This is a genomic window from Pseudomonas kurunegalensis (assembly GCF_030291635.1).
GTDB classification, from domain to species: domain Bacteria; phylum Pseudomonadota; class Gammaproteobacteria; order Pseudomonadales; family Pseudomonadaceae; genus Aquipseudomonas; species Aquipseudomonas monteilii.
Map to the genome: position 1 here is coordinate 4,685,117 of NZ_CP127871.1, position 55,796 is coordinate 4,740,912.

The following is a 55,796-nucleotide window of genomic DNA, read 5'->3' on the forward strand; positions in this document are numbered from 1 at the left end:
TATGACTTCGCCTCCCCTGCCAGGCGTGCTACCTGAGGCAGCCCAGCGCCCACAAGCAATATTGGCAGACCTTCTTGCGACATGCGGTGCATGGCGACGATCAATGCCCTGAGGTCGGCCTCACTCAGGTACTGCACTTCGTCGATCAGCAAAATCCAGCCCTTGCCTGCGGCCTTTGCTGCACGTCCAATCACATTGAAAAGGTCTGGCAGGTCGTATTGAAGGTTGCCACTGTCCGCAAGCCCTGGCTCTGGCTCTACTCCGACCTCCACACCCGCGATATCGATCTTGAAGATGGAGGCAAACCCGCGCAGCCCCTTGAGGCCCCGGTTTGCAATCTGCTTGGCGGCTTCCACCGTGGACAGCGAACGCATGACCTTGCGCATTTCCGGGTAAAGAAGTCGGGCCAGGCTCTCCTCTTCCGGCGACTCGACCTTGGAGACCAGCAGGCCCTCTTGCTCGGCAATTTTGCCGACTTCGTTCAAGAGCACGGTTTTGCCGGTACCTCGCAAGCCAAGCAACATCATGGACCGTGCGCTACGCCCGTTGATTGCCCGGCCACACGAAACGCGCGCGTGCTCAAGCACCACGTCGCGCCCTGCCAGCTCGGGCGGTCGGCTGCCTGCGCCAGGCGCGAAAGGGTTGCGGTACGGGTCCATGGGCTACCTCCAGGTACGGGTTATAGCGATAGATAGCGAAGTCTAGCGATTTTTGCTATCTATTAGTAGATTTCGGTAGCGCCTACCCTGAGGTGCTGCAAATCAGACCACGCCCTATAGCTTGAGCTCAGAATTATCCCCTTCCTTGTAGGCCGTTTCCCAAACATACTGCCGAACCGCTCAAACGCTTGCGACGGATTATGTCGCGCTCTAGTCTCGGTTTGTCGTTGCAAAATCAACGACCGGCTTTGACAGGCCGACGATTTCCCGCACACGTGCGCTGTTTATGGCGGCTGTATGTAGGGCACCCTCGTGGTGCGCCGAGTTGCTCCGGGATCCTCGGCCTGTCAACCCATGTACAGCTGCCACCCTCTTGTTTGACAGCAAGCTTGCGGCAGCTCCAATGATCCTGGAGTTGTGTATGCGCAAGATGGTCCCCGATCCACCCTACTCCCTCGATTACACCCAGGCACTGTAAGACACCCTGGTCCAGTCCTCAGAGTACGTACTCTGCGCCCTGTCCGTGGCCCGCCAATCCGTGCAACTCAAGCCCACTGCCCACAGTTCGATCGTGATGCAGGCCATCATCCATGAAATGGAGGCGGTACAGGGGCTGGTCGAGTCGGCATTGATGCAATTGCAGATGCGGCCGCATGTACCTAGCGAGCCGTACACCTTGCACTAGCAGGCCCGGCCCCTTCGCGACTAAAGCCGCTCCTACAGGGTCATCACCGTACCTGTAAGAGCGGCTTCAGCCGCGAAGAGGCCAGCCCAGACAACCAAGATCTCAGGGAGTAAAAACAATGCCCACCGACAACACCAAAGAACCCACCACCGTCGGCAAAACCTGCTTCTACCAAGGCGAAATCAGCACCCACCCGCTGTTCCGCATCGAGCCCGGCATCCCTTGCCAGGACGCCCGCGAACAGGCATCCGAACTGATGGGCTACGTCCGCGACCTGATCATCACCGGCCTGATGGACGGCGACCAGAAACTGATCTGGGCTTCGCATTACCTCAGTGCAATGGCCAAGGCGCTGCTGGATGATGCTGAATTGGGGATGATGAAAAAGTAAGCCAAGCCCAAAGCCCGTTCGTTGCGCCGAATACCGGAAATACCCCGCTATCTGGTGCTCAACGGTAGCGGTACAACGGGTCAGCACAAAGCCACTAAGCGAGCCAAGTCAAAGCGTGAATCACTTGCGCAAGGCACAGGCGTCAATCAGGAATCAATTTGTTAGCCCAGGAAGAGTGGTGATTAAAAAGGCGGCCCCACGATACAGAAGTGGATGCTGGACTAGGGGAGGCAGAGCGGACCCAGTTCAAAACAGTCAAACCCCGACATTTCTGCCAGTTCAGGAAGCCACTAGAGCCGATGCATAATGGCATCAGCATTTACCAGCGTGAAAATCGACAGGCCCATCCACTATGAGCAACACTCGAAGCAGCCCGGAAACGTCGTTTTTACTACCACGTGCCTATGGAATCTACGGCTACCACTCCCCAGTGCCTGGTACTTCAATGCTGCTTGCGTTCAATAGCGAACCACTGCAGACCAGGATCAATTGCTATCTACTCGGCAATGGCAAGCGAGCCTTTAGTCCCGTTCTGATGCGTTTCCTAAGCCCAGATCCGCTCAGCCCATTTCATCGTGGCGGCTTAAATGCGTACACCTATTGCGCTTGTGACCCGTTAAACAGAACTGACCCTAGCGGCTATAGTTGGTGGAAGCGGAAAAAGCCGCCCCCACTGACAGATGTTAAAGCAGGCAATAACAGCAGTGAGGTCAAGCTAATGAAAGGCTATCTTCGCGATAATAAGGCACAGATTCATATGCCTACGAACGCGGATTTTTTCAAAACCGACATCAAGCAGAAGCAGAAGCAGAAGCAGAAGCAGAAGCACAAATGGGTACTGACACAAGATAGGAAATTCATCATCGGCAGCTACGATGACGTCTCAGATACTGATCCGTCTCATTCAAGCATAGCGGCCCTTGCTGCTGAATTTAAAATTTCGAGTCCTACCGTGGTTTCCGCTGGCACATTGACAGTAGCTGATGGAGTTATTCAACTGAATAACGAAAGCGGCCATTATCTAACACCTTTCAAAACCTTGGACTACGTCAAAAACCACCTGAAAAAACTCGAGGGATGGAAGGATTCAAAACTTGAAATTCGACGCATACGGTTTAAGCACGACTAAGTTCTGCTTGAACACTCAAGTTCGCTTTTAGCTCTACCAGCTATCACAGCCGAACGCTTGAAGGTTAACAAAGGCTGCCAATGCTTAAATCCGCCCTCACGCCACACTAACTGAGCATCCAAATACGAAAAAGCCCCGCAGACCTAAATCTGCGGGGCTTCTCGATGTATGGCGGAGAGATAGGGATTTGAACCCTAGGTACTGTTGCCAGTACAACGGATTTCGAATCCGTCCCGTTCGACCACTCCGGCATCTCTCCAATGCCGCGCATCTTACCAGCGTTTTTTGAAAACGCAAATCTTTTTTTCAAAAAAATCGCGTGGTATCAGGCGCTTGCGTGAATGCGCCGCTTACAGCGGCACGCCCAGGCGCTTGGCAACTTCTTCGTAGGCTTCGATCACGTCGCCCAGGCCCTGGCGGAAGCGGTCCTTGTCCATCTTCTTGCGGGTTTCTTTGTCCCACAGGCGGCAGCCGTCCGGGCTGAACTCGTCGCCCAGCACGATCTGGCCGTGGAAGACACCGAACTCCAGCTTGAAGTCGACCAACAGCAGGCCGGCGTCATCGAACAGCTTGCTCAGCACTTCGTTGACTTTCAGCGACAGCTTTTTCATTTCGACCAGCTGCTCGGCGGTGCCCCAGCCGAACGCGACAACGTGGGATTCGTTGATGAAGGGGTCGCCCTTCTCGTCGTTCTTCAGAAACAGCTCGAAGGTGGACGGCTCCAGCTTGATGCCCTCCTCCACGCCCAGGCGCTTGACCAGGCTGCCGGCAGCGTAGTTACGCACTACGCATTCGACCGGGATCATGTCCAGCTTCTTCACCAGGCACTCGTTGTCGCCCAGCAGCTTGTCGAACTGGGTCGGCACGCCGGCTTCTTCCAGCTTCTGCATGATGAAGGCGTTGAACTTGTTGTTCACCATGCCTTTGCGGTCGAGTTGTTCGATGCGCTTGCCGTCGAACGCCGAAGTGTCGTTACGGAACAGCAGGATCAAGCGGTCGGCGTCGTCGGTCTTGTAAACCGATTTGGCCTTGCCGCGGTAGAGTTCGTCGCGTTTTTCCATGATTGGGCTCCGCTTGCTTGAGGTGTTGGGCTAGGCGATTTCGCGCCAGTCGAGCCCGTGTTCCTGAGTCGCCACCTGGAGCCAGTCCGGGTCGCACCCAAGGGTGTCGACGAAGCACTGGCGGGCCAAGTGTGGCAGGTTGTTCTTGCTGCTGAGGTGGGCCAGCACCAGGTGTTGCAGGTTGCTCCAGCCCAACTCGTGCACCAGGCGCGCGGCCTGGTGATTGTTCAAATGCCCTTGCATGCCCCCTACCCGCTGCTTCAAGAAGGCCGGGTAGTGACCGCGTGCCAGCAGGTCGCGGCAGTGGTTAGCCTCGATCAGCAATGCATCCAGGCCTTGGTAACGCTCCAGCAACAGCGCGTCATAAGAGCCCAGGTCGGTCAGCATGCCGAAGCGCCGCTGGCCATCGCTGATCACGTATTGCAACGGCTCGTAGGCATCGTGCTCGACCCGCGCGGCGGTCACTTCCAGGCTGCCGATACGCAGGCTTTGGCCACAAGCGAGAAAACCGGCCACCTCCACCGGCTTGCGCATGCCGCGCAACGTGCCTTGGCTGAGGTAGACCGGTACATTGTAGCGCCGTGACAGCAAGCCCACCCCATGCACGTGGTCGGCATGTTCGTGGGTGACCAATACTGCGCTGAGCTGGGCCGCCGATACGCCGAGCAGCGCCAAGCGCCGCTCGGTTTCGCGCAGGGAAAAGCCGCAATCGACCAGGATGAACGTGTCACCACTGGCGATCAGCGTGCCGTTCCCTTGGCTACCGCTTCCGAGTACCGCGAAGCGCACTTAGCCCAGGTGGTCCTGAATGGCGCTCAGCACGCGGCGGGCGACATCGGCCGGGGCCACGGTGTTGATGTTTTTCTCGACCGTGACCTGCACGCTATCACCCACCTTGCTCAGGCGAACCTGGTAGCGCTCGGCACGGGCTTCACGCTCTTCCTTGGTCGGCTCGCTGCCGAACATACGACCGAAGAAGCCAGGCTGGTTCTGCTTGTCGTCCGGTTTTTCCGACAGGTTGATGTAGTACAGGCCCAGGCTGCGGTTGATGTCTTCAACACGCCACTCGCCACCCTGCTCCAGGGCACGGCCTACGCCAGACCAGGCACGGTCCAGGTCGGAACCCAGGTACAGCACCGGGTTGCCGCTGCCGTCTTCGCTCAGGCTGACGCGGCTTGGCGCGTCGAAATCGCGCGCGGCCAGCAGCGACACCGAACCGCCTTTCTCGGCGCTGCGGTTCATGCTGGCAAGCATTTCGTCGACCAGCAGGGCATCGGCACCCGTGTTGCTGGAGGTGGACGGGAAGCCAGGCTCGGCGGTGCTGCCGGCCGGGCGCTCGACGCTGACCACATACACCTCGGAGGTGTTGCGCTGCACGCCCGGCTCCATGCGGACACGCACGCGCACTTCGCTGTCACCGCTGCTGGCGGTGCTCGCCAGGCGCTGGCCAAGCGATGCCGACAGCTCGTCAAAACGCTGCCAGGTGGTGTTGAACTCACCGGTCTGAGGGCGCTCTTCAGCGATGCGGAAGCCGTTGTCCTCGAAGAACTGGCGAGCCACCGGCCACACTTCGGCTGGCGAGTGCTGGGCCAGCACCCAACGGCTGCTGCCGCTGCGTTGCAGGCTGTAGTCGGTGACCTGGGCGGCACCGCCGGTCAGGGGTTGCGGGCGCGGCACTTCGAACTCGCCCGTGACGTGATCGTCGGCGACGTTACGCGGAATGGGCAGCAGCGGGTCAAGGCGTTTGACGTTGCTGGCGTCCGGCGGCAGCTGCATCGGCGCAGTCGGGTGCGCCTGCAGGTAGTCGCTGCCGCGGTCGCGGAAATAGCCATCCTCGCCCCACAGCCAGCCACACCCACTGGTGCTGGAGATAATCAGGGCAAGGGCGGAAAGACCAGCCAGTCGCTTCATGCGGTGTACTTCCTCTTAAACCAGTACGCCGGACTGGCGCAAGGCAGTACGGACTTTTTCGTGGCAGCCTTCGCTCAGCCAGGTCAGTGGCAGGCGAATGCCCTTTTGCATCAGGCCCATTTCGACGAGCGCCCACTTCACCGGGATCGGGTTGGCTTCGCAGAACAGGTCTTTGTGCAGCGGCATGAGTTTTTCGTTGATCGCGCGGGCCTTCTCGGCATTGCCCTCAAGGGCGGCCTCGCACAGATCGGCCATTTCGCGCGGGGCGACGTTGGCGGTAACAGAAATGTTGCCCTTGCCGCCCATCAGAATCAGTTCAACGGCCGTCGGGTCATCGCCGGACAGGACGATGAAGTCCTTGCTGACGCCATCGAGGATGGCCTTGGCGCGGACCAGGTCGCCGGTGGCTTCCTTGATGCCGATGATGTTCGGCACGGTCGACAGGCGGATCACGGTCTCGGCCTGCATGTCGCAGGAGGTGCGGCCAGGTACGTTGTAGAGGATCTGCGGAATGTCGACGGCTTCGGCAATGTGCTTGAAGTGCTGGTACAGGCCTTCTTGCGTCGGCTTGTTATAGTACGGCACTACCAGTAGGCAAGCATCGGCACCGGCGCTCTTGGCGTTCTGGGTCAGGTGCACGGCTTCGGCAGTGGCGTTGGCACCGGTACCGGCAATGACCGGAACGCGGCGGCTGCTGCGCTTGACGCGCTCGACCACGTGCTTGATGACCAGGATGTGTTCTTCGACATCCAGCGTGGCGGACTCACCGGTGGTGCCGACAGCGACGATCGCATGGGTGCCGTTTTCCAGGTGGAAGTCTACAAGTTTGTCGAGGCTGCCCCAGTCCACACGCCCTTGTGCATCCATGGGTGTGACCAATGCCACCATACTGCCCGCAATCATGTAACTGCTCCTGCCGGAAAAAGAGAGCCGTAATGGTACTGGGGGCATCGGCCTTGCACAAGCGAAGCAGGCAGGCGGAGCATTCCCCTCGGCGCCTTATTTCGCTACCCTTGATCCTTTGATCGGTGCAGCGCGGCCCGCCGGGCCGTCGACCTTGCTCCCCGCCAGCGTCCACGACCTCGCATGCGAGCCCCGGGCCCTGCCGACAGGAGGCTTTCGCCCGTCCTGTACCGACCGCTCATCGCTTTAGGAACGCTGCATGTCCACCCCCACCGTCCGCGAACAATTCCTTGTCATCAGTGCCTTGGGCCCGAACCCCATGGAACTGGCCAACGTCCTCAGCCGCGCCGCTTTCGAAAACCGCTGCGCGGTGGTCACCTCGCGCCTGAGCCGCCACGGCGAGACCAGCGCCCTGGTGCTGCAAGTGGGCGGCAGCTGGGACGCCCTGGCGCGCCTGGAGTCCACCCTGCCGGGCCTGGGCAAAAAACATGGCCTGACCCTGGACGTGGTGCGCAGCGCCGACCAGGAAGTGCGCCCGCAGGCCCTGCCGTACGTGGCCTACGTCAGCGCCGCCTATCGCCCGGACATCATCAACGAGCTGTGCCAGTTCTTCCTCGACCACCGCGTCGAGCTGGAAGCCATGACCTGCGACACCTACCTGGCTCCGCAAACCGGCAGCAGCATGCTCAACGCCCAGTTCACCGTGATTCTGCCGGCCGGCACGCAAATCAGCTGGTTGCGTGACCAGTTCCTGGACTTTGCCGATGCCCTGAACCTGGACGCGCTGATCGAACCTTGGCGCCCACAGAACCCCATGTAAGGAAACCACCATGGCTGTAGCACTCGACCAACCTGTTGCCGACTTCCAGGCCCAGGCCACCAGCGGGCAAACCGTCAGCCTGGCCGAACTCAAGGGCCAGCAAGTGGTGGTGTACTTCTACCCGAAGGACAGCACGCCGGGCTGCACCACCGAAGGCCAGGGGTTCCGCGACCAGCATGACGCCTTTGCCGCAGCCAACACGGTGGTGTTCGGCGTGTCGCGCGATGGCATCAAGTCGCACGAGAACTTCAAGGCCAAGCAAGGCTTCCCGTTCGAGCTGATCAGCGACAAGGACGAAGCCCTGTGCCAGCTGTTCGACGTGATCAAGCTGAAGAAGCTGTACGGCAAGGAATACATGGGCGTTGACCGCAGCACCTTCCTGATCGACAAGAAGGGTGTACTGCGCCAGGAATGGCGTGGGGTGAAGGTGCCAGGGCATGTGGATGCAGTTTTGGCTGCGGCTCAGGCATTGAGCAAGGCTTGAGATTGATGGGGGGCGCTTTGCGCCCCTATCGCGACACAAGGCCGCTCCTACAGGGAATCGCGTTCTCTTGTAGGAGCGGCCTTGTGTCGCGATGGGCTGCAAAGCAGCCCCAAAAATTACAGCATCGGTGAAACGCTAGGCTCCTGCCGCGGCCAGGCATCCAGCACGGCCTTGATCAGGGTCGCCAGCGGGATGGCGAAGAAAATCCCCCAGAACCCCCACAACCCGCCAAACAGCAGTACCGCGCAAATGATCGCCACCGGGTGCAGGCTTACCGCCTCGGAGAACAGCAGCGGTACCAGCACATTGCCATCCAGCGCCTGGATGATCGCGTACACCGTCATCAGGTAGATGAACTGGTCGCCCCAGCCCCACTGGAACAGCGCAATCAGCGTCACCGGCACCGTCACCACCACCGCCCCCACGTAGGGCACGACCACCGACAGCCCCACCAGCAGCGCCAGCAGTGCGGCGTAGTTGAGCCCCAGGCTGATGAAGGCAATGTAGGTAGCAATGCCACAAATCAGAATTTCGATGCCCTTGCCACGGATGTAGTTGGCGATCTGCCGGTTCATCTCGCTGCCCACCCGGTTCAGTAGGGTGCGCTGGCGCGGCAGATAGCCACTCACCCAGCGCCCGATCAGTTCGCGGTCCTTGAGGAAGAAGAACACCAGGATCGGCACCAGCACCAGGTAGATCATGGCGTTGACCAGCAACGGCAGGCTCGACAGCGAGAAAGTCAGCGCCCACTGGCCAAACTTGCCGATTTCGCCACGTACCGACTCGATGGCATGCAGCACCTGCTCGTCCGACACCAGGTGCGGGTAGCGCTCGGGCAGCAGCAACAGCAGCGACTGCCACTTGCCAAGCATGCCCGGCAGCTCGTTGAACAGGGTAATAAGCTGGTGCCACAGCAGCGGCACCAGCACCAGCATGAACAGCGCCAGCGCGCCCATGAACAGGGCGAACACCAACATTACCGCCAGCCGCGTCGGTACCCGCACACGCTCCAGGGCGTTGACCAGGCCCTGCATCAAGAACGCCAGCACCATACCCGCCAGCACGGGCGCGAGCATGCCGCCCAAGGTGAGAACGGCCGTGAAAGCCAGAAACAGAAGGACCGCCAGCACCACTGCTTCTTCATCGGAGAAGTAGCGCTGCATCCAGTCGCGAAGCACTTTGAACATTGACGATCCTTGGTAAAGACTCAGGCCTTGCGCAGCCAGTAAGTGTAGGTGCCGGACTCGGCCGTTTCCCGCAGCAGGGTATGACCGGCCAACTGGGCGAAAGTGCGGAAGTCACGCTGCGACCCGGCATCCGTGGCGATCACCTTGAGTACCGCGCCACTGGCAAGGCGGTTGAGCTCCATCTTGGCTTTGAGCAGCGGCAAAGGGCAATTCAGCCCGCTGGCGTCCAGTTCGGCATCGCAGGTCAGGGTGTCACTCATCGCAGGGTCTCCAAAGGCGTTGCCAGACTGCTTGCTGACAGGGCCGGCTAGGATAGCGCCACTGGTCGCCAACGTGTGAGCCCGCTACAGTAGGTATCTTTGACCGACGCGAGCTTCATGCATGAATCTACTGCGCCCTACCCTGCTGACGCTGGCCTGCCTGATGGCCCTTCCCGGCCATGCTGACGACCTGCCATCACTGGGTGACGCCAGTTCCGCGATCGTTTCGCCGCAACAGGAGCACCAACTGGGCCGCGCCTGGCTGAGCCTGCTGCGTGGCCAGGTCAACCAGCTGAACGACCCACAGCTCAAGGATTATGTCGAAACCAGCGTGTACAAACTGGCCGAAACCAGCCAGCTGCAGGACCGGCGCCTGGAATTCATCCTGATCGACAGCCGCGAGCTAAACGCCTTTGCCGCCCCGGGTGGCATTGTCGGGGTCAACGGCGGGCTGTTCCTCAACGCCCAGACCGAAGGCGAGTACGCCTCGGTACTGGCGCACGAACTGGCGCACTTGTCGCAGCGCCACTTCGCCCGAGGCGTCGAGGCGCAGCAGCGCATGCAGCTGCCGATGATGGCGGCGTTGCTGGCCGGTATCGTGCTGGCCGCCGGTGGCGCCGGCGATGCGGGCATCGGCATGATTGCCGGTACCCAGGCGGCGGCAATCCAGGAACAGCGCCGCTTCTCGCGCCAGAACGAACAGGAAGCCGACCGTATCGGTATCCAGAACCTGGAAAAGGCCGGCTACGACCCGCGCAACATGCCGACCATGTTCGAGCGCCTGGCACGCCAGTACCGCTATGACGCCAAGCCGCCTGAATTCCTGCTGACCCACCCGGTGACCGAATCCCGTATCGCCGATACCCGCAACCGGGCCGACCAGGCGCCCAAGGGCGGCATTGAAGACAGCATGCGCTACCAACTGATTCGCGCCCGGGTGGCGCTGACCTACGAAGGTACACCGGGGCTTGCTGCCAAGCGCTTCCGCGCCCAGCTGGACGAAGACCCAAAACTGGACGCCGCGCGTTACGGCCTGGCCTTGGCTCAGATCAAAGGCGGGCAGCTGAACGAAGCGCGTGAAATGCTCAAGCCGCTACTGGCCAAAGCACCCAACGACATCACCTACAACCTGGCGCAGATCGACCTGGACATCACCAACAATCGCCTGGCCGACGCCCAGCAGCGCGCCGAGCGGATGCAGGGGCTGTACCCGGGCAACTACCCGCTAAAACAGGTCCGCGCCGATTTGCTGGTGAAGCAGAACAAGCCTGCCGAAGCGGAGAAGGTGCTGAACGAACTGGTCAAGAGCCGGCCGGATGACCCGGACGTGTGGTACGACATGGCTGAAGTGCGGGGTTTGTCGGGCAATACCATTGGCCTGCACCGGGCGCGGGCTGAATACTTCACCCTGGTGGGGGACTTTGACCAGGCGATCCAGCAACTGGATTACGCCAAGCGCCGGTCGGGCAGCAACTTCCCGCTGGCTTCGCAGATTGACCAGCGCCAGCGCGAGATCATGGAGCAGCAGCGCATGGTTCGGGAAATGATGGGGCGCTGAGGGCCCTTTCGCGGGCTCGCCCGCTCCCACAGGGGTTGCACCGCCTGCGAGCGCGGCGCTGTATCTGTGGGAGCGGGCGAGCCCGCGAAGAAGACGATGCGGTCTGTCGTCAGGCGTTACCGGACAGTTTCAGCCTTGCAGCCTGGGTAAAGTCCAGCATCCGGTTCAACGGTTTGATCGCCTTGGGCACCAGCGCCGGGTCGACGAAAATCTCATCACCGCCATTACGCAAGCAGTGCAGCACGCGCTCCAGGGTATTCATCGCCATCCACGGGCAGTGTGCGCAGCTGCGGCAGGCCGCGCCATTGCCGGCAGTAGGCGCTTCGACGAATTCCTTGTCCGGGCACAGCTGCTGCATCTTGTAGAAGATGCCGCGATCGGTGGCGACGATGAAGGTCTTGTTCGGCAGGGTCTGCGCTGCCTTGATCAGCTGGCTGGTAGAACCCACTGCGTCGGCCAGTTCGATGACCGCTTCCGGCGACTCTGGGTGCACCAGGATCGCTGCGTCCGGGTACAGCGCCTTCATGTCGGCCAGCTGGCGCGATTTGAACTCTTCGTGAACGATGCAGGCACCGTCCCACAGCAGCATGTCGGCACCGGTCTGCTTCTGGATGTAACGGCCCAGGTGCTGGTCCGGCCCCCAGATGATGGTCTCGCCGTTATCCATCAGGCTTTCGACAATTTCCAGCGCGCAGCTTGAGGTCACTACCCAGTCAGCACGGGCCTTTACGGCAGCGGACGTGTTGGCGTAAACCACCACGGTACGTTCAGGGTGCTGGTCGCAGAACGCAGAAAACTCTTCGACCGGGCAACCCAGGTCGAGCGAGCAGGTCGCCTCCAGGGTCGGCATCAGCACGCGCTTTTCCGGGGTGAGGATTTTTGCCGTTTCGCCCATGAAACGCACGCCAGCCACGATCACGGTCTCGGCCGGATGGTTCTTGCCGAAGCGGGCCATTTCCAGCGAGTCGGACACGCAGCCGCCGGTTTCTTCAGCCAGCGCCTGGATGACCGGGTCGCAGTAATAGTGGGCAACCAGCACTGCGTTCTGGGCCTTGAGCTCGGCAGCGATGGCCGCACGGTATTCGGCCTCCTGCTCGGCTGTCAGCGGGTTGGGCTGCTTGGCGTCGAGGTGAGCCTGAACCAACAGGCGTTCGGAAATCTGGGTCATGATCGCTGGACCTGCAGGCGCGCGTGCGCGTCAAATCGAGTGTATCACCCGGCCCTGACAGATCGGCTAAGGGTGCCGGACGGCATACTGCCCGCCACGGCCCTCTGCGGGCACGGATTATTATCGGAGGCCGAAGGCTACAGACAATCCAGCGAATTCTAAAGTGGTTTTTGTGTTGGCTGCACCGGCCCTTTCGCGGGTAAACCCGCGAAGAGGCCAGTACAGGCTGGCGATCAACCCTGCGGCGACAAGGCCGCCATGTGCGCTGCCATGAGCATGACAAATTCCTCAACGGTCATTTTCTTGCCGTTGAAGTCAACCATGCCATCGGCATAGTGCAGACTGCTCACCACATCATTACCTTCGACAGTCGCCATGCCACTCTGCAGCGCCATCATGCCAACCATCTCCCCCGCCTGGCTGGACTGCATGGCAATCGCCTGAGCGTCAGTCTGACCATCCAGCAGGGCCTGCAAGGTCGCCAGGTCACCCATCATCGGCTTGGACAACGAGAGCTTGCTCTTCACCTCGGTGATCATCTGCTTGCTCAACTGATCCGGCGGCAGGTCGAAGCTGGACGGGGCGGCAAAGTCCATCGACAGGTTGAAGCGGCTTTCGCCATTGGCGGTCTTGAACGACAGGTTTTCTATCGCCACCTTGGGTTTGGCAGCCAGCAGTTGCTTCAGATCCCCTTGGAACCTGGCCTTTTCCGCGTCGTCCATCTGGATCTGCGGCACGGGTTGGCCGGCAGCAGAGGCAGCTTCGAACTCCGCCAGATGCGCCTGGTACCACTTCGACAATGCCTGCAGCGCCGGTGCGTTGACCGAGGTAATGCTCACCGCCATCTGTGCCTTACCCACTGCACGGCCATCCCAGGTGATGTCGCCAACCTTGTACTCCACGCGACCGCCCACGGTATCCGGGCCATCAAGGGTCTGCAGGGCATTTTGCTCAAAGCCCTTGATCAGCAGTACCTGCTGTTTGGGCCCCAGGGTGACCTTGGTTTCAGCCAGCGTCAGGTCGGCATTACCGACATAGATGGCGTCGTGCGCGGTGGCTGCCAGGTTACCGCCAAGCTTCAGGCCTTTGAGCTCGAACGTGGCAGGCGGCTGGTCGTCATGCACCAGTTTCATCACGAAACGGTCGGCCTGGCCGTGGAATCTGGATGCCTTGCCTTCCTTGTCGCCACTGACCTCCAGCTGCATACCCGAGAAGTCGAGGCTGTTGCCGTCCGCTTCGTCGAGCTTGACCGGCGCCAGCCGAACCTGGCTGACCACATTACCGCCGTAGCCCAGGCTGGTTTGGGCGCTGACCGGCGCCTGCTCACCCGCTGCGGCAAACCACGGTGCGGTGGCTTCGTCCTTTTGCAAACTGCTGTTGCTGACCGCCAGCACCGGCATCAGCTTGAACGCCTTGACCCGCGACCAGGGGAACGGGCCGTGCTCGATCTGGTCGGTCACGCCCACGTCGAAACTCAACACCTCGCCGTCACCCACGTTGATGTCGCGTGCTTTCAGGCGGTACTGGGCGGTACTGCTGAAGAAATGCTGCTCCAGCGACACCCGCTCGATGCTCATGCTGCCACCGGTGGTCACCAGGGCTTTCTTCAGCTCGGCGTTGCTGCGGGCAAGGGCATTGTCCAGCTCGGCCGGCAGCTGCTTGCCGGTGTACCAGGCGCCAACGGTGGTTGCGACGGCAATGGCGATAGCCAGGCCGGAAAGGATGCCAACTGATTTCTTCATGAATAGAACCGAATGCTGTCCGTAAGGGCTTGTTGGGCGACCAAAGACCACGCAGCGAAGATTACCACTGCAACAGGTGACACAGGCGGGTGCGGATCGAGAAATGGCATTTTTGGGAAGCGTCTGACACCCAGCCCAAGGACGACGCTAAATCGTTAATTTTTACGAACATTCAAATTGATCAAAACCGCAAAAAACCGCGCAAAAACCGAACAAAACAGCCTTTAAATCGATAAATGTTTCAATTCAGTAACATCTTGTCATGTTTAACTTGACACCCACCTACCCATCGTTTTTTATTTTCACCACTTTGCGCGTCCCCCCGCGCCTTCCGCCGCTCCAACATAAAAGGTGAACAACATGGAGCCCACCCGCTCGCCCTTGCCGCATGCGCAATACACCGTGCCCGTCGTTTACGCCCAGCAGCAGGAGCCATGCCAGCATGCAGCATGACCACAGCGCTACCGGCAACGGCCAACTTCGCAAAACCCTGCGTCTCTGGCATGTGATCATCATCGGCCTGGCCTACCTGACGCCGATGACCGTGTTCGACACCTTCGGCATTGTCAGCGGGATTACCGCCGGCCACGTACCCAGCGCCTACATCCTGGCGCTGGCCGGCATCCTGTTCACCGCCGTGAGCTACGGCACCCTGGTAAAGCGCTTCCCGCAGTCGGGCTCGGCCTACACCTACACCCAACGCGCCATCAACCCGCATGTAGGCTTCCTGGTCGGCTGGTCGTCGCTGCTGGATTACCTGCTGCTGCCGATGGTCAACGCGTTGCTGGCCAAGCTTTACCTCTCGGCCATGTTCCCGGAAGTACCAGAGTGGATGTGGGTGGCCGGCTTCGTCACCCTGATCAGCCTGATCAACATGCGCAGCGTCAACCTGGTGGCACACTTCAACCTGTTGTTCGTGGGCGTGCAGGTAGCGATCATCGCGGTGTTCATCTACCTGTGCGTGCGCGGCCTGGACCACGGTGAAGGGCTGGGTACCGCCTGGAGCCTGGTCCCCTTCGGCGACAGCCAGACCCAGTTCAGCGCCCTGGCCGCTGGCGCGACCATCCTGTGCTTCTCGTTCCTGGGGTTTGACGCTGTTACCTGCCTGTCCGAGGAAACCCGTGACCCGAGCAAGACCATCCCTCGTGCCATTTTCCTCACTGCGCTGATCGGCGGCGTGGTGTTCATCACCGTGTCGTACTTCATCCAGGCTTATTTCCCGACCATGGCGCGCTTCCACGACCATGAAGCGGCCCTGCCGGAAATCGCCCTGTACGTGGGTGGCAAACTGTTCCAGTCGATTTTCATCGCCTGCACCGTGATCAACACCATCGCCTCTGGCCTGGCCTCGCAAACCAGCGTGTCGCGCCTGCTGTACGTGATGGGCCGCGACAACGTGATCCCGGCCAGCGTCTTTGCCCGCCTGCATTCACGCTACAAGACCCCCGTGCTGAACATTGCGGTAGTGGGGCTGATTTCGCTGTCGGCAATCTTCTTCGACCTGGTGACCGCCACCTCGATCATCAACTTCGGCGCCCTGGTCGCGTTCAGCTTCGTCAACCTGTCGGTGATCAACCACTGCTACCTGCGCGAAGGCAACCGCAAAGGCCTGGCCAACCAGCTGAAATACCTGGTACTGCCTACCGTCGGCTTCTGCATCATCGTCTCGCTGTGGCTGGACCTGAATGCACACTCGCTGATGTTTGGCGGCATCTGGGCTGCGCTCGGGCTGATCTACCTGGGCTGGCTGACCAAAGCCTTCCGATCGGCACCGCCCAACTACGTCGCCGAATGACCCACGCTGCCAACAACGCCCGCGCCTGACCGCGGGCGTTGTACTTGCTCGAAAAGGAAAGCCCTCATGCCGCTGCGTCGCCTCTCCATCCAATGGAAGATCACCCTGCTCGCCGGCTTGTGCCTGCTGGCCATCGTCGCCTTGCTGGTGGCCACTTCGCTGACCCAGGCACAACGCAGTGCCGCGCTGGTCAACCAGGCCAACACCGCCATGCTCGACAGCAGCGCCCGCCAGCGCCTGCAGGCCCACGCCGAAACCCAGGCCCTGCGTATCCAGCGCTACTTCATGGACGCTTACCAGTACGGCAATGGCTTTGCCCGCCTGGTACAAGTACTGAAGGCCCGTGGCGGCAGTGACCTGCGCGCCGAGCTGACCCGCCAGGCGCGTGCCAGCCTGGCCGGCAACCCGGACGTGATAGGCCTGTACCTCGTGTTCCAGCCCAACGCGCTGGACCAGCAGGACAGCCAGTTCGTCGGCCAGGATGCCGCAGGCAGCAACGACAGCGGGCGCTTCTCGTTGTACTGGTCGCAGCCAAGCCCCGGCGCACTGGAACGTGAGGCCATGCCGGAATCGATGCTCGGCGATGCCAGCATCGGCAGCAACGGCGCGGCGAAGAACCGCTGGCTGACCTGCCCGCAGGACACCGCCAAAACGTGCATGCTCGAGCCGTATCTGGACGACGTCAACGGCCGCCAGGTGCTGATGACCAGCATCGCCCTGCCGCTGCTGGAGCACGGCAAGGTGGTCGGTGTGGTGGGCCTGGACATTGGCCTTGCCAACCTCCAGCAACTGAGCGTGGATGGCCGCCGCGAACTGTTCAATGGCCAGGGCCAGGTGAGTATCGCCAGTGCTGCCGGCCTGCTGGCAGGCAACAGCCGCGACGACAGCGCGCTCGGCCAGCCCATGGACAAGGCGGTAGCCGACGGCCTGCTGCGCGTGGCGCACCCCTTCACGCCAATCCCTGACGCAGCCCCGTGGCAGGTTTTGCTGGAGCTGCCAGAAAGCGTGCTGCAGGCACCCGCCGTGGCCCTCAATCAACGCCTGGACGCACACAACCAAAGCGCCAACCTCACCAGCCTGCTGATCGGCCTTGGCGCGGCGGTGGTGGGTTTGCTGCTGGTATGGCTGACCGCACGCGGCGTTACCCGGCCCATCCTGGCCGTGGCTGCGCGCCTGAAAGACATCGCCAGCGGCGAAGGCGACCTGACCCGCCGCCTGGAATACGCCCGCGAGGACGAACTGGGCCAGCTCACGGGGTGGTTCAACCGCTTCCTCGACAAGCTGCAGCCGATCATCGCCCAGGTCAAAGGCTCGTTGCAGGAAGCCCGCGATACCGCTGACCAGTCAGCCGCCATCGCCAGCCAGACCAGCAACGGCATGCAACAGCAGCACCGCGAAATCGAGCAGGTGGCCACGGCTGCCAACGAGATGAGCGCCACCGCCCTGGATGTCGCCCACAACGCCTCGCAGGCGGCTCAGGCCGCGCGCGCCGCCGACCAGGCCAGCCGCGAAGGCCTGCAGCTGATCGACAGCACCCGCCAGGGCATCGACCGCCTGGCTGCCGGCATGGACACCGCCATGGACGAGGCACGTGCCCTGGAAGACCGCAGCGGGCAGATCGGCTCGGTACTGGAAGTGATCCGCACCATCGCCGAGCAGACCAACCTGCTGGCGCTGAATGCCGCCATCGAAGCGGCCCGTGCTGGCGAGGCCGGGCGCGGTTTCGCCGTGGTCGCCGATGAAGTACGCGGGCTGGCCCAGCGCACGCAGGTGTCGGTGGAGGAGATTCGCCAGGTCATCGAAGGCTTGCAGCAAGGCACCCAGGATGTCGTGGGCGCCATGCACGAGGGCCAGCGCCAGGCACAGGACAGCGCAGCGCGCATGGAACAGGCGCTGCCGGCACTGCAGCGCATTGGCGAGGCGGTGACCGTGATCAGCGACATGAACCTGCAGATTGCCTCGGCCGCGGAAGAACAGAGCGCGGTGGCTGAGGAGGTGAACCGCAACGTCGCCGGCATTCGGGATGTGACCGAGTCGCTGGCGGGCCAGGCCGACGAATCGGCACGCATCAGCCAGGCGCTGAACCGGCTGGCCAATCAACAACAGGCGCTGATGGAGCAATTCCGCGTGTAGGAGCGGCCTTGTGTCGCGATCGGGCTGCGCAGCAGCCCCGGCAATTTGTGCGACACAGCTAGAATCGTGGGGCTGCTTCGCAGCCCGATCGCGACACAAGGCCGCTCCTACAATAATTGCGCAAAACTGAAGATAGTCACTTCGTTACGACTGAGTTCATTTCATGGAATCACAAAGCAAACAATCGTTCTTCGACATCACCAGCGAACAGGGCCTTTTACGCACCTCGATTGCCGTCACCCTGTTCATCGCCAGCATCGGTATCGCCTTCGGCGTGGCCTCCGGCTCCTACTCCATCGTCTTCGACGGCGTCTATTCGCTGGTCGACGCCAGCATGAGTGGCCTGTCGCTTGTTGTGGTCAAACTGATCACCTCGCACACCACCAGCGTGCAGATGTCGCGCAAGCTGCGCGAGCGCTTCACCATGGGTTTCTGGCACCTGGAACCCATGGTGCTGGCTCTGAACGGCATTCTGCTCAGCGGCGTGGCCATCTACGCACTGATCAACGCCGTCAGCAGCCTGCTGCAAGGCGGCCGTCACCTCGAATTCGGCATTGCCATGATCTATGCGGTGCTGACCGTGATCACCTGCGTGACCATCGCCGTGGTCGAGGCCCGCGCCAACCGCAAGCTGAAATCAGACTTCGTGCGCATGGACGTCAAGGGCTGGGTGATGTCGGCCAGCATCACCGCCGCGCTACTGATTGCGTTCTGCTTTGGTTACGCAGTGCAAGGCACGTCGCTGGAGTGGGTATCACCGTACATCGACCCGGCCGTGCTGGCGCTGGTGTGCCTGGTAATCGTGCCGTTGCCGATGTCGGTGGTACGCCAGGCGCTGTCAGAAATATTTCTGGTCACCCCCGGCGACCTCAAGCTGCATGTGGATGAGGTGGCCAAGGCCTTCGTTGCCCGCCACGGGCTGCAGTCATACCGCGCCTATGTGGCCAAGGTCGGGCGCTCGCGGGAGATCGAGCTGTACTTCATCGTGCCAAAGGCCATGGCGGCGAAGACCATCGACGAATGGGACGCATGGCGCAACGAGATTGGCGATGCCGTCGGTGGCGAAGGGCCGGACCGCTGGCTGACGGTGGTATTCACCGGGGATCCGGAGTGGGCCGAGTAAGCTGGGAGCGCATGACGCACCGAGAACGAAAAAGCCCGCGACCGTTACCGGTAGCGGGCTTTGACGTACTGAGTATGGTGGGTCGTGTAGGATTCGAACCTACGACCAATTGGTTAAAAGCCAACTGCTCTACCAACTGAGCTAACGACCCGTTGGATGGCGCGTATAATACTGATTTCTAACGGGAAATCAACACTCCATCAAAGGTTTTTTGTCAAACATACCGTGTCGGGTCTTCGACACCGGCTGCCTTGAAGCCATCTGCACGCAGGCGGCAGCTGTCACATTTACCACAGGCACGGCCGTCATCGTCGGCCTGATAGCAGGAAACGGTCAAGCTGTAATCCACGCCACGGGCGATACCAGCCTGCACGATCTGCGCCTTGCTCATGTTCTGCAGCGGCGCCTGAATGCGGAAGCCCTGCCCCTCTACGCCCGCCTTGGTCGCCAGGTTGGCCATACGCTCGAAGGCCTCGACGAACTCGGGGCGGCAATCCGGGTAACCGGAGTAATCCACGGCATTGACGCCGATAAAGATGTCGCGCGCCTCCAGCACTTCTGCCCAACCCAAGGCCAGCGACAGGAATACGGTGTTGCGGGCCGGCACGTAGGTGACCGGGATACCTTCACTGGGGGCTTCCGGCACGTCAATGCTGCTGTCGGTCAACGCCGAACCACCAATACCGTCAAGGTTAAGGCCAATCACCTTGTGCTCGACCGCACCCAGGTCGCGGGCCACGCGTGCGGCAGCGTTCAGCTCGGCACGGTGGCGCTGGCCGTAGTCGAAGCTCATGGTGTAGCAGCTATAGCCTTCTGCTTTGGCCATGGCGACCACGGTGGCGGAGTCCAGGCCGCCGGACAACAGGATTACTGCGCGCTTTTCTGTCATGTGTGCTTGCTCCTCAATCAACGTCCGGGTTCGTCGTTCCACAGCAGCTTGTGCAACTGCAACTGGAAGCGTACAGGCAGGTTGTCCGCTACGATCCAGTCTGCCAGGTCGCTGGCACTCACCTGATGGTGGCTCGGCGAGAACAACACCTCGCCGGCACGCTCGGCCAGGTTGTACTGGATCAGCTTGGACACCGCCCAGTCGTAGTCCTCTCGGGAACAGATGACGAACTTGACCTGGTCATTGCGGGTCAGCAGCTCGATGTTCTCATAGCGGTTACGGTGCGACTCCTCGGAGCCCGGGGTCTTCAAATCGACTACGCGGCTAACGCGCGTGTCGGTGCCAGCGATATCCAGCGCGCCGCTGGTTTCCAGCGACACCTCGTAACCGGCGTCACACAGGCGCTGCAGCAACGGCAAGGCATTCGGCTGGGCCAAGGGCTCGCCGCCGGTGACACAGACATAACGGGGCTTGAAGCCGGCAACCTGCTCAAGGATCGAATCGAGGGTGCGAATGGTGCCGCCGGTGAAGGCATAGGCACTGTCGCAGTACTGGCAGCGCAGGGGGCAACCGGTGAGGCGCACGAAAACCGTGGGCAGCCCAGCCGTTCGCGTTTCACCCTGCAAAGAGTAAAAGACTTCGGTGATGCGTAGTGTGTCTTGCATGCTCGCCACGGGCGTGACAGCTAAACAGGCTGTCCGCCTCCGTCAGGCACTGTCGCGGACTCGACATCGCGTTATCCGCAGCAGCGTGTTTACGAAAAAAGGGCAGTGATTCTAACGAAAAAACCCGCGACTGGCGCGGGTTTCTTTCGAAAGGTACAGCTACAACGCTTAGAGCTTCTGCAGGTCACGCTGAGCCAGTTGCGCGGCGGAGGTGCCGGGGTACTGGGTGATGACCTGCTGCAGGATGCCCTTGACCTTGTCGGTGTGGCCCATGCGGCGCTCGACATCGGCCAGTTTATAGAGCGAATCCGGCACTTTGCTGTGTTTCGGGTACTTCTGGCTAACCTGGGCAAAGGCCTGGCTGGCACCTTGCAGGTCGCCCTTGGCCAGGTTCACTTCACCCAACCAGTACTGGGCATTGCCGGCGTACTGGCTGTTGGGGTATTTGCGCAGGAAGGCATTGAACGCCTGGCTGGCCTTGTCGAAGTCTTTCTGCTTGATCAGGTCGAAAGCGGCATCGTAGTAGAGCTTTTCTTTCGCCGGATCACCGGGCTCGCTACTGGCGGCCGGTTGTTGCGCAGCAGCACCTGCTGCTGCATCGGGGGCGGCATTGGAAGCACCACCACCGGAGGAATTGTCAGGGGTTGCGGCAGGCGCAGCGCCACTGTTGATGCGACGGTCCAGGTCCTGGTATCGCTCCAGGTTTTCCTGCTTCATGCGCGACACATCGTTTTGCAGCTCTTCGATGATGCCTTGCTGGCGGGAAAGCTGGTCCTGCATCTGTTGCAGCTGCATGAACAGCTGGCCCTGTGCAGAGGCAGGGGCCGAAGCCCCCGACCCGGCATAGGCGCCGCTCGTGCCATAACCCGCGGGCGGATAACTGCCTGCGTTGTCATCTACTACAGGGACCTCAGCCCAGGCCGCGAGCGGCAGGCTGAGTGCGAGGACGGTTACTACACGGCGGCACATACGCATAAGAACTTACTTACGCAGTTCTACGCGACGGTTCTGAGCCCAGGACTGCTCGTCGTTGCCGGTGGCAACTGGACGCTCTTCGCCGTAGGAAACCAGTTCCAGCTGAGCAGGGGAAACGCCCTGCAGAACCAGGTAGCGCTGAACGGCTTTCGCACGACGCTCACCCAGAGCCATGTTGTACTCGCGGGTGCCGCGCTCGTCGGTGTTGCCTTCCAGAACAACGCGGTTGCCGTTGGACTTCAGGTCCTTGGCGTGAACGTCCAGAGCGCGCATGGCTTCTGGCTTCAGGTCCGAGCTGTCGTATTCGAAGTAGAAGGTGGTGATTGCGCGCAGGGCAGCTTCTTCGCTCAGGGAGCCGTCAACTGCGCCAGTGTTGGCACCGTAGCCAGCGTTCGGGTCTACAGCAGCGCCTTCGCCTGCGTTGTCACCGCCCTTCGAGGAGCAACCTACAGCTACGGCCATGGCCAGAGCCAGCGCAGCAAATTTACCAAACTTCAGCATTTCCATCGTGAAACTCCTAATGAAACCCCAGTGTGTTAAGCAAAACGTATTACGCCGCAATCAGTTCAGGTAAGGGGACCAGGACGGTTCTCTGACTTCGCCTTGAGCGGTAGGAAGTGGGAGCCTCACGCGGCCATTAAGCGACACGAGCATCAAGACTCCCCGGCCCTGCTGGCGGGTGGCGTAGATTAGCATGGTGCCGTTAGGCGCAACAGTGGGAGACTCATCAAGACTTGTTTCAGACAGAATCTTTACACTTCCGCGCTGCAAGTCCTGTGCCGCCACTTTAAAGTTGGTAAAGCCCTGTTGGCGATGGATCATCACCAGGGTTTTTTCGTCCGCCGAAAGTTTCGGGTTGGCGTTGTAGTTACCCACGAAGGTTACGCGCTCGGCACCACCACCACCGACCGACTGTTTGTAGATCTGCGGTTTGCCGCCACGGTCGGAAGTGAAGTAAAGCGTGTTGCCATCTTTACCCCAGAAGGGTTCGGTATTGATACCCGGGCCAGCGGTAACACGGCTGATCTGGCGCGATGCCACGTTCATCACGTAGATGTCCGGGTTGCCGTCTTTCGACAATACGAACGCCAGGCGCGAACCGTCCGGCGACCAGGCTGGCGCACCGTTCAGGCCTTCGAAGTTGGTCACCTGCTCGCGGCGGCCGGTATCAATGTTCTGGATGAAGATACGCGGGCGCTTCTGCTCGAACGACACATAGGCGATACGCTTGCCATCCGGCGCAAAGCGCGGCGACAGGATCGGCTCACGCGATTGCAGCAGGGTAACTGCACGCGCACCGTCGTAGTCCGAACGCTGCAGGGTGTAGCGGGTGTTGTTGGTGGAGAAACGCTCGGCCGTCACGTACAGCATGCGGGTGGAGAACGCACCCTTGATGCCGGTGAGTTTCTCGAACGACTGGTCGGCAATGTAGTGCGCCATGTCGCGCAACTGGTCGGTGCTACCCGCGACGCTGCCGGTCAGCACTTGCTGCTCGGTAGCGACGTTGAACAGCGCGTACTGCACCTGCAGGCGACCGCCTGCCGGCACGATGCTGCCCACCATCACGTACTGTGCACCCAGCGCTTTCCAGTCACGGAAGATCACTTCGCTGGCCTGCGACGGCTGGCTGATCATGTTCTGCCGCGGAATGGGCGAGTAGTAGCCAGAGTTGCGCAGGTCGTTGCCGATGATATCGGCAATGTCTTCTGGCAACACGCTACCGCCCTGCAGACCGAACGGCACTACCGCGATGGGCGTTGCCCGGTCGCTGCCGCTGGTGACCAGGATGTTCTTTTCCTCTGCCACGGCCATGCCTGCCACGCAGCACAGCATGACCAGCAGTCCTCTAAGACGTTTAATCACAACGCTAGATCCTCAGGTGTAAATGTCATCTTGAACGAACGATATTGGTTGAAATCGCTCGGCTTCATACCCTGCATCTCGGTCAAACGACCAATGTTCTTCACCGCAGCCACCGCCGAACTGTCGTACGGGCCGTCACCACTGGAACGGGCCACGCTGACACTGGTGATGGTACCGTCCGGCAACATGTTGATCTGCAGGACCACCGTCATGCCCTTGCGCGCGGAAGGCGGACGCGCCCAGCCTTCGGCCGCGCGCATGCGGATCAGGTCGTCGAAGTCGCCGGCCACCTGGTCACCCTGCTCGTCGGCCAGCGCTTGCTGCCGCTCGGTGGTGTCAGACAAAAGCTCGGCCAGGGCCTGGGCTTTCTTGTCTTCTGCCGCCTTGCGGGCCGCTTCCTGTGCCTTTTTCTTCTGGGCGTCTGCAGCGGCCTTTTTCTTGGCCTCTTCAGCTGCCTTCTTCTTCGCATCCTCGGCCGCCGCTTTCTTCTTGGCGTCCTCGGCTGCTTTCTTCTTGGCCTCTTCGGCTGCCTTTTTCTTGGCGTCCTCGGCGGCTTGTTTCTTCGCCTCTTCAGCGGCCTCTTTCTTGGCCTCTTCTTCGGCTTTTTTCTTGGCTTCTTCCTCGGCCTTCTTCTTGGCGATGTCAGCCTGCTGCTTCTCGGCGGCCTTCTTCGCCTCGTCGGCCTTCTTGGCTTCGGCGGCTTTCTTGGCCTCGGCAGCCTTGGCGGCTTCGGCGGCCTTGGCAGCGTCCTCGGCTTTTTTCGCCTCGGCGGCTTCGCGGGCCTCTTCGGCCTTTTGAGCAGCGTCGGCTTTCTTTTGTTCCGCGGCCTTCACGGCTTCCTGCTCGACCTTCTTCTGCTCCAGCTGCTCGACCTCGGTCTGGCGCGAAGCCGTTTTCTTCGCTTCCCCGGCAATCTTCTGATTGGTCTGGGTAGTCGCCTGGCTCTTGGACTTGAGCTGGTACAGGGTAGCCTGAACAATCGGCTTGGATGGCGGCAGCTCAGGCGTCATGGCAAAACTGACGAACAGCAGGGCGAACACCAACACATGCAGGCCGATGGCCCAGACACTGGGCCAGAAGTAGCTTTCCGAGGCGGATGGCTCTCGCTGTTGCATCAGGGCGCCTCGGTAATCAGGCCAACGTTACCGACACCGGCCTTCTGCAACCCGCCCATGGCACCCATGACCGCGCCATAGTCGACAGCCTTGTCGCCACGAATGAACACCTGGGTCTGCTTGCCCTGGTCACGGCCGGCAGCAATGATCTTGGTCACGGCGTCGGTCATGGCGGGCAAGGTCATGGCCTTGTCCATCTGCTTGTCGGTATCGACTTCGCTGCCGAGGTTCCAGTAATAGGTTTTATCGGCCTTGATGGAGATGGTGAGGATCTGGACGTTGTTGTCCTGCGGCAAGGCTTCGCTGGAAACCTTGGGCAAGTCGACCTTCACGCCCTGGTTGAGCATGGGCGCCGTCACCATGAAGATGACCAGCAGCACCAGCATCACGTCGATGTAGGGCACCACGTTCATCTCGGCGACGGGCTTGCGTTTGTGGCGAACTCGGGCCATGGGCTTCTACCTGATTACTCTTCGCTGGTGTGCACTTTGCGGTGCAGGATCGCCTGGAACTCGTCGGCGAAGGTGTAGTAACGACCGATCAGCACTTCACTGCGCGCGGCGAAACGGTTGTAGGCGATGACCGCCGGGATTGCCGCGAACAGGCCGATGGCGGTAGCGATCAGCGCTTCGGCGATACCCGGGGCAACGGTGGCCAGGGTGGCCTGCTGGGCGCTGGCCAGGCCGCGGAAGGAGTTCATGATGCCCCACACGGTACCGAACAGGCCGATGTACGGGCTGGTCGAACCAACCGTGGCCAGGAATGGCAGGCTCTGTTCGAGTTTTTCTTCCTCGCGCGAAATGGCCACGCGCATGGCACGGCCAACGCCTTCCATGACCGCATCCGGGTCAACGCCCGGCTGCTGGCGCAGGCGCGAGAACTCCTTGAAGCCGGCACGGAATACCTGCTCTACACCGGAGTCCGGGTCTGGGTTGCTGCCTGCCTGGCGGTACAGCTTGGACAGGTCGATGCCCGACCAGAAGCGCTCCTCGAAGGCATCCAGCGCACGACGACCGGCGCGCAGCATGGTGCTGCGCTGGAAGATCATGATCCATGAAGTGACCGAGGCGGCCACCAGGGTCAGCATTACCAGCTGTACCACCACGCTGGCATTGCTGACCAGACTCCACATGGAGGTATGGTCGACGACGTTAGCTTCCACGCTTATTCTCCTGCATTCGATTGATTACCCGAGCCGTCCGCCGCAAAGGCGTCGCGCAGCTGGGGGGGTATGGCTCGGGGTTTGAAAGTGTCGGCGCGCACGGCGGCCACCAGGAACTGCCCTTCGCAAAGCAGCGTTTCATCCTTTTCCCGCCAGACCTGCTGCACGAAACGCAGGCTGGCGCGATTGAGTTCAAGTACTTGCGCGGTTACCCGCAATTCGTCATCCAGCCGCGCCGGCGCGTGATAGCGCGCTTCGCTGGAATGGACCACGAACAGCAGGTTGTCTTCGGCCAGTTGCGACTGGGAAAAGCCCAGGTGCCGCAGGCGTTCGGTGCGCGCGCGCTCCATGAATTTCAGGTAGTTGACGTAATACACCACGCCGCCCGCATCGGTATCTTCGTAATAGACGCGACAACGGTGTGCGAACGGTTCGAGCTGATTTTGCGCGCGCATACTCTAGTGCTTACTCCTCAGCTTGCCAATCCGCTGTGGCAACTGTTTTTTCTTCATTAATGTCTTATTGCCAGCGCACCTTGGGCATGCCAGCGGTAGGACCACGAAAAGTCGCATTCGATCTGTCATTCATCGCCTGGTTCTGAAAAATCACCGCCCTCCCCCAAGCGCCCGGGAACATTCAGGCCAAAGTGCAGATAGGCATGCCGGGAAACCACGCGGCCGCGCGGCGTGCGCATGATATAGCCCTGCTGGATCAGGTACGGTTCGAGCACATCCTCGATGGTGTGGCGCTCTTCGCTGATCGCCGCCGCCAGGTTGTCCACGCCTACCGGGCCACCATCGAACTTCTCGATCATGGTCAACAGCAGGCGGCGGTCGGAATGGTCGAAACCGCGCTCGTCGACGTCCAGCAGGTTCAGCGCCATGTCGGCCACGGCCTTGGTGATCTGGCCCTTGCCGCGCACCTCGGCGTAGTCGCGCACGCGGCGCAACAGGCGGTTGGCGATACGCGGCGTGCCACGGGCACGGCGGGCAATTTCGTAGGCGCCCTGATCTTCGATGACCAGGCCAAGGATGTTGGCCGAACGGCTGACGATGGTGGCCAGGTCCTTGTCGCTGTAGAACTCCAGGCGCTGGACGATGCCGAAGCGGTCCCGCAGCGGGTTGGTGAGCATGCCGGCACGGGTGGTGGCACCCACCAGGGTGAACGGTGGCAGGTCGAGCTTGATCGAACGGGCGGCCGGGCCTTCGCCGATCATGATGTCGAGCTGGAAGTCCTCCATGGCCGGGTACAGCACCTCTTCGACGACCGGTGACAGCCGGTGGATCTCGTCGATGAACAGGACGTCGTGGGGTTCGAGGTTGGTCAGCATGGCCGCCAGGTCACCTGGACGCTCGAGGATCGGGCCCGAGGTGCTTTTGACCGAAACGCCCATTTCCTGGGCGATGATGTTGGCCAACGTGGTCTTGCCCAACCCGGGCGGCCCGAAGATCAGCGTGTGGTCGAGCGACTCGTTGCGCCCACGGGCGGCCTGGATGAACAGGGCCATCTGCTCGCGCACGACCGGCTGGCCGATGTACTCGTCAAGGCGCAGCGGACGAATCGCCCGGTCCTGGACTTCTTCACGGTCGCGGCCACTGGCGGCGATCAGGCGGTCGGCTTCGATCACTTGGTAATCATCCCTTTCAGGCTGCGGCGGATCAGCTCTTCACTGCTCAGGCCGGCCTTGTCCTTGATCGCGGCGATTGCCTTGCTGGCTTCCTGCGGCTTGTAGCCCAGCGAGACCAGTGCGCTGACCGCATCGGCCTCGGCAGTGGACTCGCTGGCGACCGGCAACGGCCCATCGGACACCAAGGTGAACATGGCGGGAGAGGTTTCCCAGGCCTTGAAGCGGTCTTTGAGCTCGACCAGCAAGCGTTCGGCGGTTTTTTTGCCGACACCGGGCACGCGCACCAAGGCCGAAGTATCCTGGGCTTGCACGCAGCGCACCAGTTCGTCGACCTCCAGGCCGGACATCAGCGCCAACGCCAGCTTCGGGCCCACGCCGTTGAGGCGGATGAGCTCCCGGAACAGCTCGCGCTCGCGCTTTTCGGCAAAGCCGTATAGCAAGTGAGCGTCTTCGCGCACCACCAGATGAGTGTGCACGGTGACGCTTTCGCCCACCTTGGGCAGACGGTACAGCGTGGTCATGGGAACTTCCAGTTCGTACCCCACGCCGTTGACGTCGATAATCAGGTGCGGCGGCTGTTTTTCCGCCAAGGTGCCGCGCAAACGTCCAATCACGTTCCGATCCTTCCTCTCGGGGAGCCGGTCAAAGACCGCTCAACCCTATCAGCAAATGCAGCGGGTGAACGCATCACCCGAACAAAATGTGTATCAGCGCATGAAGCGCCTACAGACGCAAGCGCCCGCCGCGTCGCCGTGCCGTGCTCAGGCCGTGCGGCACCAGGCTCGAACGGGTATGGGCATGGCACAAAGCGATGGCCAGCGCGTCGGAAGCGTCGATCTGCGGCTTTTGCGTCAATTTCAGCAGGTGCATGACCATCATCATCACCTGCTCCTTGTTGGCCCCGCCCGTGCCGGCCACGGCCTGTTTGACCTGGGTGGCGCTGTATTCGGCGATTTCCAGGCCGGCTTCGGCGGCCGCGACGATGGCCGCGCCGCGGGCCTGGCCGAGCTTTAGCGCCGAGTCGGCGTTACGGGCCATGAACACCCGCTCGATGCCCATGGTCACCGGGCCATGCTGGGCGATGATTTCACTGACACCACGAAAAACGATCTGCAGCCGCTCGTGCAGCTCGCCGCTGCCGGTGCGGATACAGCCCGACGCCACGTACTCGCAACCACGGGCGGTCTGGCGTACCACGCCATAGCCGGTGATGCGCGAGCCGGGGTCGATACCAAGAATCAGAGTCATAGTGCCTGTTTGTTCAAAATGTACCGGCCCTTTCGCGGGCAAGCCCGCTCCCACAAAGACCGCACGGCCCCTGTGGGAGCGGGCTTGCCCGCGAATAGGCCCTCAAGGCCAACGAAAGAACCTTAGCCAAGGTTTTCCATGATCTCATCGGAAATCTGGGCATTGGAGTAGACGTTCTGCACGTCATCCAGGTCTTCGAGCATGTCGATCAGCTTGAGCACCTTCTCAGCACCTTCCTGGTCGAGTTCGGCGCTGGTGGTCGGCTGCATGACGATTTCAGCATCAGCGGCCTTGAAGCCCGCCTCTTCCAGCGCATTACGCACGGCATAGAAGCTGTTGAACGAAGTGAACACGTCGAACGAGCCGTCGTCGTTGGCCACAACGTCGTCGGCATCAGCCTCCATCGCTGCTTCCATCAACGCGTCTTCGTCCACGCCCGGCGCAAAGCTGATCTGGCCTTTGCGCTCGAACAGGTAGGCCACCGAACCGTCGGTACCCAGGTTGCCACCACACTTGGTGAAGGCATGACGCACGGCGGCGGCAGTACGGTTGCGGTTGTCGGTCATGGCTTCCACCATGATCGCCACGCCACCCGGACCATAACCTTCGTAGCTGAGCTCTTCGACGTTGTCGCTTTCGTTGGTGCCAGCACCCCGAGCCACGGCGCGATCGATGATGTCGCGGCTCATGTTGGCGCCCAGCGCCTTGTCCAGCGCCAGACGCAGGCGCGGGTTGGATGCCGGGTCAGCACCACCTTGCTTGGCAGCGACTGTCAGCTCACGGATCCACTTGGTGAAGATCTTGCCTCTCTTGGCATCCTGGCGCTCTTTGCGGTGCTTGATGTTCGCCCACTTGGAATGACCAGCCATAACGACTCCGAATCCTTTGTTTCACAAACAGCCCCGCCCCTATACGGGGCGGGACGGAAAAATACCTGCGCCGAAACGCAAAGGCGCATCCATGTGGATGCGCCCGGGACTGCTTACTCGACCTTGGTCTGTTCGCGCAGTCGGATGTGCAGCTCGCGCAGGGCCTTGGCGTCGACCATGCCAGGGGCCTGGGTCATGACGCACGCAGCGCTCTGGGTTTTCGGGAAGGCGATCACTTCACGGATCGACTGGGCGCCGGTCATCAGCATGACCAGACGGTCCAGGCCGAAGGCCAGGCCACCGTGAGGCGGTGCGCCGAACTTCAGGGCGTCGAGCAGGAAGCCGAACTTCTCTTCCTGTTCTTCTGCCTCGATACCCAGCAGGCGGAATACCGCCTGTTGCATCTCTTTGCGGTGAATACGGATCGAACCGCCACCCAGCTCGGTACCGTTCAGAACCATATCGTAGGCACGCGACAGGGCTGTGGCTGGGTTGGCCTCGAGCTCTTCCGGGGTGCACTTCGGCGCGGTGAACGGGTGGTGCAGTGCGGTGAAGCTGCCGTCTTCGTTTTCTTCGAACATCGGGAAGTCGACGACCCACATCGGCGCCCACTCGCAGGTCAGCAGCTCGAAGTCGTGACCCAGGCGGATACGCAGCGCGCCCAGGGCTTCGCTGACCACCTTGAACTTGTCGGCACCGAAGAACACGATGTCGCCGTCTACAGCACCGACGCGGTCGAGGATGGTGTTGAGGTTGGCCTCAGGGATGTTCTTGACGATCGGCGACTGCAGGCCTTCGACGCCCTTGGCGCGCTCGTTGACCTTGATGTAGGCCAGGCCCTTGGCACCGTAGATGCCAACGAACTTGGTGTACTCGTCGATCTTGCTGCGCGGCATGCTGGCACCGCCTGGCAGGCGCAGGGCGGTCACACGGCACTTCGGATCGTTGGCCGGGCCGGCGAACACCTTGAAGTCGACGTCTTTCAGCTGGTCGGCAACGTCGACCAGTTCCAGCGGGTTACGCAGGTCTGGCTTGTCGGAACCGTAGCGGCGCATGGCTTCTTCGAAGGTCATGTGCGGGAATTCGCCGAACTCCAGGTCCAGCACTTCCTTGAACAGCTTGCGGATCATGCTTTCGGTCAGGCCCATGATCTCGCTTTCATCGAGGAAGCTGGTCTCGATGTCGATCTGGGTGAATTCCGGCTGACGGTCGGCACGCAGGTCTTCGTCACGGAAGCACTTGGCGATCTGATAGTAGCGATCGAAGCCGGCCACCATCAGCAGCTGCTTGAACAGCTGGGGCGACTGCGGCAGGGCGAAGAAGCTACCGGCGTGGGTACGGCTTGGCACCAGGTAGTCACGCGCACCTTCTGGCGTGGCACGGGTGAGGATCGGGGTTTCGACGTCGAGGAAGCCGTTTTCGTCGAGGAAGCGGCGGATGCTGCTGGTGATGCGCGAACGCAGGCGCAGCTTGTCGGCCATTTCCGGGCGACGCAGGTCGATGAAGCGGTAGCGCAGGCGGGTTTCCTCGCCAACGTCGGAGTACTCGTTCAGCGGGAACGGCGGGGTTTCCGCTTCATTGAGCACGTTCAGCTGGTAGCCGAGGATCTCGATGGCGCCGGAGGCCATGTTGGCGTTCACCGCACCGTCTGGGCGCTTGCGCACCTTGCCGGTGATCTGCACGACGTATTCGCTGCGCACGCGGTCGGCGGCGGCGAAGGTTTCGGCGCGATCCGGGTCGAACACGACCTGGGCCATGCCTTCGCGGTCACGGATGTCGAGGAAGATCACCCCGCCGTGGTCGCGGCGACGATGGACCCAGCCGCAAAGGGTGACTTCCTGGCCGTCCAGGCTCTCGTTCAGTTGGCCGCAATAATGGCTGCGCATCATGATGGTGGTTTCGCTTCTCGTGATTCGTGTATTCGGTGGAGGCCTTGGCCGCCCGGAGGGCTAATACTGCAAGACCCGGTCACAGCATTCAACTCAGTCGGCCTTGTCGCCGCCTGCCAGATTCTTTTTTGCCCCGGTCTTGAAGTCGGTTTCGTACCAACCATTACCGCTCAGGCGAAAGCCTGGCACCGACAGCAGCTTTTTCAGCGCCGGGGCCTGACAGGCCGGGCAATCGGTCAGCGGCGCGGCGCTGATCTTCTGCAGCACTTCCATGCGGTGCTCGCAGGATGCACATTGATAGTCATAAAGGGGCATGGGTGTCTCTCGTCAACCACAACGCTGGCTGCCGGGGCAGCAAAAAGCGGGATTATATATGGTTAACAGGCACTGCGCAGCCCGCCCGGCGATCAGCGCACACTTGGCGGGTTTTGCAGCCAGGCGACGCAGATGACCCGGATCAGCCCACTGAAGTTACGCACCCCACCCTGGCGCAAGTGCACTTCGCGGTCCACGTAGGACAACACCGCACTGACCGAGCAGCGGTTAGCAGCGGCGATACGCTCCAGGATGCCCCAGTAGACGGCCTCCAGACGCAAGCAGGTGGAAAACCCGTTCAACCGCACCGAACGCGACACCGGCTGGATCTGCAACATGTCGAAATCCGCCTTGAACGGATCAATGCACTGCTTTGCCGGCCAGCTCCCCTGCCCAGCCATACGCTTGCTCACTTGCATCATGCGCCACACTTCCTCGTCACAAGTACCAGGTGGCGTATGAAGCGCTGATAGCCGGGCTTAGAGCAGCGGCAAAATCTTCCTGCACAAAATCTGAAGCTGACGCGACCACTGCGGGAGCGGCTTTAGCCGCGAACACCGGCAAAGCCGGTGCCAAGCACCGCGGTGCCGGCTTCGCGGCTGAAGCCGCTCCCACAGAGTCATGCGTGAGTCTTGAGCAACTTCTATTTGCCGTCGAGCAGCACCCGCAGCATCCACGCGGTTTTTTCGTGCACCTGCATGCGCTGGGTCAGCAAGTCGGCGGTAGGTTCGTCACTGACCTTGTCCACCACCGGGAAAATGCTGCGCGCCGTGCGCACCACGGCCTCCTGCCCCTGCACCAGCTGGCGGATCATCTCGTCCGCCGGGGGTACACCTTCCTCCTCCTTGATAGACGAGTGCCGCGCATAGAATGCATACGACCCCGGCGCCGGGAAGCCCAAGGCCCGGATACGCTCGGCGATGGAGTCAACCGCCAGCGCCAGCTCGTTGTACTGCTCTTCGAACATCAGGTGCAGGGTACGGAACGACGGGCCGGTGACGTTCCAGTGAAAGTTATGGGTTTTCAGATACAGCACGTAAGTATCCGACAACAGGCGGGACAGCCCATCGACGATGGACTTGCGATCTTCTTCGCTGATACCGATATCGATTGCCATGAAGCTCCCCTTTCCATAAGGCTTGAGACTCAAGCGGACGTGGACCACTGTAGCAACACTTCCCCCCTGCCGCATGTGACATGGCGCAACACATTGCCCGCCGGGCGGCCTGCGGTTTGAGTAGCCTGCGGCTTTACTGTTAAATAGGCACCGTGCCACCCGTGCGGACTGTCATTGCCGGGTGCATAGGCTGGCCTGCCACGTGTTCGCGCTCTACACCTCATGCGCACCGTGCTGCCCGCTCTTCCTGTGATCGGCCTTATCAACTGTGAGCCAACCCCATGTTCAAGATCGTCCATCTGGTGACGGGCGTGGCAGCCTTGCTGCTATCGCTCATACCCAGCCTGAAAACCGACGCGACACCCTTCCTGCAACAACCTGACGCGGTCTACCTGACACTCCTCGGCCTGCTCAACCTGGTTCTGGCCCCGGTCGTGCCCCTGTATTACCGCGGCGCGCGGCAGCAGTTGCAGCACCTTGCCTGCGCCCTGCTGGTGGTGGCGGTGGTGCTGCAAACCCTGACATTGCTGGCCCGCCCGGAAATGGGCAACCTCGCGGCACTGGTCTGCGCGGCACTGGCAGTGGCCCTGCACCTGGCCGTGGGCTTTGCCCGCAGCCCGCGCAGGGCACGCAACAGCCAGCATGCCGTTCAGGATGCCGGCAACCGCGATACCGGCACCGTCAAGTGGTTCAACACGTCGAAAGGCTTTGGCTTCATTTCCCGCGATTCGGGTGATGACATCTTCGTGCACTTTCGCGCCATTCGCGGCGAAGGCCATCGCATTCTGGTCGAAGGCCAGCGCGTTGAGTTTTCGGTAATGCACCGCGACAAAGGCCTGCAGGCCGAAGATGTGGTTGCGGTCACCCGCCGCTGATTGCCGCTTCATCCAGAGGCATATTTACCGACATGCCGGTGAATATGCCTCTGCGACGCATCAATAATGAGGCGGTGGCGCCTCCTCCCCTTCGCTGCCGTACTGGCCGACCATCTCTTCATAACGCTTGATCAGCTCGGCCATCTGCGACTGCAGCCGCTCGATCACCCGCGCCTGCTCGACCACCACGTCATTCAACGCCTGGATAGTGTCATCCTGGAACGCCTGGCGGGTTTCCAGTTCGACAATACGTAACTCCAGCGACATCTCAGGCCTCCTGGTAACCAGCAAGTTGCAGCCCACGCAGGCGCTGGCGAATGGCATTCAACTGATCGTCGCTGTAGGCCACCGCCGGACACTTGCCCCACACCGGTGCCGGCCAGGCGGCGTCGTCACGCTGGCGCACGATCACGTGCATATGCAACTGGCTGACCACGTTGCCCAAGGTGGCCACGTTCATCTTGTCGGCGCTGTAGCTGGCTTTCAGCGCCTCAGCCAACAGGGTTGTTTCCTGCCACAACTGTTGCTGCTCCGCCGCATCAAGCTCGAACAGTTCGCTGACACCGGCGCGCTTGGGCACCAGGATGAACCATGGGTAGTTGGCATCCTTGCTCAGCAGCAACTGGCACAGTGCAAACTCCCCCAGCACCAGGGAATCCTGCTGCAAACGCGAATCGAGGACGAACACGGCATATCTCCTTCAGGCAAAACCAACCCGCTTCAAGCGGAAATCAGGCCTGCAAGGATACCTTGCACACTCCCGGTAACACAGCGCTACTTTTCGCACCAAAATGAGGCCTTCTGTCCACGCTCTCCACACCTGTCACCCCACAAACGACTCTGGATGAACAAGTTGCGGTAACACATTGACTTTAATGGCAGCTTTTTAAATTTTAATGATTCTCGACTCCAACCTGTGCGCGACCCGGCTTCACCCCGTGTTTACGGGACTTTCCGACCCTCGGTAGCAGGTTTTGTGAAAATTTCATGAAGTGTTGCGAATTTTGAGCACGCTTGTTGCATTCCCTTCACGCCAAGTCGGCACGACATCTGCAATGGCAGGTGAACGCGACAAATAACAACAGCGGCATTGGTTACCAGGGAGTTCCCCTAACCGGAACCGGTAGTTACAGGTTTGTTACGGTGACAGGAACAGCGCTGGCGTTGTACGGCCCTTAAACCGGGGCGTGATTTGCGACATGGAAATACCTAAAAGCGACAGGGTGAAAAAGTTCCGAAAAGAGTGCTTATAGCCATATCGCCAACAACAGTCAGCGTGCTATACATTTTCGCCGACATAACAAGAAAGAGCTGCTCCATATAACTAAAACACATGGATGCAGCGGTACTCTTCCTAAAAACCAAAGGAGCAAATCACGATGCGCGTGATGAAGTGGAGCATGATCGCCCTGGCCGTTGCGGCAGGGACCTCGCAGTTGGCAATGGCCTCGGCACAAGACGAGTCCAAAGGTTTCCTCGAAGACAGCAAGCTGAACGTAAAAACCCGCATGCTGTACTTCAGCCGTGACTTCCGTAACAACGACAGCGGCAAGAGCCGCGTCGAAGAAACCGGCCTGGGCTTCCTGAGTACCTTCGAGTCGGGCTTCACCCAAGGCACCGTGGGCTTCGGCGTTGACGCCATCGGCATGCTGGGCCTGAAACTGGACAGCGGCAAAGGCCGCGCCGGCACCGGCCTGTTCCCGACCGGTTCCGACGGCCGTTCGCAAGATGATTACTCCGAAGGCGGCGGCGCAGTAAAACTGCGCGTCTCCAATACCGTGCTGAAGTTCGGTGACCAGTTCACCGCCCTGCCGGTATTCGCCACCGACGACAGCCGACTGCTGCCAGAAGTTGCTGAAGGCGGCCTGATCACCAGCAACGAAATCGATGGCCTGACCCTGCACGCCGGTCACTTCACTGCCCTGAACGCGCAGGCCCAGACTTACCACGACAGCCTGCGCCTGACCGAGGCCAACGTCTTCGGTGGCACCTACGCCATCAACGAAAACCTCAGCACCAGCGTCTACTACTCGCGCGTCGAAGATCACTTCCGTAAGTGGTACGGCAACATCAACTGGGCGCTGCCGATCAGCGACAAGCAAGGCCTGGTGTTCGACTTCAACATCTATGACACCAAGTCCATCGGCGACAACCTGACCGGCGCCTTCGTCAGCAAGGCTGACGGCAGCAACGAACTGGACAACATCGCAGCCAGCCTCTCGGCCGCCTACAACATTGGCGCCCACACCTTCACCCTGGCTTACCAGAAAGTCAGCGGCGACGGTGACTACGCCTACGGCGTCGACGGTGGCGGCACCATCTTCCTGGCCAACTCCGTTGCCCGCTCCGACTTCAACGCCGAAGACGAGAAGTCCTGGCAGGCTCGCTACGACCTGAACTTCGCCGAATACGGCGTACCTGGTCTGACCTTCATGACCCGCTATGTGCGCGGTTCCGGTGCCACTACCGAAAGCACCAACAACGGTAAGGAATGGGAACGCGACGTAGACGTCAAGTACGTGCTGCAAAGCGGCCCGGCCAAAGACCTGAGTTTCCGCGTACGTCAGGCCACCTACCGTTCCGCCGACGGCGTTTACTACGGTTCGAGCTCGATCGACGAACTGCGCCTGATCGTGGAGTACCCGCTGAGCATCCTGTAAGCCTGGCTTGCAGTGCCCCGCACCTGAAAAAGCCCGGCGATCACGCCGGGCTTTTTCTTGGCTGACAAGCGTCACGCCCTGGGGCATCCTGTACGCCTTCGTTTCACCCCCGTACAATGCGGGGCTATTTCAACGTCTTAGGCAATCGACACGGCTAACCATGCGCACCAGTCAATATTTGCTCGCCACCCAGAAAGAAACCCCTGCCGACGCAGTGGTCATCAGCCATCAGCTCATGCTGCGTGCCGGCATGATCCGCAAACTGGCCTCCGGCCTGTACACCTGGCTGCCGATGGGCCTGCGGGTAATGCGCAAGGTCGAGGCCGTGGTACGCGAGGAAATGAACGCCGCCGGCGCCCTGGAAGTGCTGATGCCAAGCATTCAGCCCGCCGAGCTGTGGCAGGAGTCCGGCCGCTGGGAACAGTACGGCCCAGAGCTGCTGCGCCTGAAGGATCGCCACCAGCGTGATTTCTGCGTTGGCCCGACCCACGAAGAAGTCATCACCGACCTGGCCCGTAACGAGCTGTCCAGCTATAAACAGCTGCCGCTCAACATGTACCAGATCCAGACCAAGTTCCGTGACGAGATCCGCCCGCGCTTCGGCCTGATGCGTGGCCGCGAGTTCATCATGAAGGACGCCTACTCGTTCCATGCCGACCAGGCTTCCCTACAGGAAACCTACGACCGCATGCACCAGGCGTACAGCAACGTGTTCACCCGCCTGGGCCTGGACTTCCGCCCAGTGCAGGCCGACACCGGCTCGATCGGTGGCAGCTATTCGCACGAATTCCACGTACTGGCCGAGTCCGGCGAAGACGACGTGATCTTCAGCGACAGCTCCGACTACGCCGCCAACATCGAGAAGGCCGAGGCCATCCCGCGTGAAACCGTGCGCCCTGCCCCTACCGAGGAGCTGCGCCTTGTCGACACGCCAAACGCCAAAACCATCGCCCAGCTGGTGGAAAACTTCGGCCTGGCCATCGAGAAAACCGTCAAGACCCTGATCGTGCGCGGCGCCGAAGAAGGCAAGCTGATTGCCCTGGTCGTTCGTGGCGACCACGAGCTGAACGAAATCAAGGCCACCAAGCTGGAACAGGTTGCCGACCCGCTGGTCATGGCCACCGAAGCCGAACTGCGCGACGCCATTGGCGCCGGTGCCGGCTCGCTCGGCCCGCTGAACCTGCCGCTGGAATGCATCATCGACCGTTCGGTTGCCCTGATGAGCGACTTCGGCATCGGCGCCAACATCGACGACAAGCATTACTTCGGCGTGAACTGGGAGCGTGACCTGCCAGTCCCACAGGTGGCCGACCTGCGCAATGTGGTCGAAGGCGACCCAAGCCCGGACGGCCAGGGTACCCTGGTGATCAAGCGCGGCATCGAAGTGGGCCACATCTTCCAGCTGGGCACCAAGTACAGCGAAGCGCTGAAGTGCCAGGTACTGGGTGAGAACGGCAAGCCGGTAACCCTGTCCATGGGCTGCTACGGCATCGGCGTGTCCCGCGTGGTCGCCGCTGCCATCGAGCAGAGCTATGACGACAAAGGCATCATCTGGAACGACGCCCTGGCCCCGTTCCAGATCGCCCTGGTACCGCTGCGCTACGAAACCGACGTGGTCCGCGAGGCAACCGACAAGCTGTACGCCGAACTGACCGCCGCCGGCTTTGAAGTGCTGCTGGACGACCGCGACAAGAAAACCAGCCCAGGCATCAAGTTTGCCGACATGGAGCTGATCGGCATCCCGCACCGCATCGTTGTCAGCGATCGCGGCCTGGCCGAAGGCAGCCTTGAGTACAAGCACCGCACCGAGCAGGACGCCCAGGCGTTGCCGCTCAATGAAGTGCTGAGCTTCCTGCAGGCCCGCGTTCGCCGCTGATAACCAATGCACGAGTGATCATGTTCAAGCGAAGTACCTTTACCCTGGGGGGCGCCGCACTGTGCGGCGCCCTGCTCGTCAGCGGCTGCGCCAACCAGATGTCCCAGCGCAGCGACCATGAGGAGCGCGTCGAGCGCAAATTGCTCGAGCATACCCTGCAGATCGATGTCGGCGAGCCGAAGGTGATGGAGCTTCCGCAACGACGTGTGCGTGTGCATGAGCAGAAGCGCTTCGAAGTCACCGAGTTCGAAGTTACCCGTCGTTACGACCGCTACACGCCGTACCAGCCTTGGCGCGAGATCTACGAGATCCCGCTGGGTGCAGTGGCCGTGGTGGCAGGCGTCGGGGCCAACGTGGTCAACGTCTTCGCCTTGGGCAACCTGCCGGAAAGCATCACTCACGACTGGCTCAGCTACGGCGTGGACGGGCTCAACCCGTTCATGAACGTGCCGTCCAACGGCCGCGCCCAGCAGAACCTGGCCGGGATCAGCGAGGTGCAGAAAGGCAAACGCGAGGAATCGACCAGCGTGCCCTGGAGCGAACGCCTGGTCGAGGTCAAGGCTGGCAAGATGACCCACGAACTGACGACCGACAGGAACGGCGTACTGCGCCTGAACCTGCTCGACAGCCCGTTCTCGGAGCAGAACCTCAACCACATCGGCACCCTGCACCTGCAGGTACTCGACGAGGACAACGCGGTGCGTGGCGATGCCAGCCTGCTGGTCAGCGCCACCCTGCGTAACAAGCTGCTCGAAGCCCATGAGCTGATCTTCGATGACCTAGAAGATGACGATGTCGGCCAATGGGTCCACCGGGTCAAGCGCCTGTCCGAGCTGGGCCTTGAAGAAGAAGCCAGCGAAATGGAACAAAGCCTGATCGAGCTGACCCGCAACGATCCGGAGCTGCAGCAGGAGTTTCTACAGTCGCTGACCAAGGCCACTGGCCGGTTGGTGGCTGATCCGGGCGCGCAATAACACACAGGGGCCGCTTCGCGGCCCCTTTCATTTGGGCGGGAACAGTTCCAACTGCTCATGCGCCCCGCGCAAATCGCGCAATCTCACCCCCACCCCCAGCAAGCGCACCGGCTTGCCACCACGGGCGAACGCCTGCCCCAGCAACTGTCGATAGCTTTCCAGGTCCCTGCCCGCCCCGGCCTGCTCCATGGTTGTCTGGCTGAAGTCGTGGAACTTCACCTTGACGAAGGGTTTGTCTGGCCGGTAACTGCTGTCCATGCGGGCGATGCGTTCATTCAGGCTTTCCAGCAGCTCGGGCAGCCGCGCCAGGCAGCTGGTCAGGTCTGGAAGGTCGGTGTCGTAGGTGTTTTCCACACTCACCGACTGTCGACGGCTGTCGTTATGCACCGCACGTTCGTCGATCCCCCGCGCAAGCCCCCACAAGCGCTCGCCAAAACTGCCAAACTCGCGCACCAGCGCCAGGCGCGACCATTCGCGCAGTTCCAGACAGGTTTCAATACCCAGCCGTGCCAGTTTGTCTGCCGTCACCTTGCCCACCCCGTGCAACCTGGCCACCGGCAAGGCAGCCACGAACGCCTCCACTTCACTCGGGGTAATCACGAACAGGCCATTGGGCTTGCGCCAGTCGCTGGCGATCTTGGCCAGGAACTTGTTCGGCGCCACCCCCGCCGATACGGTGATATGCAAGGTACGGGCGACCCGCCGGCGAATATCCTCGGCAATGCGCGTGGCGCTGCCCGAGTACCACTGGCTATCGCTCACGTCCAGATAGGCTTCGTCCAGCGACAACGGCTCGATCAACTCGGTGTAGTCGCGGAAAATGCTATGGATTTCGCGCGAGGCCTCCCGGTAAGCCTCGAAGCGCGGCTTGACGATCAGCAAGTCGGGGCACAGTTTAAGTGCATGGCGCGACGACATGGCCGAGCGCACACCATAGGCACGCGCCTCATAGTTACAGGTGGCGATCACCCCACGGTGGTCGGGTGAACCTCCCACCGCCATGGGGCGCCCGGCCAGACGCGGGTCGTCACGCATCTCGATTGCAGCGTAAAAGCAATCGCAGTCGACGTGGATGATCTTGCGCAAGGACATGGATGGCTGTCAGCACTGTAAATTCATACAGATAGTATCGCATGCACCCTGCCCTGAAACAGCTACCCGCGCCAGCATTCGACAATTGGCCTGAAAGCCGCGCCGCGCCTGAGCTGCATCTTGCCGACGAGTGCTAAGGGTTTGAACAAAAAAGGTTTTTCCTGAATATTTGCTTGACAGCAGGAAGTAAATCCGTAGAATTCGATCTCACAGGCGCGGGATGGAGCAGCCTGGTAGCTCGTCGGGCTCATAACCCGAAGGTCGTCGGTTCAAATCCGGCTCCCGCAACCAGATTCGAGAAAAGGCCACTGTTAACACAGTGGCCTTTTTCTTTGCCTGCTGAAAGGCAACTTCAAAAAAAGCTCGAAAAATCAAAGCGTAGCGCTTGACATACACATTACAAACTGTAGAATTCGCCCCACTGACGCGGGATGGAGCAGCCTGGTAGCTCGTCGGGCTCATAACCCGAAGGTCGTCGGTTCAAATCCGGCTCCCGCAACCAGATTCAAGAAAAGGCCACTGTTAACACAGTGGCCTTTTTCTTTGCTCGCTGAAAAACACGGCGAATAAAAACCCGTCAAACCGAAGCCGAATGCTTGACATTCAATTGGCAGACTGTAGAATGCGCCCCTCTGACGCGGGATGGAGCAGCCTGGTAGCTCGTCGGGCTCATAACCCGAAGGTCGTCGGTTCAAATCCGGCTCCCGCAACCATATTCGTCAGAACAAACCCCGCCTGTTTAACAGCAGCGCGGGGTTTGTTGTTTCTACGCCCCTGCATTTCATCGCTTCATTTTCCCCGCCCCTCCAGCCATCCCGCAGGCTTGAGGCATCGTGCCCCGGATGAACTATCTTTAACCCTGCCAGGCCGCTGAAAGCGCCTGAAGCCGGAGTAATATTGGATACGTTTTCCTAAGGGACTTTCACTTGGCCGCACCTTCCCTCTACCTCGCGCAGCATGCCCGGGGCAACTCATGACCTCCCATAACCCCGAACCTCCGGTGCCGCTCGCCTCGGCGCTGCCTGGTGCCGTGCAACGCCTGCCCTTGCTCGAACGCCTGAGCCGCTACCGCCAGCCCATCGGCCTGGCAGTGACCTTGGTGCTGTTCACCATGGCTTTGATTGCCTGCCGCCACCTGCTGAGCGAGCTGGATATCTATGCCTTGCACGACGCCATGCTCAGTGTGCCGACCCAGTCGTTGCTGGGCGCGTTTGTGGCGACGGTGGCGGGCTTCGTGATCCTGCTGGGTTACGAGTGGTCGGCCAGCCGCTATGCCGGGGTGAAGTTGCCAGTGCGCAGCCTGGTGCTGGGCGGCTTCAGTGCCTTTGCCATCGGCAATGCCATCGGGCTGTCGATGCTGTCAGGTGGATCGGTGCGCTACCGGCTCTATGCACGCCAAGGGCTGGGGGCTGGCGAAGTCGCTCGCATGACCGTGTTTGCCAGCTTGTCGCTGGGCTGCGCGCTGCCTCCCCTGGCAGCCTTGGCGACCTTGAGCGACCTGCCGGCAGCCTCGGCTGCATTGGGGTTGGCGCCGGGCCTGCTGGCAGGCATCGCCACCGCCGTGCTGGTGGCATCTGCCCTGCTGGTGTTCGGCTTGTACCGCCGGCGCCTGGCCGAGCAACCGCTGGCGAACAACCTGCTGGTGCAGGTGGGCCGCCGCACGCTACGCCTGCCTGGCGCACGGCTGGCCGCCCTGCAACTGCTGATCACCGCGCTGGATGTGGCAGCCGCCGCCACCGTCCTGTATCTGCTGCTGCCCGAAGCACCACCTTTCGGGGCATTCGTGCTGGTGTACCTGCTGGCGTTGGCCGCTGGCGTACTCAGCCATGTGCCGGGTGGCGTCGGGGTGTTCGAAGCGATCCTGCTGGCAGCCTTTGCCGACCAGCTCGGTGCTGCACCGCTGGCAGCCGCCCTGCTGCTGTACCGGCTGATCTACGTGGTACTGCCATTGCTGCTGGCCTGTGTGCTGCTGCTGGCCAACGAAGCACGGCGCCTGCTGTTCGCCCAGCAGGCCATCAAGGCAGCTTCCGGGCTGGCCGCACCGATCCTGTCGATTCTGGTATTCCTGTCCGGCGTGGTGCTGCTGTTCTCGGGCGCCACACCCGAAATCGACACGCGCCTGGAACATATGGGCTTCCTGGTGCCGCACCGGCTTATCGATGCCTCGCACTTCGGCGCCAGCCTGATCGGCGTGCTGTGCCTGCTGCTGGCCCAGGGCCTGCGTCGGCGCCTGTCCGCCGCCTGGTTGCTGACTACCGTGCTGTTGTTGGTGGGCGCCCTGCTGTCGCTGCTCAAGGGGTTTGACTGGGAAGAAGCGTGCCTGCTGACCTTCACCGCGACCCTGCTGGCCCTGTTCCGTCGCTCGTTCTACCGCCCCAGCCGCCTGCTGGAGTTGCCATTCTCGCCGGTGTTCCTGGTGGCCAGTGCCTGCGCAGTCGGCGCTTCGGTATGGCTGCTGCTGTTCGCCTACCAGGATGTGCCCTACAGCCATCAGCTGTGGTGGCAGTTCACCCTCGATGCCGATGCCCCACGCGGCCTGCGTGCCGCCATGGGCAGCGCCTTGCTGCTGGCTGCCGTGGCGTTGACCTGGCTGCTGCGCACCGCCCCTCCTGTGATCCACCTGCCCGACGAAGCGGAACTGCAGCGCGCCAACCGTATCTTGCTGGCTTCCGACCAACCCGACGGCGGCCTGGCCCTGACGGGCGACAAAGCGTTGCTGTTCCACCCGCGTGACAATGCTTTTCTCATGTACGCGCGGCGTGGCCGCAGCCTGGTGGCCCTGTACGACCCCATTGGCCCGGCCCAAGAGCGCGCCGAGATGATCTGGCAGTTCCGCGACCTGTGCGACCTGCACCACGCTCGCCCGGTGTTCTACCAGGTTCGTGCCGAAAACCTGCCGTTCTACATGGATATTGGCCTGACGGCGCTGAAGCTGGGTGAAGAAGCCCGTGTCGACCTGCGCCGCTTCGACCTGGAAGCCAAGGGCAAGGAGATGAAAGACCTGCGCTACACCTGGAATCGCGGTGGTCGCGACGGCCTGAGCCTGGAAATCCATGAACCCGGCCACGCCCCGCTGGCAGAACTGAAGGAAATTTCCGATGCCTGGCTCGGCGGCAAGAACGTGCGTGAGAAAGGCTTTTCGTTGGGACGCTTCAGCCCGGACTACCTGCAACACTTCCGCATCGCGCTGATTCGCTTCCAGGGCCGCCCGGTAGCCTTCGCCAACCTGCTGGAAACCCATGGCAACGAACTGGCAAGCCTCGACCTGATGCGCGCGCACCCCGAGGCCCCCAAGCTGACCATGGAGTTCATGATGATCGGCTTGATCCTGCACTACAAAAGCCATGACTACGCCCGCTTCAGCCTTGGCATGGTGCCGCTTTCCGGCCTGCAACCGCGGCGTGGCGCGCCCTTGACCCAGCGCCTGGGTTCGATGGTGTTCCGCCGGGGCGAGCAGTTGTACAACTTCCAGGGGCTTCGCCGCTTCAAGGACAAATTCCAACCGGACTGGGAACCCCGCTACATGGCCGTGCCGGCCGGGCTCGACCCGCTGGTAGCACTGGCCGACACCGCCGCCCTCATTGCAGGCGGCCTGACTGGATTGGTGAAACGTTGATGACCCGACGCTATTGGCTGTACCTGCTGGTTCCCCTGCTGCTGGCCGCCCTGGGTGGCGCGCTGGCGTTCTGGCTGTGGACGCGCCCGGCCCCCGAGGCGCGCCTGGAGCAACTGAGCATCAATGACACCCACATCACCCGGGTGACCCCTGGCGTACATCCGAAGGCCCGGGTAGCCATTGGTGTGCCACAGGACCAGGCATTGACCGACAAGCAACTGCTGGACCTGAGCCAGGCCGGCGAAGCCCAGCTGGTGCAGGTGGTGCTGCCGCCGAACGACTGTAGCAAACAGCAACAGGCCATGGACCAGGCCCTGGCAGAACTGTCGGAAAAGCCGACGCTGGTCGCCGGTATTGGCCCTGGTGCCGCCCAGGCCTGGCGTTGGCTGGCCAGCCAGAGCGATGACAAAGCGCGGGCCATTTCAGTGGACTTCAGCCTGGAGCAACCCGGCTGTCAGGCCCCACTGCCCAAGGCGGCACCTCATGGCCACTGGAACGTCGCCTGGAACGACAACCCGGATGACGCCAGCGCCGCTTTCGTACGTGACCAGGCGAACGCCGAAACCAGCATCAGCGACTACGACATTCACCTGCCACAAGTGCTCAAGGCCCAGCTGACCCAGGCCCTGGTTGGCCGTGACGGCAACGCCCTGGCTATTCCGGTGGTCGAGGTACCGGCCGGGCAGACCACCGACACGGTCACCCTGTTCCTCTCCGGTGATGGTGGCTGGCGCGACCTGGACCGTGATGTGGCCGGGGAAATGGCCAAACTGGGCTACCCGGTGGTAGGCATCGACACGCTGCGCTACTACTGGCAGCACAAGACCCCGGAGCAAAGCGCCGCCGATCTGTCCGAGCTGATGCAGCATTACCGGCAGAAGTGGGGCACCAAGCGCTTCGTGCTGACAGGTTATTCATTCGGCGCCGATGTGCTGCCAGCCATCTATAACCGCCTGCCGGCAGAGGACCAACAGCGTATCGATGCCGTAATGCTGCTGGCGTTTGCCCGCAGTGGCAGCTTCGAGATCGAGGTCGAGGGCTGGTTGGGCAAGGAAGGTCAGGAAGCACCGACCGGGCCGGAAATGGCCAGGCTGCCGGCGTCCAAGGTGGTGTGCGTATATGGCGTTGAAGAGACCGATGAGAGCGGTTGCACTGAGAAGACCGCTGTGGGTGAACGCCTGAAGCTGCCTGGCGGGCACCACTTCGACGAGAACTACCCGGCGCTGGCCAAGCGCTTGATTGGTGAGATCGAGACGCGCCAAGGCAAATCGAGCGTCGCCGAACAGAACTGACAAAGATTGGGGCCGCTCTGCGGCCCATCGCCGGCAAGCCAGGCTCCCACATGTACTGCGCAGACCTTCAGCATTGCGCGGTCCCTGTGGGAGCCTGGCTTGCCGGCGATGGGCTGCAAAGCAGCCCCTTGGCAATCAGATCTCGACCTGGGTCCCCAGCTCGATCACCCGGTTCAGCGGCAGGTTGAAGAAGCGCAGGTTACCGTTGGCATTCTTCAACAGGAACGCAAACAGGTTACCCCGCCAGCGCGACATCCCCTCCAGCCGTGAAGCAATCACCGTCTCGCGGCTGAGGAAGTAAGTGGTGCGCATCGGGGTGAAATCCAGGTCGTCCAGGTGGCACAGTTTCAATGCTGCCGGCACGTCCGGTTCGTCCATGAAGCCAAAGTGCAGCAGCACACGGAAGAACCCATCACCGTATGCCTCCACCTCGAAACGTTCGTGCTCCGGCACGCGCGGCCGGTCTTCACTGACGACCGTCAGCAGTACCACCTGGCTGTGCAGCACCTGGTTGTGCAGCATGTTGTGCAACAGCGCATGGGGCACTGCGTCGGCCCGTGCGGTGAGGAACACCGCCGTGCCTTCGACCCGATGTGGCGGCTGAATACGGATACTGCTGATGAACAGCTGCAGCGGCAGCGCGCCTTCGTCGATGCGTTCGACCAGAATCTGCTTGCCGCGCTTCCAGGTGCTCATCAGCAAGTACAGCACACCACCCGCCAACACCGGGAAGGCACCGCCCTGAACAATTTTCGGCACGTTGGCGGCGAAGAACAGCCCGTCGACGAACAGGAAACCCACCAGAATCGGCACCGCCAGCACTGGGGGCCATTTCCACAGCAGCAACATGACGGCCGACACCAGAATAGTGGTCATCAGCATAGTGCCGGTCACCGCCACCCCGTAAGCCGCCGCCAGGGCGCCGGACGACTCGAAACCGATCACCAGCAGCACCACGCCGACCATCAGCGTCCAGTTCACCGCCCCAATGTAGATCTGCCCCTGCTCGTCGCTGGAGGTGTGCTGGATCTGCATGCGTGGAATGTAGCCCAGCTGGATGGCCTGGCGGGTCAGGGAGAACGCCCCCGAGATTACCGCTTGCGAGGCAATTACCGTGGCCATGGTCGCCAACCCGACCAACGGCAGCAACGCCCAGCCCGGCGCCAGCAGGTAGAACGGGTTACGGGCTGCGTCCGGGTTTTGCAGCAGCAGTGCCCCCTGGCCGAAATAGTTCAGCACCAACGCGGGCAGCACCAGGATGAACCAGGCCCGCGCGATCGGCTTGCGGCCAAAGTGGCCCATGTCGGCGTACAGCGCCTCGGCGCCGGTCAACGCCAGCACCACTGCGCCGAGAATGGCCACGCCCATGCCGGGGTGCACCACGAAGAAATTGATCGCCCAACTCGGGTTGAAGGCCTTGAGCACTTCCGGGCTCTGCGAGATGCCATGTACGCCCAGTGCGCCCAGCGCCACGAACCAGGTGACCATGATCGGGCCGAACAGCTTGCCGATCTTCTCGGTACCGTGCTTCTGCACCAGGAACAATGCCACCAGCACCACCAGCGAAATCGGCACCACCCAATGGTCGATACCGTCAAACGCCAGGCCCATGCCCTCCACCGCCGACAGCACCGACACCGCCGGGGTGATCATGCTGTCGCCATAGAACAGCGAAGCGCCGATCAGGCCGCAGATCACCATCAGCGTACGCAACCGCGGGTAGGCCGCCGTGGCACGCCGCGCCAGCGCAGTCAGCGCCATGGTGCCGCCCTCCCCCTGGTTGTCGGCACGCAGGATGAACATCACGTACTTGAACGACACCACCCACAACAGCGACCACAGGATCAGCGACAGGATCCCCAGCACGCCATCGTGGTTGACCGGCACCCCGTAACCGCCGGTGAAGACTTCCTTCAGGGTGTACAACGGGCTGGTGCCGATATCGCCATAAACCACCCCGACCGCCGCCACGAGCAGGCCCAGCGACCGCGCCGCGCCCTGCTTCCCCTCGTGCCCGCCCTCGGCGTGACTGCTTGCCTGAACCATCGACCACTCCCGCAGACGGCCTTTTAGGCCAGTAGAATTCTCACCTGCGCCGAAGTAACACTGACACCCCGGACGCAATGGCGCGAAGCATAGCGCAGCGTTCGTCGATTTTCTGCTGGTCCGCCTTTGTCAGAGCAAGATGGCGGCAAAAACTAAAGGTCCAGACACTGCATGGGTATGCCCAAGGCAGCGGCAATCTTTTCGCGAGTAGCCTTACGCGGGCGCTCTGCTGTTTCTTGCTGGGCATAGGCTGACTGCGAGATCCCCAGGCGCTGGGCGACTTCAGCCTGAGTCAGGTCAAGATGCCTGCGCCAGGCAGCAATGGCAGTCATGCCGTCCTTCACCATATAGCCAACCACCTCGTTGGGCACCAAGTCCGGTTGCGGGCGGCTGGCGATGTAATCGGCATAGGGCAACACGACAAAGGCAGGACGACCGTCGGCGCCATTGATGATCTGTACATTAGTAGGTGTGCTCATCGCGCTTTTTGACCTCCTCGATCGACCCACTAGTTATCGGAAAAGGCTTTATAGGGTGACGAGCGGCCCCTCATCAGTTCAAGGGGGGCATTACCTGGCTGTGTTTCGAGGTTTTACCAGTCGTGCACAGTCCGGTTGGCTTGCATAGCGCAGCGTTCGTCGTATTTCTGCTGGTCAAGCGACGTTACGCTCGCTAGAATTGCGCACTTTTTGATCAGAGGCGCCCAAAGCGCCCGTCAAGATCGCCCCCGATTCCGGCCGGGCGACCTGCATTCAATACCGAGGTTAGTCATGTCCACCACGCCCGCCACCCCCAAGGTAGGTTTCGTAAGCCTGGGTTGCCCTAAAGCCCTGGTCGATTCCGAGCGCATCCTGACCCAACTGCGCATGGAAGGCTATGAAGTCGTGCCCACCTACGAGGACGCCGACGTGGTGGTGGTCAACACCTGCGGCTTCATCGACAGCGCCAAGGCAGAATCGCTGGAAGTGATCGGCGAAGCGATCAAGGAAAACGGCAAGGTCATCGTTACCGGCTGCATGGGTGTCGAAGAAGGCAGCATCCGTGACGTGCACCCGAGCGTGCTGTCGGTCACCGGCCCGCAGCAGTACGAGCAGGTGGTCAACGCCGTGCACGAAGTGGTACCGCCACGCCAGGACCACAACCCGCTGATCGACCTGGTGCCGCCTCAGGGCGTCAAGCTGACCCCGCGCCACTACGCGTACCTGAAAATTTCCGAAGGCTGTAACCACAGCTGCAGCTTCTGCATCATCCCGTCGATGCGCGGCAAGCTGGTCAGCCGCCCGGTGGGTGAAGTGCTGAGCGAGGCCGAGCGCCTGGTCAAGGCCGGGGTGAAGGAGATCCTGGTGATTTCCCAGGACACCAGCGCCTATGGCGTCGACGTCAAGTACAAGACCGACTTCTGGAACGGCCGCCCGGTCAAGACCCGCATGCTCGAATTGTGCGAAGCACTGAGCAGCCTGGGCGCCTGGGTACGCCTGCACTACGTGTACCCGTACCCGAACGTCGACGACGTGATCCCGCTGATGGCCGCCGGCAAGATCCTGCCGTACCTGGACATCCCGTTCCAGCACGCCAGCCCGAAAGTGCTCAAGTCGATGAAGCGCCCGGCCTTCGAAGACCGCACCCTGGCGCGCATCAAGAACTGGCGCGAACAGTGCCCCGAGCTGGTGATCCGCTCCACCTTCATCGTCGGCTTCCCGGGCGAAACCGAGGAAGACTTCCAGTACCTGCTGGACTGGCTGACCGAAGCCCAGCTGGACCGCGTGGGCTGCTTCCAGTACTCGCCGGTAGAAGGCGCACCGGCCAACGACCTGGGCCTGGAAGAAGTGCCGGACGACATCAAGCAGGACCGCTGGGACCGCTTCATGGCCCACCAGCAGGCCATCAGCGCCGCCCGCCTGCAACTGCGCATCGGCAAGGAAATCGACGTGCTGATCGACGAAGTCGAGGAGCAAGGTTCGGTTGGCCGCAGCTTCTTCGATGCCCCGGAAATCGACGGCAGCGTGTTCATCGACGGCGATCATGGCTTCAAGCCAGGCGACAAAGTGCGCTGCCGTGTGGTGGATGCCGACGAGTACGACATGTGGGCCGAGCCTGTCTAAAGCGGCTGAAACACTGAAAAGCCCCTGCCCCGGTAATCCGGCGCAGGGGCTTTTTTGTCAGAACGTGTGAAACAGCATCAGGCCCCCCTCTGCATCCGGGCTGGCATCCGAAAAGCCTTTGACCGCATACAGTTGCACTTTCCATTGCGGGTTGAGCTTGTGGGTCAGGAACAAGGTCAGTTCCTTGATCTGCGACCCTGTCGAGACCACTTTCTGCCGCCAGTCGTAGGACGCGCCCGCCGACGTGCCCGTAGCCACAGGTATGGCAAAGCCGAGGCTGGCGAATACCGGGTCGTCGAAGTCGCTGTCGGGTGGGTCGCCGAACTTCTTCCAGCCCAGTGTCGCGAAGCCGGTGACCGGGCCAAAGCCCTTGGTGATGTCGACCTGGGCGGTGTAGTCGTATTCGCCGGTACCCAGGCACTGGTCTTCATCGGCAGTGGGGAATTTGACCTTGCCGATCAGGTCCAGCATCAGGCCGCCGTCGCTGCCATCGAGCAGGGCGTACCCGGCGCTGGCAACCGTGTCGCCCAGCCCGCTTTCCACATCCCGGCAACCGCCGGGCAAGGGGTCACCATTCGGGCCGACTTCCGGGTTGGTGATGCGTAACCAGGGCACGGTGACCTTGTAGGTCATGGGGCCGGTTTCATACTTGCCGACCACGGGCACGTACCAGATTTCCGACGTGGTGCCCGTGCCATAGTCGCCGCTTGAATAGTCCATGCCGATGGCCGCGCTGAAGGTGTCAGCCAAGGTTGATGCACTGGTGCATGACAGCAGGCAGGCGAGGAGCGGGAGGGTCGGTCTCATCGGCACCTCGGAATCCCGTCGGGAAGTGTGAGCGGACATACCCAGCCTAGTTGCCTAACGCCCGGAACGCTCCGGATGCTCGACTTTTTCGGCGGTCTCTATCTTCTCCGGCTTTTCGACTTTCTCGACTTTTTCAACCTTCTCGACCTTTTCAGGCTTTTCGACTTTCTCCACCTTTTCGACTTTCTCTACTTTTTCGGGCTTTTCGACCTTCTCTACCTTCTCGACTTTTTCAACCTTCTCGACCTTTTCAGGCTTCTCGACTTTCTCCACCTTTTCGACTTTGTCTACTTTTTCGACCTTCTCAACTTTCTCTACTTTTTCGACCTTCTCAACCTTCTCGGCCTTTTCTACCTTTTCGACTTCGACCCGCTCTACCCGGTCAGAACGGCCGCTGTTGCTGCTTTCAGGCTGCTCCAGCGTTTCGACATGCTCTGTCTTGCCAGACTTGTCCACGCTGTCTGACTTGCCGTGCCCGCTGGTGTCTTCAATGTCGCTGCCACCGCTGTGATCCTCACGGCCTTCGTTGCCAACAGCGGTCGCTTCGCGTGTGCCATGACCACTGTTGCCGGAACTGCCGGAATCACTGCTGCCGTGCTCGCTGCCATGCCCCGAATGGCCTCTGTCCGGGTTGTCGGCGCGGTCATCCTGGAACTCCACACGCGTTGCCCGCAGTTCGTGAGCGCCATTGAGTACACCACTCACCCGCACACGCTGATCGAGCGCCAACGCCGCCACCGGCTTGCCAACGATCACGGTGCCCTGCCCCAGCGTCACATTGATGCCTGCGACCACCAGTTGCCGAGCCTGCGCACGCTGCACCAGCCCTTCGACCACCGCCTGCTGCACACGGCCAGCAAACGGCAGGCTCGGGTCAGGGCGGGCTTGCGCCACTTCCAGCTGACGCCCGGTCCACTGGCCGCGCACCAGCACTTCCCGTGCCGGGGCTACGCGGGTACCCAGTTGCAGCCCTTGAAGGCTACCAGGGCGATCAATCGCCCCAATGGCACTGGCCTCTCGCAGCCCCGGCGCCCGTTCGATACGGGTCGCCACCACTTCGCCCTTGGCATCGCGCAAACCGCTGACCCGGACCGGCTCGCCCGGGCGCAGCCCTTCCGCCACCCGCGCGTCTGCGGCAAGGCGCACCGGTTGCCCCATCACCCGCAGCGGGGCCGAAGCGCTGGGGAGCGCCGTCAGCGGCCCTTCGTAGGCGTTGAGGATCGAGATACGCCCAGCCTGCAGGCCGCGCTGGGTGGCAATGGCCTCCACCGCCACAACCTGCCCGATGGCCAGGTGAGTACTGCTGGCCGGTGCACCGTTCTGATTCACCGGTACGTCCTTGCCATAGTGCACTTCCATGCCATTGACGCAGATCGAGGCAAACCCGGTGATGGTGCCGACAATGCCGGTACCACCAGTACCGCCCGGGCGCAGGATTGGCGCACCGGTACCGCCAACACCGCCACTGCTGTGATCGAAGTAGGTGCCGTCCACACCCTCGGCCACTGCACCCGTACCGCCTGTGCCACCGGGGCGCTGCGGATGCGGTGCGCCCGTGCCGCCAACGCCACCGTTTTCACTGCGCACACCGGTGCCGCCCGTCCCTCCCGGAAACTGCATGCCTGCGGCACCGGCCATCCCCACTTCATCACGGCTGACACACACCGGCGCTGCGGCCACCTCGGCAGGCGCCATCAGGTTCAACCCGAAAACCAGGGCGAGCATGATGGCACTGAGGCAGCGCGCAAGAGAAGTCATGGGCCGGGTGTCTTCGACAAATCGGGTTGGGTAGCTTCAGTGTAGAAATAAAGCCCTACGGTGATGCGCTGACGTTGCTCGACAGTGGGTTCATCAGCACCCTCCAGCTCTGCTGCAAGCTGGCTGAAAGCAAGCAGTGTCTGCATGCCATCCGTGGAAACCACTTCACGCACGTGTTCGACGCTGGCCAGGCTCAAGGCATCGTAGTGAACACTGCGTTCAAAGAATGGTTGGCCTTCGCCACTGAGGTTGTGCACCGCTGCGCAGGCATGGTCATGCAGGTTGTGGCCAAAGTAGGCGGCTTTTTCATCGAAACCCGTCTGCGGCACGAATGCCTGGGCCTCCAGGTGCACACAATCCTGCTCATCGAGCCGGACGATGCCAAGGCGCAACCACTCATCCAGCACAACCCGGCCACGGATATCGGTGCTGACCTTGGCCACCAAGGCGTCGAATGAACAGTCGCCGCCGACACTGGCCAAACGCGGCAGTGCCAGCGCCTGGCCAGGTGCCGAGCAGAACGGCGGGCTGGTGGTCCATACATTGACCAGCTGTGCACCCAGGGTGATGTTTGCCGGCAGGGCTGCGAGCGCCGTGCCGCCTTCACTGCGAATCCGCCGGACGTCCTTGCGGTGTACGCCTGTGAGCAGGCTGATACGGCTGTCGGTGGGCGGGGTGCCGTCCAGGCGAAACTCGCGGTGGGCTACGTCGACGAACACGTCCTTGAGCAGGTCGGCGAACATCGTGTAGGTCACCCCCTTGCGCAACATCAAGCGCACCAGCGGACGCATGACACGCCGCAGTGCGCTTAACATCGAAGGGGGAGAAGTTGGGCTGATCAACGCCTGTCAGCTCCTGCTGTTGTCATCACCCGGTTCGCCACCCACATGGTTGCCGCGATCGTCACCAGGTTCACCACCCACGTGATTGCCGTGATCATCGCCAGGCTCGCCGCCGACATGATTACCATGATCATCCCCGGGCTCACCGCCAACATGGTTGCCATGATCGTCACCGGGCTCACCGCCAACGTGATTGCCGTGATCGTCACCGGGCTCACCACCCACGTGATTGCCATGATCGTCACCCGCTTCAGCATGGTTGCTGCTGCGACCAGCGTTTGAATTACCGTCGTGGCCGCTGCCACTGTTGCCGGCATGGCCGCCACCATCTCCGCCACTGCCATGGCCACCACCGCCACTTCCGCTGCCACCACCGTGGCCGCCGCCACCACCGCCACTTCCGCCACCACCACTTCCACCGCCGTGGCCTCCGCCACCGCCACCGCCACCACTCCCACCGCCGCCGTGGCCTCCGCCGCCACCGCCACTTCCACCACCACCGTGACCGCCGCCTCCACCGCCGCCGTGACCACCACCGCCACCGCCACCATCTTTGGCATAGGCGCTGGAGCCGTGAGAAATCGTGTCAGGGATCAAAACAATGGACGTCGAAAGCACGCCAGCCACGGCAACCGCCAGTAAGGCCTTCTTGAACAGCAGGTGGATTTGCATAGTCCGTCTCCAGGTCGTCGCCACGAGAACGCCAAATCAGTAAAAGTCTTGTTGTCAGTTTTAGTTTTTCTTTGCGTGGGATTTTTTCCCACGCTTAATTAATAGACCTCTACCCCCCGCCGTTCAAGCGCTACACAGACAAGCCGACCGGTGGTTGGGCTGCTATGTTTTCCCTATCGCCATGGAGGACCACCGGCATGCCTGCACCACTGACGTTGCAAACGCCGCGCTTGAGCGACTACGGCGAGCTGGTACAGGTGTGGGAGGACTCGGTACGCGCCACCCATCACTTCCTGCCAGAGGGCTATATCCTGCTGCTGCGCGACCACGTGCTGCGCCGCTACCTGGATGCGGTGATGCTGGTCTGCTGCAAGGACCGGCAACGTATCTGTGGCTTCGCCGGGGTCGCCAACGGGCGCGTGGACATGCTCTTCGTCGCACCTGACTACCGTGGCCAAGGGGTTGGCAAGCGCCTGCTGCACTACGCGATCGACGAACTGAACGCCGAACGCCTGGACGTCAATGAACAGAACCCGCAAGCCTTGGGCTTCTACCTGCATGAGGGCTTCGAAGTGTTCGGCCGTTCGGAAACCGACGGCCTGGACCAGCCCTACCCGCTGCTGCACATGCGCCTGCGCAAAACGGCGTAAATGACACAGATTCCCAGCCCCTCTGTCGCGCAGGCAGGTACAATGCGGGTCTTTCCCTGCCTTTGCGAATTACCGTCATGTCTGAACCCGTCCGCCTGTCCAAACGCCTTATCGAGCAGCTGGGTTGCTCCCGTCGCGAGGCCGAGTTGTATATCGAAGGCGGCTGGGTGACGGTCGATGGCGTGGTCGTCGAGCAGCCGCAGTTCAAGGTTGAGCAACAGCGCGTCGAGCTGTTGCCAGGCGCCCGCGCCGAAACGCTGGAACCGGTGACCCTGCTGATGAACCAACCCGCCGGTATCGACAGTGAAACCGCCCGCGCCAGCATGAACATGGGCAACCTCAGCGAGGCTCACCGCGAAGGCGTGCGCGCCCTGCACGGGCATTTTGCCCGGCAGGACTGCGTGGCGCCGCTGGAGCGCGGCGCCACCGGCCTGCAGGTATTCACCCAGGACTGGCGGGTAACGCGCAAAATCAACGCCGACCTGCGCCGTCTGGAGCAGGAGTTCATCGTCGAAGTACGCGGCGAAACCACGCCTCAGGCGCTGGAACGCCTGGCGCGCGGGGCCACGCGCAATGATCGCGAACTGCCCAAGACCAAAGCCAGCTGGCAAAACGAGACCCACCTGCGCATGGTGCTGAAAAACCCGCAGCCCGGGCAAATCTCCGAGCTGTGCGCCTACCTGCGCCTGGAGCTGGTAAGCATGCGCCGTATTCGCCTGGGTGGCGTATCGATGGGCAAACTGCCGCTAGGCCAATGGCGCTACCTGGCCACTACCGAACGTTTCTAAGCAATACGCCACGCACACGCGTGGCACCTGAACAGGATTCTGCAGCAATGAACCACAACGATGTCCTGCGCAGCCTGCGCTACATGCTCAAGGTGAACGACGCCAAGATGGCCGAAATCATCGGGCTTTCCGGCCTCGAAGTGCATCCTCTGGTGCTGGCCACCTACCTGAAGAAAGAAGAAGAGGAAGGTTTCGTACGTTGCCCTGAACGGGTGATGGCGCACTTCCTCGATGGCCTGGTGATTCACCGCCGTGGCAAGGATGACAGCCGCCCACCGCAGCCGGTCGAGCTGCCGGTGACCAACAACCTCATCCTCAAGAAGCTGCGGGTGGCCTTCGAGCTCAAGGAAGACGACCTGCATGCGATCCTCAAGTCGGTCAACTTCCCGGTCAGCAAGCCGGAGCTCAGCGCGCTGTTCCGCAAGGCCGGCCACGACAACTACCGCCCGTGCGGTGACCAGCTGCTGCGCAACTTCCTCAAGGGCCTGACCCTGCGCGTGCGCGGCTGAGTGGCCATGCAGCACACGGTTGCCCCGGTCGGTATTGTGCGCTCCTGCTTCAAGGAGAAGTTCGCCATCCCGCGCCAGCCGCAGCTGGCGCCTGCGGCGCGCGGCGTGCTCGAACTGCTGCCGCCGTTCGACCAGGGTGATGCAGTCGAAGGCCTGGAGCAGGTCAGCCATGTCTGGCTGCTGTTCCTGTTCCACCAGGCCCTGGAAGACAAACCCCGCCTGAAAGTGCGGCCACCGCGCCTGGGCGGCAACAAGAGCATGGGGGTGTTCGCCACCCGCGCCACCCACAGGCCCAACGGCATCGGCCAGTCAGTGGTGCGTCTGGAGGGGGTAGAGCCTGGCCGCCTGTTGCTGTCCGGGATCGACCTGCTCGATGGCACGCCGGTACTGGACATCAAGCCCTATGTGCCCTACGCCGACAGCATCGCGGGCGCCAGCAACCAGATGGCCAGTGAAGCACCCGCTGCGATTGCCGTGCAGTGGGGCGAAAACGC

53 protein-coding genes, 5 tRNA genes and 3 pseudogenes (2 of these 61 running past the window's edge) are annotated in these 55,796 nt (G+C 61.6%); 24 read left to right on the plus strand and 37 right to left on the minus strand.

All coding sequences use genetic code 11. From position 1 onward, the window contains the following. Positions 1 to 659, minus strand: the 5' portion of a protein-coding gene (locus QQ992_RS21345; protein ID WP_286110936.1) for an ATP-binding protein. 505 nt of this gene lie to the left of the window's left edge; only the first 659 of its 1,164 coding nucleotides appear in the window; the start codon lies at positions 657 to 659; its stop codon lies off the left edge, out of view. Between the two features lie 421 nt (positions 660 to 1,080). On the opposite strand from QQ992_RS21345, the pseudogene QQ992_RS21350 reads away from it, so the two are divergent. The 3 genes and pseudogenes from QQ992_RS21350 (at position 1,081) to QQ992_RS21360 (ending at position 2,864) form a co-directional block, all read left to right on the plus strand. Further along, positions 1,081 to 1,344 (plus strand): annotated as a pseudogene (locus QQ992_RS21350) (hypothetical protein). Between the two features lie 118 nt (positions 1,345 to 1,462). Further along, positions 1,463 to 1,735 (plus strand): DUF3077 domain-containing protein, encoded by a 273-nt coding sequence (locus tag QQ992_RS21355; protein ID WP_286110937.1) that lies wholly within the window; start codon positions 1,463 to 1,465, stop codon positions 1,733 to 1,735. A gap of 352 nt (positions 1,736 to 2,087) precedes the next feature. Beyond that, a complete protein-coding gene (locus tag QQ992_RS21360; protein WP_286110938.1) occupies positions 2,088 to 2,864 on the plus strand; it encodes an RHS repeat-associated core domain-containing protein in 777 nt (258 codons plus the stop codon). Between the two features lie 169 nt (positions 2,865 to 3,033). Here the strand turns inward: QQ992_RS21360 and QQ992_RS21365 are convergent. The 5 genes from QQ992_RS21365 to dapA all read right to left on the minus strand — a co-directional run bounded on the left by QQ992_RS21365 (position 3,034) and on the right by dapA (position 6,739). Further along, positions 3,034 to 3,123: transfer RNA gene (locus tag QQ992_RS21365), tRNA-Ser, on the minus strand. Between the two features lie 91 nt (positions 3,124 to 3,214). After that, positions 3,215 to 3,925 (minus strand): phosphoribosylaminoimidazolesuccinocarboxamide synthase, encoded by a 711-nt coding sequence (purC, locus tag QQ992_RS21370; RefSeq protein WP_011535129.1) that lies wholly within the window; start codon positions 3,923 to 3,925, stop codon positions 3,215 to 3,217. Between the two features lie 30 nt (positions 3,926 to 3,955). Continuing rightward, positions 3,956 to 4,714, minus strand: a complete 759-nt coding sequence (locus QQ992_RS21375) for an MBL fold metallo-hydrolase (protein ID WP_286110939.1) — start codon at positions 4,712 to 4,714, stop codon at positions 3,956 to 3,958. Continuing rightward, positions 4,715 to 5,836: an NlpB/DapX family lipoprotein gene (gene bamC, locus QQ992_RS21380; RefSeq protein ID WP_110740177.1), complete on the minus strand. Its 1,122-nt coding sequence runs from the start codon at positions 5,834 to 5,836 to the stop codon at positions 4,715 to 4,717. Between the two features lie 15 nt (positions 5,837 to 5,851). Next, positions 5,852 to 6,739: a 4-hydroxy-tetrahydrodipicolinate synthase gene (gene dapA / locus QQ992_RS21385; protein ID WP_019098479.1), complete on the minus strand. Its 888-nt coding sequence runs from the start codon at positions 6,737 to 6,739 to the stop codon at positions 5,852 to 5,854. Between the two features lie 259 nt (positions 6,740 to 6,998). On the opposite strand from dapA, the gene QQ992_RS21390 reads away from it, so the two are divergent. After that, complete coding sequence (locus QQ992_RS21390; RefSeq protein ID WP_003254741.1) at positions 6,999 to 7,559, plus strand: glycine cleavage system transcriptional repressor; 561 nt, start codon at positions 6,999 to 7,001, stop codon at positions 7,557 to 7,559. Positions 7,560 to 7,569: 10 nt separating this feature from the next. Beyond that, a complete protein-coding gene (locus QQ992_RS21395; protein ID WP_286110940.1) occupies positions 7,570 to 8,043 on the plus strand; it encodes a peroxiredoxin in 474 nt (157 codons plus the stop codon). Between the two features lie 116 nt (positions 8,044 to 8,159). Here QQ992_RS21395 and QQ992_RS21400 read toward each other — a convergent pair whose 3' ends face one another. Together QQ992_RS21400 and QQ992_RS21405 are read right to left on the minus strand one after the other, a co-directional pair. Further along, positions 8,160 to 9,230 (minus strand): AI-2E family transporter, encoded by a 1,071-nt coding sequence (locus QQ992_RS21400; RefSeq protein ID WP_019098477.1) that lies wholly within the window; start codon positions 9,228 to 9,230, stop codon positions 8,160 to 8,162. Between the two features lie 20 nt (positions 9,231 to 9,250). After that, positions 9,251 to 9,490 carry a sulfurtransferase TusA family protein gene (locus tag QQ992_RS21405; protein WP_286110941.1) on the minus strand — a complete coding sequence of 80 codons (240 nt, stop codon included), beginning with the start codon at positions 9,488 to 9,490 and terminating at the stop codon, positions 9,251 to 9,253. 121 nt (positions 9,491 to 9,611) lie between these two features. On the opposite strand from QQ992_RS21405, the gene QQ992_RS21410 reads away from it, so the two are divergent. After that, a complete protein-coding gene (locus QQ992_RS21410) occupies positions 9,612 to 11,048 on the plus strand; it encodes a M48 family metalloprotease (protein ID WP_016711983.1) in 1,437 nt (478 codons plus the stop codon). Between the two features lie 109 nt (positions 11,049 to 11,157). Here the strand turns inward: QQ992_RS21410 and nadA are convergent, their stop codons facing one another. Continuing rightward, positions 11,158 to 12,216 (minus strand): quinolinate synthase NadA, encoded by a 1,059-nt coding sequence (gene nadA / locus QQ992_RS21415; RefSeq protein ID WP_016711984.1) that lies wholly within the window; start codon positions 12,214 to 12,216, stop codon positions 11,158 to 11,160. A 233-nt stretch (positions 12,217 to 12,449) separates the two neighbouring features. After that, entirely contained in the window at positions 12,450 to 13,958 is a 1,509-nt protein-coding gene (locus QQ992_RS21420) for a YdgA family protein (RefSeq protein WP_286110942.1), read from the minus strand. A gap of 442 nt (positions 13,959 to 14,400) precedes the next feature. On the opposite strand from QQ992_RS21420, the gene QQ992_RS21425 reads away from it, so the two are divergent. The 4 genes and pseudogenes from QQ992_RS21425 to QQ992_RS21435 all read left to right on the plus strand — a co-directional run bounded on the left by QQ992_RS21425 (position 14,401) and on the right by QQ992_RS21435 (position 19,009). Continuing rightward, positions 14,401 to 15,753: an APC family permease gene (locus QQ992_RS21425; RefSeq protein WP_274082075.1), complete on the plus strand. Its 1,353-nt coding sequence runs from the start codon at positions 14,401 to 14,403 to the stop codon at positions 15,751 to 15,753. A 285-nt stretch (positions 15,754 to 16,038) separates the two neighbouring features. Beyond that, positions 16,039 to 16,980 (plus strand): annotated as a pseudogene (locus QQ992_RS28160) (cache domain-containing protein); the annotation flags it as partial. 396 nt (positions 16,981 to 17,376) lie between these two features. Further along, positions 17,377 to 17,886, plus strand: a pseudogene (locus QQ992_RS28165) (methyl-accepting chemotaxis protein); the annotation flags it as partial. 163 nt (positions 17,887 to 18,049) lie between these two features. Further along, complete coding sequence (locus tag QQ992_RS21435; RefSeq protein WP_286110944.1) at positions 18,050 to 19,009, plus strand: cation diffusion facilitator family transporter; 960 nt, start codon at positions 18,050 to 18,052, stop codon at positions 19,007 to 19,009. Positions 19,010 to 19,084: 75 nt separating this feature from the next. On the opposite strand, the gene QQ992_RS21440 is transcribed toward QQ992_RS21435, so the two are convergent. From QQ992_RS21440 to QQ992_RS21525, 18 genes are all read right to left on the minus strand, one after another. Further along, positions 19,085 to 19,160 (minus strand) — tRNA-Lys (locus tag QQ992_RS21440). 63 nt (positions 19,161 to 19,223) lie between these two features. Further along, positions 19,224 to 19,898 carry a 7-cyano-7-deazaguanine synthase QueC gene (queC, locus tag QQ992_RS21445; RefSeq protein WP_274082065.1) on the minus strand — a complete coding sequence of 225 codons (675 nt, stop codon included), beginning with the start codon at positions 19,896 to 19,898 and terminating at the stop codon, positions 19,224 to 19,226. 17 nt (positions 19,899 to 19,915) lie between these two features. Beyond that, entirely contained in the window at positions 19,916 to 20,563 is a 648-nt protein-coding gene (queE, locus tag QQ992_RS21450) for a 7-carboxy-7-deazaguanine synthase QueE (protein WP_286110945.1), read from the minus strand. A 168-nt stretch (positions 20,564 to 20,731) separates the two neighbouring features. Next, positions 20,732 to 21,538 (minus strand): tol-pal system protein YbgF, encoded by an 807-nt coding sequence (ybgF, locus tag QQ992_RS21455; RefSeq protein ID WP_105945489.1) that lies wholly within the window; start codon positions 21,536 to 21,538, stop codon positions 20,732 to 20,734. A 6-nt stretch (positions 21,539 to 21,544) separates the two neighbouring features. Further along, entirely contained in the window at positions 21,545 to 22,045 is a 501-nt protein-coding gene (gene pal / locus QQ992_RS21460) for a peptidoglycan-associated lipoprotein Pal (RefSeq protein ID WP_012273762.1), read from the minus strand. Between the two features lie 54 nt (positions 22,046 to 22,099). Beyond that, the gene (tolB, locus tag QQ992_RS21465) at positions 22,100 to 23,371 is read right to left on the minus strand and encodes a Tol-Pal system beta propeller repeat protein TolB (RefSeq protein ID WP_019098470.1); all 1,272 of its coding nucleotides are present in this window, start codon (positions 23,369 to 23,371) and stop codon (positions 22,100 to 22,102) included. 26 nt (positions 23,372 to 23,397) lie between these two features. Continuing rightward, entirely contained in the window at positions 23,398 to 24,516 is a 1,119-nt protein-coding gene (tolA, locus tag QQ992_RS21470; protein WP_016711993.1) for a cell envelope integrity protein TolA, read from the minus strand. Further along, positions 24,516 to 24,968, minus strand: a complete 453-nt coding sequence (gene tolR / locus QQ992_RS21475) for a protein TolR (RefSeq protein ID WP_003254760.1) — start codon at positions 24,966 to 24,968, stop codon at positions 24,516 to 24,518. Before tolR ends, tolA begins: the two co-directional genes overlap by 1 nt. Before the next feature lie 14 nt (positions 24,969 to 24,982). Continuing rightward, positions 24,983 to 25,678: a protein TolQ gene (gene tolQ, locus QQ992_RS21480; protein ID WP_010952367.1), complete on the minus strand. Its 696-nt coding sequence runs from the start codon at positions 25,676 to 25,678 to the stop codon at positions 24,983 to 24,985. A gap of 2 nt (positions 25,679 to 25,680) precedes the next feature. Beyond that, positions 25,681 to 26,133, minus strand: coding sequence for a tol-pal system-associated acyl-CoA thioesterase (gene ybgC, locus QQ992_RS21485; RefSeq protein ID WP_016711994.1), 453 nt, complete (start codon positions 26,131 to 26,133; stop codon positions 25,681 to 25,683). 125 nt (positions 26,134 to 26,258) lie between these two features. Then, the gene (gene ruvB, locus QQ992_RS21490) at positions 26,259 to 27,305 is read right to left on the minus strand and encodes a Holliday junction branch migration DNA helicase RuvB (protein ID WP_286110946.1); all 1,047 of its coding nucleotides are present in this window, start codon (positions 27,303 to 27,305) and stop codon (positions 26,259 to 26,261) included. Beyond that, positions 27,302 to 27,919 (minus strand): Holliday junction branch migration protein RuvA, encoded by a 618-nt coding sequence (ruvA, locus tag QQ992_RS21495; protein WP_016711996.1) that lies wholly within the window; start codon positions 27,917 to 27,919, stop codon positions 27,302 to 27,304. The genes ruvB and ruvA overlap by 4 nt, the downstream gene beginning before the upstream one ends. A 109-nt stretch (positions 27,920 to 28,028) precedes the next feature. Beyond that, the gene (gene ruvC / locus QQ992_RS21500) at positions 28,029 to 28,553 is read right to left on the minus strand and encodes a crossover junction endodeoxyribonuclease RuvC (protein WP_003254769.1); all 525 of its coding nucleotides are present in this window, start codon (positions 28,551 to 28,553) and stop codon (positions 28,029 to 28,031) included. 122 nt (positions 28,554 to 28,675) lie between these two features. Beyond that, positions 28,676 to 29,422: a YebC/PmpR family DNA-binding transcriptional regulator gene (locus QQ992_RS21505; protein ID WP_016711997.1), complete on the minus strand. Its 747-nt coding sequence runs from the start codon at positions 29,420 to 29,422 to the stop codon at positions 28,676 to 28,678. Positions 29,423 to 29,535: 113 nt separating this feature from the next. Next, on the minus strand, positions 29,536 to 31,311 hold the full coding sequence (gene aspS / locus QQ992_RS21510; RefSeq protein WP_019098464.1) for an aspartate--tRNA ligase: 1,776 nt from the start codon (positions 31,309 to 31,311) through the stop codon (positions 29,536 to 29,538). A gap of 93 nt (positions 31,312 to 31,404) precedes the next feature. After that, entirely contained in the window at positions 31,405 to 31,626 is a 222-nt protein-coding gene (locus QQ992_RS21515; RefSeq protein WP_003254776.1) for an FmdB family zinc ribbon protein, read from the minus strand. A 92-nt stretch (positions 31,627 to 31,718) separates the two neighbouring features. After that, positions 31,719 to 32,048, minus strand: a complete 330-nt coding sequence (locus QQ992_RS21520) for a ribbon-helix-helix domain-containing protein (protein WP_119369040.1) — start codon at positions 32,046 to 32,048, stop codon at positions 31,719 to 31,721. A gap of 221 nt (positions 32,049 to 32,269) precedes the next feature. Then, on the minus strand, positions 32,270 to 32,743 hold the full coding sequence (locus QQ992_RS21525) for a Dps family protein (protein WP_003254783.1): 474 nt from the start codon (positions 32,741 to 32,743) through the stop codon (positions 32,270 to 32,272). A 281-nt stretch (positions 32,744 to 33,024) separates the two neighbouring features. On the opposite strand from QQ992_RS21525, the gene QQ992_RS21530 reads away from it, so the two are divergent. Further along, on the plus strand, positions 33,025 to 33,618 hold the full coding sequence (locus QQ992_RS21530; protein ID WP_286110947.1) for a cold-shock protein: 594 nt from the start codon (positions 33,025 to 33,027) through the stop codon (positions 33,616 to 33,618). A 60-nt stretch (positions 33,619 to 33,678) separates the two neighbouring features. Here QQ992_RS21530 and QQ992_RS21535 read toward each other — a convergent pair whose 3' ends face one another. Continuing rightward, the gene (locus tag QQ992_RS21535) at positions 33,679 to 33,885 is read right to left on the minus strand and encodes a SlyX family protein (protein ID WP_016712002.1); all 207 of its coding nucleotides are present in this window, start codon (positions 33,883 to 33,885) and stop codon (positions 33,679 to 33,681) included. Position 33,886: 1 nt separating this feature from the next. Next, complete coding sequence (locus tag QQ992_RS21540) at positions 33,887 to 34,306, minus strand: HIT family protein (RefSeq protein WP_286110948.1); 420 nt, start codon at positions 34,304 to 34,306, stop codon at positions 33,887 to 33,889. Positions 34,307 to 34,997: 691 nt separating this feature from the next. Here QQ992_RS21540 and QQ992_RS21545 point away from each other — a divergent pair. The 3 genes from QQ992_RS21545 to QQ992_RS21555 all read left to right on the plus strand — a co-directional run bounded on the left by QQ992_RS21545 (position 34,998) and on the right by QQ992_RS21555 (position 39,128). Then, positions 34,998 to 36,278 (plus strand): OprD family porin, encoded by a 1,281-nt coding sequence (locus QQ992_RS21545; RefSeq protein WP_286110949.1) that lies wholly within the window; start codon positions 34,998 to 35,000, stop codon positions 36,276 to 36,278. A 160-nt stretch (positions 36,279 to 36,438) separates the two neighbouring features. Beyond that, the gene (locus QQ992_RS21550; protein ID WP_286110950.1) at positions 36,439 to 38,154 is read left to right on the plus strand and encodes a proline--tRNA ligase; all 1,716 of its coding nucleotides are present in this window, start codon (positions 36,439 to 36,441) and stop codon (positions 38,152 to 38,154) included. A gap of 20 nt (positions 38,155 to 38,174) precedes the next feature. Then, the gene (locus tag QQ992_RS21555; protein ID WP_105945495.1) at positions 38,175 to 39,128 is read left to right on the plus strand and encodes a hypothetical protein; all 954 of its coding nucleotides are present in this window, start codon (positions 38,175 to 38,177) and stop codon (positions 39,126 to 39,128) included. Positions 39,129 to 39,155: 27 nt separating this feature from the next. Here the strand turns inward: QQ992_RS21555 and dinB are convergent, their stop codons facing one another. Beyond that, complete coding sequence (gene dinB / locus QQ992_RS21560; RefSeq protein ID WP_286113983.1) at positions 39,156 to 40,214, minus strand: DNA polymerase IV; 1,059 nt, start codon at positions 40,212 to 40,214, stop codon at positions 39,156 to 39,158. Between the two features lie 220 nt (positions 40,215 to 40,434). Here dinB and QQ992_RS21565 point away from each other — a divergent pair. From QQ992_RS21565 to QQ992_RS21585, 5 genes are all read left to right on the plus strand, one after another. Further along, a tRNA-Met gene (locus tag QQ992_RS21565) sits at positions 40,435 to 40,511 on the plus strand. A gap of 134 nt (positions 40,512 to 40,645) precedes the next feature. Continuing rightward, a tRNA-Met gene (locus tag QQ992_RS21570) sits at positions 40,646 to 40,722 on the plus strand. A gap of 134 nt (positions 40,723 to 40,856) precedes the next feature. Next, positions 40,857 to 40,933: transfer RNA gene (locus tag QQ992_RS21575), tRNA-Met, on the plus strand. A 260-nt stretch (positions 40,934 to 41,193) separates the two neighbouring features. Continuing rightward, positions 41,194 to 43,836: a bifunctional lysylphosphatidylglycerol flippase/synthetase MprF gene (gene mprF / locus QQ992_RS21580; protein ID WP_286110951.1), complete on the plus strand. Its 2,643-nt coding sequence runs from the start codon at positions 41,194 to 41,196 to the stop codon at positions 43,834 to 43,836. Next, positions 43,836 to 45,128 carry a virulence factor family protein gene (locus tag QQ992_RS21585; protein ID WP_105945497.1) on the plus strand — a complete coding sequence of 431 codons (1,293 nt, stop codon included), beginning with the start codon at positions 43,836 to 43,838 and terminating at the stop codon, positions 45,126 to 45,128. The genes mprF and QQ992_RS21585 overlap by 1 nt, the downstream gene beginning before the upstream one ends. Positions 45,129 to 45,263: 135 nt before the next feature. Here the strand turns inward: QQ992_RS21585 and QQ992_RS21590 are convergent, their stop codons facing one another. Continuing rightward, entirely contained in the window at positions 45,264 to 47,174 is a 1,911-nt protein-coding gene (locus QQ992_RS21590; protein WP_286110952.1) for a potassium transporter Kup, read from the minus strand. Between the two features lie 152 nt (positions 47,175 to 47,326). Further along, on the minus strand, positions 47,327 to 47,653 hold the full coding sequence (locus QQ992_RS21595) for a helix-turn-helix domain-containing protein (protein WP_060498613.1): 327 nt from the start codon (positions 47,651 to 47,653) through the stop codon (positions 47,327 to 47,329). Between the two features lie 291 nt (positions 47,654 to 47,944). On the opposite strand from QQ992_RS21595, the gene rimO reads away from it, so the two are divergent. Then, entirely contained in the window at positions 47,945 to 49,276 is a 1,332-nt protein-coding gene (rimO, locus tag QQ992_RS21600; RefSeq protein ID WP_286110953.1) for a 30S ribosomal protein S12 methylthiotransferase RimO, read from the plus strand. Between the two features lie 57 nt (positions 49,277 to 49,333). Here the strand turns inward: rimO and QQ992_RS21605 are convergent, their stop codons facing one another. The 4 genes from QQ992_RS21605 to QQ992_RS21620 are packed head-to-tail and all read right to left on the minus strand — an operon-like array spanning position 49,334 to position 53,355. Further along, entirely contained in the window at positions 49,334 to 50,083 is a 750-nt protein-coding gene (locus tag QQ992_RS21605) for a hypothetical protein (protein WP_105945499.1), read from the minus strand. A gap of 54 nt (positions 50,084 to 50,137) precedes the next feature. After that, positions 50,138 to 51,841, minus strand: coding sequence for a DUF5666 domain-containing protein (locus QQ992_RS21610; RefSeq protein WP_286110954.1), 1,704 nt, complete (start codon positions 51,839 to 51,841; stop codon positions 50,138 to 50,140). Further along, positions 51,838 to 52,632 carry a DUF6502 family protein gene (locus tag QQ992_RS21615; protein WP_286110955.1) on the minus strand — a complete coding sequence of 265 codons (795 nt, stop codon included), beginning with the start codon at positions 52,630 to 52,632 and terminating at the stop codon, positions 51,838 to 51,840. The genes QQ992_RS21610 and QQ992_RS21615 overlap by 4 nt, the downstream gene beginning before the upstream one ends. 57 nt (positions 52,633 to 52,689) lie before the next feature. After that, positions 52,690 to 53,355: a hypothetical protein gene (locus QQ992_RS21620; RefSeq protein WP_433963095.1), complete on the minus strand. Its 666-nt coding sequence runs from the start codon at positions 53,353 to 53,355 to the stop codon at positions 52,690 to 52,692. Positions 53,356 to 53,552: 197 nt separating this feature from the next. Here QQ992_RS21620 and QQ992_RS21625 point away from each other — a divergent pair, with 197 nt between their 5' ends. The 4 genes from QQ992_RS21625 to tsaA all read left to right on the plus strand — a co-directional run. Beyond that, positions 53,553 to 54,005: a GNAT family N-acetyltransferase gene (locus QQ992_RS21625; RefSeq protein WP_286110956.1), complete on the plus strand. Its 453-nt coding sequence runs from the start codon at positions 53,553 to 53,555 to the stop codon at positions 54,003 to 54,005. Positions 54,006 to 54,082: 77 nt separating this feature from the next. Further along, positions 54,083 to 54,793, plus strand: coding sequence for an rRNA pseudouridine synthase (locus QQ992_RS21630; protein WP_105945502.1), 711 nt, complete (start codon positions 54,083 to 54,085; stop codon positions 54,791 to 54,793). 47 nt (positions 54,794 to 54,840) lie between these two features. Continuing rightward, positions 54,841 to 55,302, plus strand: a complete 462-nt coding sequence (locus QQ992_RS21635; RefSeq protein ID WP_019098116.1) for a YehS family protein — start codon at positions 54,841 to 54,843, stop codon at positions 55,300 to 55,302. 6 nt (positions 55,303 to 55,308) lie between these two features. Beyond that, positions 55,309 to 55,796 carry the 5' portion of a tRNA (N6-threonylcarbamoyladenosine(37)-N6)-methyltransferase TrmO gene (gene tsaA, locus QQ992_RS21640; protein ID WP_286110957.1) on the plus strand. 205 nt of this gene lie beyond the right edge of the window, so 488 of the gene's 693 nt are visible here — the first part of the coding sequence; it begins with the start codon at positions 55,309 to 55,311; the stop codon falls past the right edge of the window.

What these genes read in the sequence shown, in the direction of transcription:
- QQ992_RS21355 (WP_286110937.1), top strand. Translation starts at nt 1,463, where the DNA reads ATGCCCACCGACAACACCAAAGAACCCACCACCGTCGGCAAAACCTGC.
- QQ992_RS21360 (WP_286110938.1), top strand. Translation starts at nt 2,088, where the DNA reads ATGAGCAACACTCGAAGCAGCCCGGAAACGTCGTTTTTACTACCACGT.
- purC (WP_011535129.1), bottom strand. Translation starts at nt 3,925, where the DNA reads ATGGAAAAACGCGACGAACTCTACCGCGGCAAGGCCAAATCGGTTTAC.
- bamC (WP_110740177.1), bottom strand. Translation starts at nt 5,836, where the DNA reads ATGAAGCGACTGGCTGGTCTTTCCGCCCTTGCCCTGATTATCTCCAGC.
- dapA (WP_019098479.1), bottom strand. Translation starts at nt 6,739, where the DNA reads ATGATTGCGGGCAGTATGGTGGCATTGGTCACACCCATGGATGCACAA.
- QQ992_RS21390 (WP_003254741.1), top strand. Translation starts at nt 6,999, where the DNA reads ATGTCCACCCCCACCGTCCGCGAACAATTCCTTGTCATCAGTGCCTTG.
- QQ992_RS21395 (WP_286110940.1), top strand. Translation starts at nt 7,570, where the DNA reads ATGGCTGTAGCACTCGACCAACCTGTTGCCGACTTCCAGGCCCAGGCC.
- QQ992_RS21400 (WP_019098477.1), bottom strand. Translation starts at nt 9,230, where the DNA reads ATGTTCAAAGTGCTTCGCGACTGGATGCAGCGCTACTTCTCCGATGAA.
- QQ992_RS21405 (WP_286110941.1), bottom strand. Translation starts at nt 9,490, where the DNA reads ATGAGTGACACCCTGACCTGCGATGCCGAACTGGACGCCAGCGGGCTG.
- QQ992_RS21410 (WP_016711983.1), top strand. Translation starts at nt 9,612, where the DNA reads ATGAATCTACTGCGCCCTACCCTGCTGACGCTGGCCTGCCTGATGGCC.
- nadA (WP_016711984.1), bottom strand. Translation starts at nt 12,216, where the DNA reads ATGACCCAGATTTCCGAACGCCTGTTGGTTCAGGCTCACCTCGACGCC.
- QQ992_RS21420 (WP_286110942.1), bottom strand. Translation starts at nt 13,958, where the DNA reads ATGAAGAAATCAGTTGGCATCCTTTCCGGCCTGGCTATCGCCATTGCC.
- QQ992_RS21425 (WP_274082075.1), top strand. Translation starts at nt 14,401, where the DNA reads ATGCAGCATGACCACAGCGCTACCGGCAACGGCCAACTTCGCAAAACC.
- QQ992_RS21435 (WP_286110944.1), top strand. Translation starts at nt 18,050, where the DNA reads ATGGAATCACAAAGCAAACAATCGTTCTTCGACATCACCAGCGAACAG.
- queC (WP_274082065.1), bottom strand. Translation starts at nt 19,898, where the DNA reads ATGACAGAAAAGCGCGCAGTAATCCTGTTGTCCGGCGGCCTGGACTCC.
- queE (WP_286110945.1), bottom strand. Translation starts at nt 20,563, where the DNA reads ATGCAAGACACACTACGCATCACCGAAGTCTTTTACTCTTTGCAGGGT.
- ybgF (WP_105945489.1), bottom strand. Translation starts at nt 21,538, where the DNA reads ATGCGTATGTGCCGCCGTGTAGTAACCGTCCTCGCACTCAGCCTGCCG.
- pal (WP_012273762.1), bottom strand. Translation starts at nt 22,045, where the DNA reads ATGGAAATGCTGAAGTTTGGTAAATTTGCTGCGCTGGCTCTGGCCATG.
- tolB (WP_019098470.1), bottom strand. Translation starts at nt 23,371, where the DNA reads ATGCTGTGCTGCGTGGCAGGCATGGCCGTGGCAGAGGAAAAGAACATC.
- tolA (WP_016711993.1), bottom strand. Translation starts at nt 24,516, where the DNA reads ATGCAACAGCGAGAGCCATCCGCCTCGGAAAGCTACTTCTGGCCCAGT.
- tolR (WP_003254760.1), bottom strand. Translation starts at nt 24,968, where the DNA reads ATGGCCCGAGTTCGCCACAAACGCAAGCCCGTCGCCGAGATGAACGTG.
- ybgC (WP_016711994.1), bottom strand. Translation starts at nt 26,133, where the DNA reads ATGCGCGCGCAAAATCAGCTCGAACCGTTCGCACACCGTTGTCGCGTC.
- ruvC (WP_003254769.1), bottom strand. Translation starts at nt 28,553, where the DNA reads ATGACTCTGATTCTTGGTATCGACCCCGGCTCGCGCATCACCGGCTAT.
- QQ992_RS21505 (WP_016711997.1), bottom strand. Translation starts at nt 29,422, where the DNA reads ATGGCTGGTCATTCCAAGTGGGCGAACATCAAGCACCGCAAAGAGCGC.
- aspS (WP_019098464.1), bottom strand. Translation starts at nt 31,311, where the DNA reads ATGATGCGCAGCCATTATTGCGGCCAACTGAACGAGAGCCTGGACGGC.
- QQ992_RS21515 (WP_003254776.1), bottom strand. Translation starts at nt 31,626, where the DNA reads ATGCCCCTTTATGACTATCAATGTGCATCCTGCGAGCACCGCATGGAA.
- QQ992_RS21520 (WP_119369040.1), bottom strand. Translation starts at nt 32,048, where the DNA reads ATGATGCAAGTGAGCAAGCGTATGGCTGGGCAGGGGAGCTGGCCGGCA.
- QQ992_RS21525 (WP_003254783.1), bottom strand. Translation starts at nt 32,743, where the DNA reads ATGGCAATCGATATCGGTATCAGCGAAGAAGATCGCAAGTCCATCGTC.
- QQ992_RS21530 (WP_286110947.1), top strand. Translation starts at nt 33,025, where the DNA reads ATGTTCAAGATCGTCCATCTGGTGACGGGCGTGGCAGCCTTGCTGCTA.
- QQ992_RS21535 (WP_016712002.1), bottom strand. Translation starts at nt 33,885, where the DNA reads ATGTCGCTGGAGTTACGTATTGTCGAACTGGAAACCCGCCAGGCGTTC.
- QQ992_RS21545 (WP_286110949.1), top strand. Translation starts at nt 34,998, where the DNA reads ATGCGCGTGATGAAGTGGAGCATGATCGCCCTGGCCGTTGCGGCAGGG.
- QQ992_RS21550 (WP_286110950.1), top strand. Translation starts at nt 36,439, where the DNA reads ATGCGCACCAGTCAATATTTGCTCGCCACCCAGAAAGAAACCCCTGCC.
- QQ992_RS21555 (WP_105945495.1), top strand. Translation starts at nt 38,175, where the DNA reads ATGTTCAAGCGAAGTACCTTTACCCTGGGGGGCGCCGCACTGTGCGGC.
- mprF (WP_286110951.1), top strand. Translation starts at nt 41,194, where the DNA reads ATGACCTCCCATAACCCCGAACCTCCGGTGCCGCTCGCCTCGGCGCTG.
- QQ992_RS21585 (WP_105945497.1), top strand. Translation starts at nt 43,836, where the DNA reads ATGACCCGACGCTATTGGCTGTACCTGCTGGTTCCCCTGCTGCTGGCC.
- QQ992_RS21590 (WP_286110952.1), bottom strand. Translation starts at nt 47,174, where the DNA reads ATGGTTCAGGCAAGCAGTCACGCCGAGGGCGGGCACGAGGGGAAGCAG.
- QQ992_RS21595 (WP_060498613.1), bottom strand. Translation starts at nt 47,653, where the DNA reads ATGAGCACACCTACTAATGTACAGATCATCAATGGCGCCGACGGTCGT.
- rimO (WP_286110953.1), top strand. Translation starts at nt 47,945, where the DNA reads ATGTCCACCACGCCCGCCACCCCCAAGGTAGGTTTCGTAAGCCTGGGT.
- QQ992_RS21605 (WP_105945499.1), bottom strand. Translation starts at nt 50,083, where the DNA reads ATGAGACCGACCCTCCCGCTCCTCGCCTGCCTGCTGTCATGCACCAGT.
- QQ992_RS21610 (WP_286110954.1), bottom strand. Translation starts at nt 51,841, where the DNA reads ATGACTTCTCTTGCGCGCTGCCTCAGTGCCATCATGCTCGCCCTGGTT.
- QQ992_RS21615 (WP_286110955.1), bottom strand. Translation starts at nt 52,632, where the DNA reads ATGCGTCCGCTGGTGCGCTTGATGTTGCGCAAGGGGGTGACCTACACG.
- QQ992_RS21620 (WP_433963095.1), bottom strand. Translation starts at nt 53,355, where the DNA reads ATGCAAATCCACCTGCTGTTCAAGAAGGCCTTACTGGCGGTTGCCGTG.
- QQ992_RS21625 (WP_286110956.1), top strand. Translation starts at nt 53,553, where the DNA reads ATGCCTGCACCACTGACGTTGCAAACGCCGCGCTTGAGCGACTACGGC.
- QQ992_RS21630 (WP_105945502.1), top strand. Translation starts at nt 54,083, where the DNA reads ATGTCTGAACCCGTCCGCCTGTCCAAACGCCTTATCGAGCAGCTGGGT.
- QQ992_RS21635 (WP_019098116.1), top strand. Translation starts at nt 54,841, where the DNA reads ATGAACCACAACGATGTCCTGCGCAGCCTGCGCTACATGCTCAAGGTG.